44 protein-coding genes and 1 tRNA gene (2 of these 45 cut by a window edge) are annotated in these 57,671 nt (G+C 60.6%); 18 read left to right on the plus strand and 27 right to left on the minus strand.

The window, feature by feature from the left end:
• Together HW556_RS01110 and HW556_RS01115 are read right to left on the minus strand one after the other, a co-directional pair.
• A protein-coding gene (locus tag HW556_RS01110) for a metal-dependent hydrolase (RefSeq protein ID WP_176897182.1) crosses the window boundary here: on the minus strand, window positions 1-134 show its 5' portion. The gene continues 607 nt to the left of window position 1, outside the view; the window shows 134 of its 741 coding nt (coding positions 1-134); it begins with the start codon at window positions 132-134; its stop codon lies off the left edge, out of view.
• A gap of 186 nt (window positions 135-320) precedes the next feature.
• Window positions 321-536: a hypothetical protein gene (locus HW556_RS01115; protein WP_176897184.1), complete on the minus strand. Its 216-nt coding sequence runs from the start codon at window positions 534-536 to the stop codon at window positions 321-323.
• 233 nt (window positions 537-769) lie between these two features.
• Between HW556_RS01115 and mfd the strand changes: the two genes are divergently transcribed.
• A complete protein-coding gene (mfd, locus tag HW556_RS01120; RefSeq protein WP_176897186.1) occupies window positions 770-4,318 on the plus strand; it encodes a transcription-repair coupling factor in 3,549 nt (1,182 codons plus the stop codon).
• Window positions 4,319-4,376: 58 nt separating this feature from the next.
• Here the strand turns inward: mfd and HW556_RS01125 are convergent, their stop codons facing one another.
• The 4 genes from HW556_RS01125 to HW556_RS01140 all read right to left on the minus strand — a co-directional run bounded on the left by HW556_RS01125 (window position 4,377) and on the right by HW556_RS01140 (window position 8,886).
• Window positions 4,377-4,979 carry a DUF4276 family protein gene (locus HW556_RS01125; protein ID WP_176897189.1) on the minus strand — a complete coding sequence of 201 codons (603 nt, stop codon included), beginning with the start codon at window positions 4,977-4,979 and terminating at the stop codon, window positions 4,377-4,379.
• 1 nt (window position 4,980) lies between these two features.
• Window positions 4,981-6,228, minus strand: a complete 1,248-nt coding sequence (locus HW556_RS01130; RefSeq protein WP_176897191.1) for an AAA family ATPase — start codon at window positions 6,226-6,228, stop codon at window positions 4,981-4,983.
• A 276-nt stretch (window positions 6,229-6,504) separates the two neighbouring features.
• Complete coding sequence (locus tag HW556_RS01135; RefSeq protein ID WP_176897193.1) at window positions 6,505-7,044, minus strand: fasciclin domain-containing protein; 540 nt, start codon at window positions 7,042-7,044, stop codon at window positions 6,505-6,507.
• Between the two features lie 336 nt (window positions 7,045-7,380).
• Window positions 7,381-8,886, minus strand: a complete 1,506-nt coding sequence (locus HW556_RS01140; RefSeq protein WP_246289478.1) for a nicotinate phosphoribosyltransferase — start codon at window positions 8,884-8,886, stop codon at window positions 7,381-7,383.
• Between the two features lie 91 nt (window positions 8,887-8,977).
• On the opposite strand from HW556_RS01140, the gene HW556_RS01145 reads away from it, so the two are divergent.
• Window positions 8,978-9,676 (plus strand): response regulator, encoded by a 699-nt coding sequence (locus HW556_RS01145; RefSeq protein WP_176897195.1) that lies wholly within the window; start codon window positions 8,978-8,980, stop codon window positions 9,674-9,676.
• Between the two features lie 621 nt (window positions 9,677-10,297).
• Here the strand turns inward: HW556_RS01145 and HW556_RS01150 are convergent.
• Window positions 10,298-10,369: transfer RNA gene (locus HW556_RS01150), tRNA-Arg, on the minus strand.
• A gap of 99 nt (window positions 10,370-10,468) precedes the next feature.
• Between HW556_RS01150 and HW556_RS01155 the strand changes: the two genes are divergently transcribed.
• On the plus strand, window positions 10,469-11,641 hold the full coding sequence (locus HW556_RS01155) for a DUF2652 domain-containing protein (protein WP_176897197.1): 1,173 nt from the start codon (window positions 10,469-10,471) through the stop codon (window positions 11,639-11,641).
• A 184-nt stretch (window positions 11,642-11,825) separates the two neighbouring features.
• Here the strand turns inward: HW556_RS01155 and HW556_RS01160 are convergent, their stop codons facing one another.
• A complete protein-coding gene (locus HW556_RS01160) occupies window positions 11,826-13,067 on the minus strand; it encodes a Pycsar system effector family protein (protein ID WP_176897199.1) in 1,242 nt (413 codons plus the stop codon).
• A gap of 247 nt (window positions 13,068-13,314) precedes the next feature.
• Here HW556_RS01160 and HW556_RS01165 point away from each other — a divergent pair, with 247 nt between their 5' ends.
• Window positions 13,315-17,223: a metallophosphoesterase gene (locus tag HW556_RS01165; RefSeq protein WP_246289479.1), complete on the plus strand. Its 3,909-nt coding sequence runs from the start codon at window positions 13,315-13,317 to the stop codon at window positions 17,221-17,223.
• A gap of 216 nt (window positions 17,224-17,439) precedes the next feature.
• Window positions 17,440-18,573 (plus strand): DUF6268 family outer membrane beta-barrel protein, encoded by a 1,134-nt coding sequence (locus HW556_RS01170; RefSeq protein WP_176897201.1) that lies wholly within the window; start codon window positions 17,440-17,442, stop codon window positions 18,571-18,573.
• Window positions 18,574-18,679: 106 nt separating this feature from the next.
• On the opposite strand, the gene ppk1 is transcribed toward HW556_RS01170, so the two are convergent.
• Both ppk1 and HW556_RS01180 read right to left on the minus strand, forming a co-directional pair.
• Window positions 18,680-20,800, minus strand: coding sequence for a polyphosphate kinase 1 (ppk1, locus tag HW556_RS01175; RefSeq protein ID WP_176897203.1), 2,121 nt, complete (start codon window positions 20,798-20,800; stop codon window positions 18,680-18,682).
• Window positions 20,801-20,885: 85 nt separating this feature from the next.
• Entirely contained in the window at window positions 20,886-21,377 is a 492-nt protein-coding gene (locus tag HW556_RS01180) for a SixA phosphatase family protein (protein WP_176897205.1), read from the minus strand.
• Between the two features lie 296 nt (window positions 21,378-21,673).
• Here HW556_RS01180 and HW556_RS01185 point away from each other — a divergent pair, with 296 nt between their 5' ends.
• Window positions 21,674-23,827, plus strand: a complete 2,154-nt coding sequence (locus HW556_RS01185) for a T9SS type A sorting domain-containing protein (RefSeq protein ID WP_176897207.1) — start codon at window positions 21,674-21,676, stop codon at window positions 23,825-23,827.
• A gap of 109 nt (window positions 23,828-23,936) precedes the next feature.
• Here HW556_RS01185 and HW556_RS01190 read toward each other — a convergent pair whose 3' ends face one another.
• The 4 genes from HW556_RS01190 to HW556_RS01205 form a co-directional block, all read right to left on the minus strand.
• A complete protein-coding gene (locus HW556_RS01190) occupies window positions 23,937-25,655 on the minus strand; it encodes a GEVED domain-containing protein (RefSeq protein ID WP_176897209.1) in 1,719 nt (572 codons plus the stop codon).
• 230 nt (window positions 25,656-25,885) lie between these two features.
• Window positions 25,886-27,166 (minus strand): M43 family zinc metalloprotease, encoded by a 1,281-nt coding sequence (locus HW556_RS01195; protein WP_176897211.1) that lies wholly within the window; start codon window positions 27,164-27,166, stop codon window positions 25,886-25,888.
• A gap of 372 nt (window positions 27,167-27,538) precedes the next feature.
• Window positions 27,539-28,888, minus strand: coding sequence for a GTPase HflX (gene hflX / locus HW556_RS01200; protein ID WP_218136836.1), 1,350 nt, complete (start codon window positions 28,886-28,888; stop codon window positions 27,539-27,541).
• Window positions 28,889-29,071: 183 nt separating this feature from the next.
• On the minus strand, window positions 29,072-29,476 hold the full coding sequence (locus tag HW556_RS01205; protein WP_176897213.1) for a c-type cytochrome: 405 nt from the start codon (window positions 29,474-29,476) through the stop codon (window positions 29,072-29,074).
• A gap of 148 nt (window positions 29,477-29,624) precedes the next feature.
• Between HW556_RS01205 and HW556_RS01210 the strand changes: the two genes are divergently transcribed.
• Together HW556_RS01210 and rfbC are read left to right on the plus strand one after the other, a co-directional pair.
• Entirely contained in the window at window positions 29,625-30,755 is a 1,131-nt protein-coding gene (locus HW556_RS01210; RefSeq protein ID WP_176897215.1) for a glycosyltransferase family 4 protein, read from the plus strand.
• Between the two features lie 54 nt (window positions 30,756-30,809).
• Window positions 30,810-31,352 carry a dTDP-4-dehydrorhamnose 3,5-epimerase gene (rfbC, locus tag HW556_RS01215; RefSeq protein ID WP_176897218.1) on the plus strand — a complete coding sequence of 181 codons (543 nt, stop codon included), beginning with the start codon at window positions 30,810-30,812 and terminating at the stop codon, window positions 31,350-31,352.
• A 143-nt stretch (window positions 31,353-31,495) separates the two neighbouring features.
• Here rfbC and HW556_RS01220 read toward each other — a convergent pair whose 3' ends face one another.
• Window positions 31,496-32,797, minus strand: coding sequence for a UDP-N-acetylmuramoyl-tripeptide--D-alanyl-D-alanine ligase (locus HW556_RS01220; protein ID WP_176897221.1), 1,302 nt, complete (start codon window positions 32,795-32,797; stop codon window positions 31,496-31,498).
• 42 nt (window positions 32,798-32,839) lie between these two features.
• Here HW556_RS01220 and HW556_RS01225 point away from each other — a divergent pair, with 42 nt between their 5' ends.
• Window positions 32,840-35,170 carry a T9SS type A sorting domain-containing protein gene (locus tag HW556_RS01225; RefSeq protein ID WP_176897224.1) on the plus strand — a complete coding sequence of 777 codons (2,331 nt, stop codon included), beginning with the start codon at window positions 32,840-32,842 and terminating at the stop codon, window positions 35,168-35,170.
• Window positions 35,171-35,312: 142 nt separating this feature from the next.
• Here the strand turns inward: HW556_RS01225 and HW556_RS01230 are convergent, their stop codons facing one another.
• The 3 genes from HW556_RS01230 to msrA all read right to left on the minus strand — a co-directional run bounded on the left by HW556_RS01230 (window position 35,313) and on the right by msrA (window position 38,196).
• Window positions 35,313-36,095 (minus strand): amidohydrolase, encoded by a 783-nt coding sequence (locus HW556_RS01230; RefSeq protein ID WP_176897226.1) that lies wholly within the window; start codon window positions 36,093-36,095, stop codon window positions 35,313-35,315.
• Between the two features lie 62 nt (window positions 36,096-36,157).
• On the minus strand, window positions 36,158-37,348 hold the full coding sequence (locus HW556_RS01235) for a methionine aminotransferase (RefSeq protein ID WP_176897229.1): 1,191 nt from the start codon (window positions 37,346-37,348) through the stop codon (window positions 36,158-36,160).
• A gap of 152 nt (window positions 37,349-37,500) precedes the next feature.
• Window positions 37,501-38,196, minus strand: coding sequence for a peptide-methionine (S)-S-oxide reductase MsrA (msrA, locus tag HW556_RS01240; protein ID WP_176897231.1), 696 nt, complete (start codon window positions 38,194-38,196; stop codon window positions 37,501-37,503).
• A gap of 151 nt (window positions 38,197-38,347) precedes the next feature.
• On the opposite strand from msrA, the gene HW556_RS01245 reads away from it, so the two are divergent.
• Window positions 38,348-41,233 carry a TolB family protein gene (locus tag HW556_RS01245; RefSeq protein WP_317170461.1) on the plus strand — a complete coding sequence of 962 codons (2,886 nt, stop codon included), beginning with the start codon at window positions 38,348-38,350 and terminating at the stop codon, window positions 41,231-41,233.
• Window positions 41,234-41,269: 36 nt separating this feature from the next.
• On the opposite strand, the gene HW556_RS01250 is transcribed toward HW556_RS01245, so the two are convergent.
• Window positions 41,270-41,722, minus strand: a complete 453-nt coding sequence (locus HW556_RS01250; RefSeq protein WP_176897237.1) for an META domain-containing protein — start codon at window positions 41,720-41,722, stop codon at window positions 41,270-41,272.
• Window positions 41,723-41,873: 151 nt separating this feature from the next.
• Between HW556_RS01250 and HW556_RS01255 the strand changes: the two genes are divergently transcribed.
• The 5 genes from HW556_RS01255 (at window position 41,874) to HW556_RS01275 (ending at window position 47,217) form a co-directional block, all read left to right on the plus strand.
• Window positions 41,874-44,420 carry a TonB-dependent receptor plug domain-containing protein gene (locus HW556_RS01255; RefSeq protein WP_176897241.1) on the plus strand — a complete coding sequence of 849 codons (2,547 nt, stop codon included), beginning with the start codon at window positions 41,874-41,876 and terminating at the stop codon, window positions 44,418-44,420.
• An 80-nt stretch (window positions 44,421-44,500) separates the two neighbouring features.
• Entirely contained in the window at window positions 44,501-44,989 is a 489-nt protein-coding gene (locus HW556_RS01260; protein WP_176897243.1) for a DUF2141 domain-containing protein, read from the plus strand.
• A gap of 91 nt (window positions 44,990-45,080) precedes the next feature.
• Window positions 45,081-45,782: a DsbA family oxidoreductase gene (locus HW556_RS01265; RefSeq protein WP_176897245.1), complete on the plus strand. Its 702-nt coding sequence runs from the start codon at window positions 45,081-45,083 to the stop codon at window positions 45,780-45,782.
• Between the two features lie 256 nt (window positions 45,783-46,038).
• Window positions 46,039-46,641: a DUF4136 domain-containing protein gene (locus HW556_RS01270; protein ID WP_176897246.1), complete on the plus strand. Its 603-nt coding sequence runs from the start codon at window positions 46,039-46,041 to the stop codon at window positions 46,639-46,641.
• A gap of 114 nt (window positions 46,642-46,755) precedes the next feature.
• Window positions 46,756-47,217 (plus strand): META domain-containing protein, encoded by a 462-nt coding sequence (locus tag HW556_RS01275; protein ID WP_218136837.1) that lies wholly within the window; start codon window positions 46,756-46,758, stop codon window positions 47,215-47,217.
• A gap of 21 nt (window positions 47,218-47,238) precedes the next feature.
• Here HW556_RS01275 and HW556_RS01280 read toward each other — a convergent pair whose 3' ends face one another.
• Window positions 47,239-47,667, minus strand: coding sequence for a hypothetical protein (locus tag HW556_RS01280; protein WP_176897248.1), 429 nt, complete (start codon window positions 47,665-47,667; stop codon window positions 47,239-47,241).
• A gap of 369 nt (window positions 47,668-48,036) precedes the next feature.
• Here HW556_RS01280 and HW556_RS01285 point away from each other — a divergent pair, with 369 nt between their 5' ends.
• From HW556_RS01285 to HW556_RS01295, 3 genes are all read left to right on the plus strand, one after another.
• Window positions 48,037-48,555, plus strand: a complete 519-nt coding sequence (locus HW556_RS01285; RefSeq protein ID WP_176897249.1) for a hypothetical protein — start codon at window positions 48,037-48,039, stop codon at window positions 48,553-48,555.
• 113 nt (window positions 48,556-48,668) lie between these two features.
• Window positions 48,669-49,217: a VOC family protein gene (locus HW556_RS01290; protein WP_176897250.1), complete on the plus strand. Its 549-nt coding sequence runs from the start codon at window positions 48,669-48,671 to the stop codon at window positions 49,215-49,217.
• Window positions 49,214-51,460, plus strand: a complete 2,247-nt coding sequence (locus HW556_RS01295; RefSeq protein ID WP_176897251.1) for a tetratricopeptide repeat protein — start codon at window positions 49,214-49,216, stop codon at window positions 51,458-51,460. The genes HW556_RS01290 and HW556_RS01295 overlap by 4 nt, the downstream gene beginning before the upstream one ends.
• A gap of 20 nt (window positions 51,461-51,480) precedes the next feature.
• On the opposite strand, the gene HW556_RS01300 is transcribed toward HW556_RS01295, so the two are convergent.
• The 7 genes from HW556_RS01300 to HW556_RS01330 form a co-directional block, all read right to left on the minus strand.
• The gene (locus tag HW556_RS01300; protein ID WP_176897252.1) at window positions 51,481-52,632 is read right to left on the minus strand and encodes an AIR synthase-related protein; all 1,152 of its coding nucleotides are present in this window, start codon (window positions 52,630-52,632) and stop codon (window positions 51,481-51,483) included.
• Window positions 52,633-52,776: 144 nt separating this feature from the next.
• Window positions 52,777-54,291: an amidophosphoribosyltransferase gene (gene purF, locus HW556_RS01305; protein WP_176897253.1), complete on the minus strand. Its 1,515-nt coding sequence runs from the start codon at window positions 54,289-54,291 to the stop codon at window positions 52,777-52,779.
• 26 nt (window positions 54,292-54,317) lie between these two features.
• Window positions 54,318-54,947, minus strand: a complete 630-nt coding sequence (gene purN, locus HW556_RS01310; RefSeq protein WP_246289480.1) for a phosphoribosylglycinamide formyltransferase — start codon at window positions 54,945-54,947, stop codon at window positions 54,318-54,320.
• Window positions 54,931-56,217, minus strand: a complete 1,287-nt coding sequence (gene purD / locus HW556_RS01315; RefSeq protein WP_176897254.1) for a phosphoribosylamine--glycine ligase — start codon at window positions 56,215-56,217, stop codon at window positions 54,931-54,933. The genes purN and purD overlap by 17 nt, the downstream gene beginning before the upstream one ends.
• A 6-nt stretch (window positions 56,218-56,223) precedes the next feature.
• Window positions 56,224-56,574 carry a hypothetical protein gene (locus tag HW556_RS01320; RefSeq protein ID WP_176897256.1) on the minus strand — a complete coding sequence of 117 codons (351 nt, stop codon included), beginning with the start codon at window positions 56,572-56,574 and terminating at the stop codon, window positions 56,224-56,226.
• A gap of 29 nt (window positions 56,575-56,603) precedes the next feature.
• Window positions 56,604-57,521 (minus strand): phosphoribosylaminoimidazolesuccinocarboxamide synthase, encoded by a 918-nt coding sequence (locus HW556_RS01325; RefSeq protein ID WP_176897258.1) that lies wholly within the window; start codon window positions 57,519-57,521, stop codon window positions 56,604-56,606.
• A 41-nt stretch (window positions 57,522-57,562) separates the two neighbouring features.
• Window positions 57,563-57,671: the final stretch of a phosphoribosylformylglycinamidine synthase subunit PurQ gene (locus tag HW556_RS01330; protein WP_218136838.1), read on the minus strand. Its footprint extends 968 nt past the window's final position; only the last 109 of its 1,077 coding nucleotides appear in the window; its start codon lies beyond the right edge, outside the window — the gene reads right to left on this strand; it ends in the stop codon at window positions 57,563-57,565.

Here is a 57,671-nt window from a genome sequence, read left to right on the forward strand (position 1 = left end):
TGGTCGAGGTCGGGAGCCAGGGCCGAGAAGCCCGCCAGGGCAATGCCGGCCGGCGAGAACGGCACGCCCGGCACGAGGCCCGCCACGGCCACGCCGGTAATCAGGCCAATGGCCAAATGAGAAGAACCGCGCAATTTTAGAGATTTGGGGATTAACGGTTACAAAAGAACGTCATGCTGAGCGAAGGCGCAGCCGTAGTCGAAGCATCTATACCGAAATGGTAATTCTGTCGTCAATAATTACTACTGCGGTAGAGATGCTTCGACTTCGCTCAGCATGACGTTCTTTTGTAACCGTTAATCCCCTATCACCTCTGACCGCTAAAAACTGCCGCCGCTGCCTTTTAGGCCGTTGTGCATATCCTGCACCTGGTTTTCGAGGTGGGTGAGGCACTGGCGGAAGGCATCTTCTGCCTCCGACTGTTCTTGTCGAGGCAGGGGGCCATCCTGGCGCACATGCTCGCTGATGAGGCGTAGCTGCTGCACCATCCCGTCCCACTCTTCGTTGCTACCTGCTGCTGTCTGCTTGTCTGCCATAGCTTTAGGTGCGGAGCTCGGCCCCGGTGCCGCGTGAAGAGGGAAGGTACGAAGGGAACAAGTAAAAGCGGTGGAAACTTTCGGGGGCCGCTGACGGTATTGACTAGCGCGCCACCCGCGCCGTGTGCCCGTACTGCCCGACCGGATTTTCCTCCGGCCGGGCTTCTACCGTTGCTGGCCGCACTACTTTAGCCGCGCCTTTATCCTGACATTCGCCTTAGCCGCTTCGCCCTTTGCAGGTTTCCGACTTCCTCAAGCTCTACCTCCTCGACCCCACCGTGCTGACCGTGGGCGCCCGCCTCAATCCGGCCACCCGCCGCTCCCTCGGCAAGGCCGCCAATCAGGCCGAGGCCCCCGCCCGGCTGCATTTGCGCGGGCTGGTAGGTTCGCAGGATGCTGTGCTGGCCGCCGCGCTGCACCACAACTACCCCCAGCAGCCTCAGCTCTTCATCCTGCACGACCGCGACGAGGCCGCCTACTTCCTGGCCGACCTCCAGCACCTGCTGCCCGACGAGGACCCCCTGATGTTCCCCAGCTCATACAAGCGCCCCTACGCCTTCGACGAGACGGAAAATGCCAACGTGCTGATGCGGGCCGAAGTGCTGAACCGGCTGAATACGCGCACCCAAAACGAGGCTGCTCCACCGGCCAAGGCAAAAGCGTCGGCTGCTCATGTTCCTGCTAAAGATTCGGCCAGCGGGCCTGCCGGGGCGGAATCGGCGGACGCTTCTGCGCTAAAGGAGAAGGAGCTAACCGGGGCCCTCATCGTTACTTACCCCGAGGCGCTGTTCGAGAAGGTGATCAACAAGAAAAGCCTGGTGGCCAACACGTTCATTGTGAAGGTAGGCGACCGGCTCGACGTGAACTTCATCAGCGAGATGCTGGCCGAGTACGACTTCGAGCGGAGCGACTTCGTGTACGAGGCCGGCCAGTTCGCGGTGCGCGGCGGTATCGTGGACATCTTCAGCTACGCCAACGAGCTGCCCTACCGCATCGAGCTGTTCGGGGATGAGGTGGAGACGATTCGCACGTTTGACCCCGAGAGCCAGCTTTCCGTGGACAAGAAAAGCCAGGTGAGCATCATTCCGAACGTGCAGACCAAGCTGCTGCAGGAGACCCGGGAGGCGTTCCTCGACTTTATTCCGGGCGATACGGCCATTTGGGCCAAGGACCTGCGCCAGACGCTGGACGTGGTAACCGAATCGTTTGAGCGGGCCGAGGCCAACTTCCAGCAGCTGATGGCCGGGGCCGCGGGCATGCAGATTGTGAGCAAGCCGGCCGACTTGTTCGAGTCGGGCAAGAGCTTTAAGAAGCTGCTGGAGGGCTTTGCGGTGGCCGAGTTCGGCAAGCGGTTCTACTTCAAGACCGGCGAGGCTTTCCAGTTCACGGCCAAGCCGCAGCCCAGCTTCAACAAGGATTTTGGGCGGCTGGTGAAGAACCTGCACGAAAACCAGCTGAGCGGCTACACCAATATCATTGCGGCCGAATCGGTGCGGCAGGCCGACCGGCTGCGCACGATTTTCGACGAGCTCGATAACAACGTGCAGTTCCAGCACCTGCTGATGGGTTTGCGCGAGGGCTACATCGACGACACCCTCAAGCTGCTCGTGTACACCGACCACCAACTGTTCGAGCGGTTTTACCGGGCCCAGGAGGGCCGCAAGTTCTCCAAGAAAAAGGCCCTCACGCTCAAAGAATTGCGCACGCTGGTGCCCGGCGACTACGTGACCCACCAGGACTACGGCATTGCCCGGTTCGCGGGCCTCACCCAGGTCGAAATAAATGACCGGATGCAGGAAGCCATCCGGCTGATTTACCGGGATGATGACGTGCTGACTGTCAGCATTCACGCTTTGCACAAGATTGCCAAATATAGCGGGGCCGAGGGCACGCCGCCCACCATGAGCAAGCTGGGCTCGCCGGAGTGGGAAAACAAGAAAAAGGCTGTTAAGAAGAAGGTAAAGGACATTGCCGCCGAGCTGATCCGGCTGTATGCCAAGCGCAAAACCGCGCCCGGCCACGCCTTCGCCCGCGACTCGTTTATGCAGGCTGAGCTCGAATCGAGCTTCATTTACGAAGACACCCCCGACCAGGGCAAGGCCACCGAAGACGTGAAGCACGACATGGAGCAGCCCCACCCCATGGACCGGCTGATTTGCGGCGACGTGGGCTTCGGCAAGACGGAAATAGCCATCCGGGCCGCGTTTAAGTCGGTGGCCGATGGCAAGCAGGTGGCCGTGCTGGTGCCCACCACCATTCTGGCCATGCAGCACTACAAAACGTTTCGGGAGCGGCTCTCGAACCTGCCCGTGACGGTGGAGTATGTGAACCGCTTCAAGAGCACCAAGCAGATAAAGGAGACGCTGGGCCGGGTAGCCGAGGGCAAAACCGATATCCTCATCGGCACCCACCGCCTCACCAACAAAGACATCAAGTTCAAAGACCTGGGCCTGCTCATTATCGATGAGGAGCAGAAGTTCGGCGTGAAAACCAAGGACAAGCTCAAGGAGCTGAAGGTGAACGTGGACACGCTCACGCTCTCGGCCACGCCCATTCCGCGCACCCTGCACTTCTCGCTGATGGGGGCCCGCGACCTGAGCGTGATTGCCACGCCCCCGCCCAACCGCCAGCCGGTGCAAACCGAGCTGCACGTGTTCGACGAAATCCTGATTCGCGACGCCGTGGCCCGCGAAATCAAGCGCGGCGGGCAGGTGTTTTTCGTGCATAACCGCGTGAAGGATATCGAGGAAATGGCCGCCATGGTGCTGCGCCTCGTGCCCGATGCCCGCATCACCTACATTCATGGGCAGATGGAGGGCGACCAGCTCGAAAAGCGCATGATGAAGTTCGTGGACGGCGACTACGACGTGCTGGTGAGCACCAACCTCATCGAAAGCGGCCTCGACATTGCCAACGCCAACACCATCATCATCAACCGCGCCCACATGCACGGCCTGAGCGACTTACACCAGATGCGGGGCCGCGTGGGCCGCTCCAACAGAAAGGCCTACTGCTACCTGCTCACGCCCCCGGTGGCCGGTTTGCCCTCTGATGCCCGCAAGCGCCTGAGCACGCTCGAAGAATTCTCCGACCTCGGCGACGGCTTCAAAGTGGCCATGCGCGACCTCGACATCCGGGGCGCGGGCAACCTACTGGGCGGCGAGCAGTCGGGCTTCATCAACGATTTGGGCTTCGAAACCTACCACCAGATTCTCGACGAGGCCGTGACCGAGCTCAAGGAAACTGAGTTCCGCGACCTGTTCCTCGGCGACCCCACCCAGCGCCTGCAGCAGGCCGCCGCCACGGCCGGTCCCAGCGAGTGCAGCATCGAAACCGACCTGCAGGTGCTGATTCCGGACGGCTACGTGAGCAACGTGTCGGAGCGGCTGCAGCTCTACAGCAAAATGGACCGGGCCAAAGGCCCCGAGCAGCTGCGCAAGCTGCTGGCTGGCATGATTGACCGCTTCGGTCCGCTGCCCGAGGAGGTGGAACAGCTGGCCGACATCGTGCGCCTGCGCTGGCAGGGCCGCCACGCCGGCTTCGAGCGCCTCACCTACAAGAAGAACGTGCTTAAAGGCTACATCGCAGCCGAAAACAACGCGGCCTACTTCCAGAGCGACACCTTCGGCAACATCCTCTCCTACGTGCAGACCCACCCCAACTCGGCCACCCTCAAAGAGCGCAAGCAGCAGCTCATCCTCAGCCTCGAAAACGTAACCAGCGTGGCGGCGGCCAAGCGCCTGCTCAGCGAGCTAGGCAGCGAGGAGCCGGTGGGGGTGTAAATCTAATTTCAACGCAAAAAGGCCGCGTTTCCAATCTGGAAGCGCGGCCTTTTTAAATTTATAAGTGAGTCAGTCCCTGCCGGAAATATTGAAAGCTGGGTGACTGATTTCTGTCTGGGTCCAAATGCGGAGCAATGGTTTCGGCCCATTCTACTTTGGCTTTACCGACCAGATAATACTTACCCTGTTGCAACACGCGCCACAGCGTTTCCCAAGTATCGGCAATGGCATCGGGGTCATTGCCTAGGCCACCGAAATGTTGCGGGCGCACCCGCGGATACGCCGCCTGAATAGCGGCTCGGTCGCCCAAAAACCAGGCTTCCAGCTCCTGCACGGCTAAGCGGGTGAGGATGCAGAAGGGCTGGCCGGGGCCAGCGGTGGTTTTGGTTAGCAGGCCACCATCGGCTACTATCTTTTCCAGCTCGGACTTGCGGCGCCGGCAGTCGGTGTCGGCGTCCATCAGGATAACCACCCGCAAATCGGGCTGGTGAGGCAGCTGGCGGGCGTAGGTTTTCAGCCGGCCGGGCAAACGCTGGAACAGATCGGTTTTGCCGCGGTGCGGGAAGCAGGCCCACGTAGCACCGGGCGGCAACAACTTGGGCAGCAGAATATCCAACGCTGCTTTCGCCGATTCTTCTTCGAGGAGAAACTCGATGTGCATACTACCGGGCCGCAGGGGTGCGAGGAGTCAACGGGTCGCCGAGGCGGAAGAAGTTGCTGGTCCAGAGGTAGCCCAGCGGCGAGCCGTCTTCTACCAGCTCTTTCACCTGCGGAATATCCGCAGTGCGCGTAGCCTGAGTGTAGCCATCGTCGCCCCGGTGCAGAATCCAGACCTGCTCCGGCTCCAACGCATCGAGCAGAAATGGCGAGTGAGTAGCCACCAGCAACTGCCGCGTGTCGGTGGCCTTCAGCAACTCCTCGGCCAAGCGCGGTAAAAGGCGCGGGTGCAGTTCGTTTTCCGGTTCCTCAATCCCCAGCAGCCCAGTAGCGTTGGGCTCGTAGAGCAGCGTTAGCAGCGCCGCCAGCCGCATGGTGCCATCCGACATGTACTGGGCCGGCAACGGCTTCTCAAACGCCGCATCTTTGAAGCGGAGCAGTAGGCGCTCATCGGAGGTTATTTCCGGCACCACATCGGCCAGCTGCGGCACCCAGCGCCGGAGCTGTGCCGTGATGCGGGCCAGCGTTTCGGGGTGCTTCTCGTGCAGGTAGTACAGCACATTGGGCAGGTTGTCGCCGTTATCCGAGAGCTTCTCCCGCGGCCCGGCATCGGAGTAGCCCTTCAGGTGGTCGTCGGTGAGGTGGATGTAGCGGTAGGATCGAAATAAACTTGCTAGTTCTGAATCTATACCTACCACTTGGCCTTCTTCTGTTCGGTTAAACAGGTGTGAATAATATAGGTAGGGATTCTTCCCAGGAATAATTCGCATCTGGTCGTCTGTATCGCTATAATAAGCGTTTCTGACGACGGCCCCTCTAACATCACCATGTGGTTTAGTAAGTACTGGCTGGTTTGCGTAGAATAATCTGATCATAGTTGATCCAGTTATCCAAAAAACTTCATTGGCAACATCAAGTTGATCTTCTTGCTCAATAAAGCTCACTTCGTAGTGGACACGAGTATTTTTTGATAGAAGCGCACCCACCTCAAACTCAATCGGTCCTTCCTGCCCACGCGTCCGTATGCCGGCGAAGCGGTTACGCTTTTCCCAGGCTTGTTGCAGGTTACCGCTCACCGCTTCGGCCAGAAACGCCAGCGCGTCGAGGATAGTGGATTTACCGCTACCGTTAGGACCGATGAACACCGTCAGCGGCGTCAGGTCGCGTAGTTCCACGTCGCGCAGTGCGCGGTAGTTTTTGATACGTAGATAAGTGAGACGAGGGTAGCCGGGGGCCGCGGCAGTATCAGACATGAGGCAAGGCGGTAGTTGCTACAAAGTACGGGGTTTGGCAGGATGTACGTTGAATCGCTCCGCTTTACCCAGTTATCCCAATTATACAACGGACGAAGCTGGCGATGCTCCAAGCCACTCTGACCGTGCTCGACCAGCATGCCCGCCGCTCGGGGGCCGGTGAGTGTAGCACGGCAAGTTGGGGCTTCACCATTCGGGATTTGTGCTAACCAGCCCTCTGCTCACAAAAAAAGGCCGCCCGAATCGGGCGGCCTTTCTTATGCTGGATTCCGGCGCTTATTTGGCGGGCATCAGCACGGTATCGATGGAGTGCACCACGCCATTGGTGGTTTTGATATCCGCTTTCGTGACGGTGGCCTTGCCGCCTTTGGCATCCGTGAGGGTCACGGTGCCGCCTTTTACGCCCACGGTCAGCGACTCGCCCTGCACCGTCTTCACTACCTGGCCGTCTTTGAGGTCGGCGGCCATCACGTTGCCGGCTACTACGTGGTAAGACAGCAGGTTGGCCAGCTTCTTTTTGTTGGCGGGCTCTAGCAGCGTGGTCACGGTGCCAGCGGGCAACTTGTCGAAGGCCGCGTTATCGGGGGCGAATACCGTGTAGGGGCCGGCGCCCTTGGCCTGGTCGGCGAGGCCGGCGGCACCCAGCGCCGTAAGCAGCGTGCTGTGGTTGGGCGAAAGGGCCGCGCTGGCGGCCAGATCCTTACCGGTCGAAGCCGTGGCGGCAGGAGAAGCCATAGCCTGGGCCGAAGCCGCTTCGGTGCCGCCTACATACAGTAGCCCGGCCAACAGGAGAGCGAACAATGGTTGCTTTTTCATAGGAATTTGGAAGGAATTGGAATGAGTGAAACACCAGATGCGCGGGCACCCAGTCGTCTTCAACAGCCAACACACCGGATTGTCGCTGATTGCCAAAATCTTGTAAATGAGTTGGTAAGCCTCCTTCGGTCGGCCCGCAAAACAATCAACCCAGCAGCACGGAGTAAGAAGTGGGAAGCGAGAAAAAAGCACGTCATTCTGAGCGGAGCGCAGTCGAAGAATCTCTACTGCTTCGTTGCAAGCAGCAGGATTACCACTGCGGTAGAGATTCTTCGACTGCGCTCCGCTGCGCTCAGAATGACATTCCTTTTTTGCTCGTTCTGTCCCCCCCCCCTCCTACGCCTCTTCCAGCCCGCGCTTTTCCAGAATCAGGCGGTTGCGGTAGTCGTAAAGGGTTTCTTCGAGGCCCACGGGGTAGGTGTGGGGGTTGAGGAAGCGGCGGATGCTGGGGTCGAGGGCCAGCACCTCGCGGTGGGCGCGGGCGCGGCTTTCGTCCAGCGTGGGCAGCGGCTGCACCAGCCGGCCCCGCCGAAACACCGGCTCCAGCAGCTCGCGCGAGGGCGTTTCGGGGCGCACCACGCGGCGGCGGGAGGCGTCGAGCGGGTCGATGATGGTGTGCGGGACATCGGATAGCGGCTCGGCCGTATTGTAGAGCATATCGGCGCGGGGCTGGCCCTTCTCGCTCTGGTAGCGGCGCACCTGCAGGATACCGGGGATGCTGGTTTTGGCCAGCTGCTCGCTCAGCTTGATGGTGAAATCCCAGCCCGAGTCGTCGGGTTTGCGCAGGGCCGCCAGCTTGTACACGCCCCCCAGCGCCGGCTGGTCGTAGGCCGTAACCAGCTGCGTGCCGATGCCCCAGGTGTCAATCTTCGCCCCCTGCGACTTGAGGCTGGTAATCAGGTTTTCCTCCAAGTCGTTGCTGGCCACGATGCGCACGTTGGGGAAGCCCGCCTCGTTGAGCAGCTCCCGCGCCTCACGACTCAGGTAGGCCAGGTCGCCCGAGTCGAGGCGGATGCCGCCCAGCTCGTGCCCCTCGGCGCGCATGGCGCGGGCCACCTTAATAGCCTTGCGCACGCCTTCCAGCGTGTCGTAGGTATCCACCAGAAACACCGAGTCGTCGGGGAAGGCCTTGGCGTAGGCGGCAAAGGCCATTTCCTCATCCTCGAAGGCCATTACCCAGCTGTGCGCGTGCGTGCCCTTCACCGGAATACCGAACCGCTGGCCCGCCAGCACGTTGCTGGTGGCATCTACCCCGCCCAAATAAGCGGCCCGGCTGGCCGACAGGCCCCCGTCGGTGCCCTGGGCGCGGCGCAACCCGAACTCCAGCACCGTATCGGAGCCGGCGGCCTCGCGGATGCGGGCGGCCTTGGTGGCAATCAGGGTCTGGAAGTTGACGAGCGTGAGCAGGGCCGTTTCAATCAGCTGGGCCTGTAGCAGCGGCCCCTGCACCCGAATCAGCGGCTCGTTGGCGAAGGCCACCGTACCCTCGGGCATAGCGTCCACGTCGCAGCGGAACTCCATGGTGCGCAGGTAGTCCAGAAACTCCTGCGGGAACATAGCCGTGCCTTTCGCGCCCTGCAGGCTGGCCAGGTAGGTCAGGTCGTCGTCGGAGAACTTCAGGGTTGAGAGGAAGTCGGCCACGTAGGCCAGGCCCGCGGCCACGGCGTAGCCGCCCTTGAACGGCGGGCGGCGGAAGTAGAGGTGAAACACGGCTTCGCGGTCCTGCAGACCCTGCTGCCAGTAACCGTAGGCCATGGTAAGCTGATACAAATCGGTGAGCAGGCTAAGCGAGGGCGCGTAGAGGCCCGAAAGGGGAGCTGGGTTCATGGGCAGTAAAGGCATTGGGAGCTCAAGCTTACGCAGATAATTTAATTCGGGCCCGCCCGCCGCGCTTTTCCTGCTATACTTGCATCCCTGCACTAGCTGCTACCCGATGATTCGAATTCTACTCGCCGACGACCACACCATTCTGCGCGACGGTATCCGGGCCCTGCTGGAGCAGGAGGCCGACCTGCAGGTGGTGGGCGAGGCCGCCAACGGTCAGGCCCTGCTGGAGCTGCTGGCCCACACCCCCGCCGACCTGGTACTGCTCGACGTGAACATGCCCGTGCTCGATGGCTTTGGGGTGATGCCGCAGCTCCGGGCGCAGTTTCCGGAGGTGCGGGTGCTGGTGCTGTCCATGCTCAACCACGAAAACTACGTGCACCGCATGATTGAAGCCGGAGCGCTGGGCTACGTGCTTAAAAACGCCGACAGCACCGAAATCATCCACGCCATCCGGACGGTGGCGGCCAACCAGCACTTCCTGTGCACCGAAATCGGACTGAACCTGCTGCGCCGCCTGGTGGAGCGCACGCCCGCCCCCGACCCGTTGGCGACTATGCCCTACCTCAACCCCAACAGCTGGCCCGCCTCGGCGGCCGCGCCCGCCACGCACACAGAGCTATCGGGCCGCGAGCTGGAGGTGCTGCAGCTGATTGCCGAGGGCTTCACCAACCAGGAAATTGCCGACAAGCTATTTGCCAGCAAGCGCACCATCGAAACCCACCGCCAGAACATCATCGAGAAAACCCAGACCAAAAACACCGCCGCTCTCATCCGCTACGCCATGAGCACGGGGTTGATTGGGTGAAGCAGTCGGGCTGCCGTCCCGTTGCCGGGGCACTCCGCGGCTGATGGATTGATGGCTTACATACTGGTGTTAATTATATTATATATATATATTGTTTTATAATTCACTTAATCCCCGTTCGCTATGACTGATGAGTCCACTACAATCGAAACCACCGTTTCCGCAGAGCACTGGGACAAGATGGTCGGTTTCTACACCCGCCTACTCGGCGAGCCCCAGCAACAGAACGACTCCGAGGCCCTCTTCGCTTCCCCCGACGACGGCTTGATGCTGCAGCTGGTCAGGGAGGATACTGAGCGGGCTTTGGCTGCTCTCGCTCCGAATTTCACACTTCTGGGGGGCATAATAATGGACCGGCTAGAGCCCAGGAAGCCCACGAAATCATTAGGCGTCGACTGGGCCATACAGAGTTGATGAGGCCCATTTCGTTGGGTCCGGAACCCAATAAATGCACTATATCATTAGTTCTGAGTGGTAATATCCGTGGAGGTGGTATGGCAGGTCATTTAGAATGTATCGTTCACAACCCCAACTGGTAAGTAGGTTAGCAGTTGCAATAATCAGATTCGACAGCAGTAAAAGCAAAAAAACCGCTTCTCCGAATGGAGAAGCGGTTTTATGTAGCCGCGACGGGAATCGAACCCATATCAAGCGTTTAGGAAACGCTCGTTTTATCCATTAAACTACGCAGCCGGGTGCTCCGAGGCCCAAAGGTACGCCGAAAGCGTAGGCGGGCCAAATGGCGCGTATCTTCGGCGGGCGGCGCTACGCAGGTGCCTTTATTCGATTTTTATGGGCGTACTGGAAGACTTACGGGCCAGAAGGCGGCGGATCGGCACCGTGGCCACCTCGGCCTTCGATGGGCAGCAGCCGGCGCTGCTTTTCATTCCCGATATCAGCGGCTTTACGCGCTTCATCGAGCAGTCGGGCAGCCCGCAGGCCCCGTTTCTGGTGGCCGATCTGCTCGAAATCCTCATCGAGGCGAATACGCTGGAGCTCGAAGTAAACGAGATTCAGGGTGATGCCGTGCTGTTTTACCGGCTCGGCCCGCCTCCTTCGGCCCGCGAGCTGGTGCAGCAGTGCCGCCGCATCTACCTCGATTTCCAGAACTACCTGCTGCTGGTGGAGCAGGACACCGACTCGGACCTGGCCGCCGCCCTACGCGAAATGGTGCTCACGCTTAAAATTGTGGTGCACTACGGCCGCGTGAGCGTGGCCCGCATCCGCCACCACACCAAGCTGATGGGCCACGACGTGATTGTGGTACACCGGCTGCTGAAAAACGACATTTCCGGCGCCGAGTACATCCTGCTTACCGAGGGCTACACGAATACCCAACCGCGGGCCAACCTGGCCCGCGCCTTCGCCTGGACGCGCCTGCTGCCCGGCTCTACCCACTACGACTACCTGGGCCATACGCCCTATCATTACGCCTACCTCTCACCGCTGCGGCTGCTGCTAAACGCCCCCTCGCTGCCCGGCGCCACCAGTACCAACGAGCCGATGCCCGGCCACAGCGGCCGCCTGAAGGTGCGCCAGTCGCTATGCGTACCGGCCGAGTATGCCCTGCGGGTGGTAAGCGCCCTGCGACTGCGCCACTGCTGGCTGGCCGGAGCTACCGCCAGCCGCTTCGATGTGAGCAAGGCCGGCCGGCTGGGCACGAGCTATAAGGTAGCGCTGCTCAATGGCCAGATTGATTTCCAGACCGTGCAGATATTACGCGACGACGATGGGCGCTACACGTACGTGGAGAAGATTTCACACTTCCGCCTCTTTCCCAACGCCTTGCTTTTCTTTCATTTCGAGCCCGTAACCGAGCGCAACTGCCTGCTCACGCTGGAGCTGCGCTACGGCCACATTGCCAGCAGCTCGCGCCTTATCCGCTTCGGCCAGTTGCGCCGCCTACACCGCTTCCTGGGCCAGTCGCTGCAGGAGCTGGCCCGACTGGTGGCGGGTGGCAGATAAATGGCAAACAGGCAGGCATCCACTCGTAAGCAGTTGTAGACAAACGATGTAGGGGAGGGACTTGCCCCCGCCCGCCGCTGGAACGGTAACACCAAAAATCGTTCAACGGCGGGCGGGAGCAAGCCCCGCCCCTACGTCGTTTATATAGCCCTTCTGCTTGCGGGGCCTTACTGTTGGCGCTACACTACATCTTGTACAGCAGCGCGATACCGAACGAGAGGGCCGTCAGGATCAGGCCTACCATGAAGATGGTGTAGCTCAGGCGCAGCAGGCGGTACTTGCGCGTGAGTACGTCGCCGAGGTAGTACACATCGGTTACCATGTTGGTGTACACCGACTCGCCGTTCTTCATCAGCTCGTGCATCCCGTCCTGAAAATCGTCGAGGCTGAGCTTGCTGAAGTTGCCGAAGAACAGCAGGTTCACGCGGCGGTTGGTGGCAATTTGGGGGCTGCGCTTGAGCCACTTGAAGCTCGTTACATCGGGCTGGGCGCACAGGATGGCCGTAATTACCGAGCCCAGGGCCGTAGCCAGCAGAATGCCCATGGGCACGGCAATGATGGGGTTACGGATAACGCCCACGTTGGTAAGCGCGGCCGAGGTGCCGCCCAGCTTGGCCCCGAAGTAGGTGATGATAAGCGACATGAGCACGGCGTTGAGCGAAATCATCATGCTCGCCTTCTTGTCAGCCATATCCGAGAGCTTCATGTGGTTGCTGTACATGGTCCGGAACATGGTTTCGATGCCCCGCTTGGGCTCGGCGAAGGTGCCTTCGGCTTCCTCCTCCTTCTTTTTGCGCTTTTTCTCGGTTTTCTTGAGGGCCTTGCGCTGGGCCTTGATGTTTTCCTTGAACTGCTCCTCGTAGCGCTTTTTACCCTCCGAAGTGTAGAAGTGGGCATTGGTCAGGAAGTCGAGCTGGCTCTCAGCCCAGTCGGTGTTGCTGAAGGTGCGGCCCAGCGCGGCTTCCCACTCGGCCCGCAGCAGCTCCCCGTTGGCAAAGAAATCTTCACGGCCCATACCGCTCATGTCGGCATCTACGAGCAGCTTTTCCAGCGGTGCGCGGCGCTCGGCCTCGCGGTGCGTGGCCTTAATAACACTTTGTATCAGGGCCACGCGCTCGGGCGGGTAATGCTGGCCGGTCAGCCACTCGCCCGCCAGTTCGGCGCTCCGGAACTCGTGGCCGTCGTAGGTATCAATGTAGCCCACATCATGAAACCAGGCAGCCAGCAGCAGCGCCTCCAGATCGGGGGCTTCCAGTCCGGCGGCCTCACCCAGGGCCCGGGCCTCCTTCACTACCTGGCTCGTGTGCCGGGGCGAGTGGTAAACGAGCTTGGCAGACAGCTTTTCTTCGAGCAGCGCCATCACATGCGCTTTGGCATTCTTGATAATTTCGGCCTTGGCCGGAGACGGGGTAAGAGCAGTTTCCATTGGGAAGAGCGGAGGCACGAGAAGAGTAAGCGGGGGCCGATGGGGCTTACAACGCTATTCGGGCCCGCGAAGTTGGCGCACCGGCCCCAACCGTGCTTCCGCGAATTGCGTAGGGCAGCACACCGGCCTAACCTAAAAGGCATTTGTATCTTGGTTTGGGTAATTTTACAATCTTTTTTGTTGTTCAGCCTATAGCCGGCCTCGCCCGCTACGCTCCGCCCCCGACTTCGCACCCCTGTTTTATTGTATGAACCGAAATTATCTGCTGCTGACTTTGCTGTTGGCCATGTTCGGCGTTACGGCTCCGGCCCTGGCCCAGAAAAAAGCGAAGGATCAGACGCCCCACCTCGAACGACCCAATTACCGCGGGGCCGGGGTCAACTGGGAATCGAAAACCCCGCCCGACACCTCGCGCATTCGCTACTCCATGTTCCTGATTGGCGACGTGGGCAAGCCCGAGCTGGAGTCGAATGGTGGCGAGCCCTCGCTTAACCTGATGCGCAAGCAGATTCTGGGAGCCGGAGCCAAAAGCTCCACCGTGTTTCTGGGCGACAACATCTACGAGTACGGCCTGCCCCCCGTAGGCGCTTCCGACCGCAAAGAGTCGGAGCGGCGCATGGTGGGCCAGCTGAAAACCCTGCGCGACTACGAGGGCGAGAAGTACATGATACCCGGCAACCACGACTGGAAGCAGGGCCAGCGGGGCAGCGTGGCGCAGGTAAACCGCGAGCAGCAGTTCGTAGAGGATTATCTGCGCTCCGACTCGGCCGCCTTCCCCTACACAGGCGACTTCTTTTTGCCCCGCGATGCCTGTCCCGGTCCGGTCGAAATCCGGCTGCAGGATGATCTGGTGATGATTGCTATCAACTCGCAGTGGTTTCTGCAGCCCGCCGGCGACCGGCCGGCCGGCGGCAACAGCAACTGCGGCGTGGCCAACGAAACCGACTTCTTTACCCGCCTCGAAGACATTATCCAGCGCAACGCCGGCAAAAACATTGTGGTCGTGGCCCACCATCCACTGTATTCCGATGGTATTCATGGGGGCTACTTTACCCTCGGCGACCATATTTTCCCGCTCTCCATTGTTTATAAGTACGCCTACCTGCCGCTGCCCGTCATCGGCTCCATCTACCCGTTTGCCCGCAAGTACGGCGGCGTAAGCCAGGACATTCCGCACCCCGCCTACCAGGCCTACAAAAAGGGGCTGACAGATATCTTCGAGAAGTACCCCAACATTGTATACGCCGCCGGCCACGAGCACAACCTGCAGTATTTCAAAACGGGCACCCTCAACCACATTGTAAGCGGCTCGGGCTGCAAAACCCAGCACGTAAAACCCGGCTCGGGCGGCACTGCCGAATTCTCCGACAAGGAGAAAGGCTTTGCCCGCGTGAATTATTATGACAACGGCGAGGTGTGGGTAGAGTACTATGTGCCCGAAGGCACCGGCGACAACGGCCGCCTTGTGTTCCGTACGCCCATGTACGCCCGCCAGGCCGAGGTGGCCGTGGCCGAACAGCCCAGCAACGGCCTGCCCGTCAACCGCCCCGATTACCGCGACTCGACCATTACGGTGGCTGTTAATACGCGCTACGCCGACCGGGGCAAGTTTCATAAGTTTCTGTTTGGTGAGCACTACCGCAAAGAGTGGGCTACGCCCGTCACGTTTCCGGTGCTCGACCTGGCCACTGAAAAGGGTGGCCTGACGCCCTACAAAGTGGGTGGCGGCAAGCAGACCACATCGTTGAAGCTGCGCAACGAAGAAGGCCGCCTATTCAGCTTCCGCGGTATTGATAAGGACCCGGCGGCCGTGCTACCGGCCGCACTGCGCACTGGTGCAGCGGCCGATGTGCTACAGGACCAGATTTCGGCTCAGCACCCCTACGCTGCCATTGCCCTGGCCCCGCTGGGGTCGGCGGCTGGCATTCTGCACACCAACCCCGAGTTGCGCTACGTACCCCAGGACCCACTGCTGGGCCAATACCTGCCGCGTTTTGGCAACGTTACGGGTACGCTCGAAGAAGATGCCAAGGATGACCAGAGCAATGTAGAAAGCCTGGGCTTTGCCGAAAACCTGGTGGGCACCGACAAAGTGTTTGAACGCATCACCGACGACAACGACAACACCGTAAAGCAAGTGGCTTTTGCCCGCTCGCGCCTGTTTGATATGTGGGTGGGCGACTGGGACCGGCACGAGGACCAGTGGCGCTGGGCCGAGAAAAAAGACAAAGACGGCGACCGGAAATTTACGGCTGTGCCCGAAGACCGCGACATTGCCTTTTTCAAGGGCGACGGCCTGCTGCCGTATCTGGCTTCCCGCAAGTGGGCCATTCGCAACTTCCAGAACTTCGGCTACGACTACGCCGACTGGAAAGGCCTGAACCTGACGGCTCTGAGCAACGACCGCGTGTACTTGGCCGAAGTAACCAAGGAAGAATGGGTAGAGCAGGCCCAGGAAATGAAGGCGGCCCTTACCGATAAGGTGATTGAGGATGCCATCAAGGGCCGCTTCCCGGCCGACATATACGCCCTGCACGGAGCCGAAATTGTGGCCAAGCTGAAAAGCCGCCGCGACCTGCTGCCCCAGGTAGCCGCCGACTACTCGGGCATGCTGAACAAGGTAGCCGAAGTAAAGGGCTCGAAGAAGCGCGAACGGTTTGTGGTGGAGCGCCTACCCGGCAAAACCCGCGTTTCGGTCCAGAAAATCAACAAAGAAGGCGAGCTAACGAAGATGATCTTCGACCGCACCTTCGATAACCAGGAAACCAAGGAGCTGCGCCTGTACGGTTTTGCCGGCGAAGACCAGTATGAGCTGACCGGCGACGTGAAGCAGGGCCCGCTTGTCCGCATCATCGGCGGCATTGAGCGCGACTCGATTGTGGACCGCTCGAACGTGCGCGGGCTGGCCCACCGCCTGCAGGTGTTCGACGCCGACTCGGGCAACGTGATTGTGGCCGGCCCCGATGCCCGCCTGCGCCTGGAGCCCGGCCTCGATGTGAGCCGCTACGATGTGCACTCGCGCGCCGACCGCAAAGACTATACGCTCAACTACTTCGGCCCCACGCTGTATTTCGGCTACAACATTGATGACCGGCTGTTTCTGGGCGGTGGCGCGGTATACCGCACCTATGGCTTCCGCAAGGAGCCCTACGCCACCGAGCAGAGCCTGGCAGCTAACTACTCGCCCTCGCAGAAAGCGTACAATGTGCGCTACCTGGGCCATTTTGTTGATGTGCTCGGCAAGCTCGACCTGCGCGTTAACGCCCAACTCTACGGCCCGCAGTTGCTCTACAACTTCTTTGGCCTGGGCAACGACACCGAGAACACCCTCGCCAACGACGACGGCACCCGCAACCGCGACATCAACGACACCTACCGCATCCGTTTCTCGCGGCTGTACGTGAACCCTATGCTGGAAAAGGAAATCTTCAGCTTCCTCAAGCTCGGCTTCGGCCCCCAGTACGACCAGTTCCGGGTAGACCGCAACCAGATTGGCCGTCAGATTGAAGATGGACTCGATGCGCAGGATAACGGACTGCCCGGCACTGCCGCCGTGGGCATTCGGGGTTCCGATTTCGGGCTTAACCGCTACGTGGGTGGTAAAACCTACCTCAACCTTGATGTGGCTTCTTCGCCCAAAAACCCGCGTATCGGCCTGCGCATCTACAACTCGGCCGAGTACAACCGCCAGTTGGGCGGCGAGAAGCTCAGCTATGGCCGCCTAGCCACCGAAGCCCGGTTCTACCTGTCGCCCAACTTCCCGTTCCAGCTCACCTGGGCCGGCCGTATCGGGGCTACGCGCAACATAGGCGACTACCGCTTCTACCAGGCCAACACGCTGGGCGGCACCACCAACCTGCGCGGCTACCGCCGCACGCGCTACGCCGGCCGCTCGTCGGTGTTTGCTAATGGCGAGGTACGCGTGCAGCTATTCGAGTTCAACGCCTACTTGGTACCAGGCAAGTTCGGCATCCTGGGCCTGACCGATGCCGCCCGGGTGTACTCGCCTTACGACGTGAAGACCGGTGCCAAAGCCTTCCACACAGCTTACGGCGGGGGCATCTGGATTGATGTGCTCAAGCAGGCCGTCATCAACGCTACCTACTCTGTCGGCGAGGAAAACCTTGTATTCGTGGGCTTCGACTTCCTGTTCTAACCCCAAGCGTTGTTTTAGCTGCTGCCAGGCTACATCTGCGGCGACCAAAAAGAGCCTCTCCCCGTTTGCATGACTCGCTTTAGTAGCGTTTCTGCGGGGTGAGGCTCTTTTCTTCTGCCGCTGAGAACCGTTTTTTCGGTCAATGCCGTTGCAGCTTCATCCTTTTCGCGGCTTGGTCCGTTAAGGCCCTAACCAGCCGTTAATCCCTTTGCCTGTATGCCCGTTTTCTCTGCCCGCACCCGTTGTTTATTTTACTGTCTGAACGTGGCCGCTGTACTGGCCGGCAGCACGGCACTGGCCCAGGTAAAGCCCGGCAATCCGCCCGTGTATCCGCCGCCTGCACCACTAACCAACGACACAATGCAGGCCAGCCAGGTAGGCCAGGCCCAAAGATTTGCCGTACCCTCGGTAGTAGGCATGGGCCCGAGCAAGGGCGTGGTAGGCAGCATCGAGAGCCTGGGCAACTTTCGCATCACCACCCGCTTGCAAGACGAAGGTGGCCGTGAAACCAGCACCACGGTCACCAAAAACCGTCGGGCCTTCATCAAGGGGTATATCCCGGCCTGGAACCGCCCTCACCTCAAGGTGATTCTGGGCTTCAATTATGATCGGGAGGAGTTCCAGTTCCGCGAGCCCGGCAACGCGACGTTCTACCGCGACCTGGAAGATAAGGGCCTCAAGACGCTGGGCACCCAGCTGGCCGTGATTCGGCCGGTCGATGAGGTGCATTGGTATGTGGCCCGGGTAAAGGCCGAGCTCAACGGTGACTACACTTCCTCGGAGCTTTCGATAAAAGACTACCTGCGGACGTCGGGCGAATTCATTTATGGCTGGAAACGCAGCCCTTACTTTTCGTGGGGCGTGGGCGCGCAGCTCAGCTACACGTTCGGGCGGCAAAGCGTTTATCCCGTTATCCTCTATAATCGCACTTTCAACCAGCGCTGGGGCGTCGAGTCGCTGTTTCCGGCCCGCGTAACCTTGCGCCGCAACATCAACCCTAAAACGCTGCTTTTCGGAGGCTACACCGTTGATGGCGCGAACTACAATATCAAGCTCCGGGAACCATTGGGCGACCTGCGCACGCTTATCATCCGGGAGCGGGAAGTCAAGTTCCGGTTGCGGGCGGAACGGGAGATTTACGACTTTCTCTGGTTCGGCCTCGAAGGCGGCTACCGCTACAATGCAGGATTCAGCGCGTTCAACGAAGACAACTACCGTCGCAGCCTGCTGGGTATTTTAAGCGGCGGCCGCACCAGAGCCGTCGACAACACGTTAGGTGGAGCGCCCTACTTCAGCGTGGAGATGTTTCTGGTGCCCCCGCGCAAGCTACTTAGCAAGATGGCCAAGTAGCCGAAACGATGAAATTCGGCCCATGAGGCCATCGAAAAAGCCAAAGCGCTACTCCAGCTTCCTGCGTGCAGGAAGCTGGAGTAGCGCTTTGGCTTATAGAGCAAATTTATTTGGGGGCCTTTTTTGCGGTGGCCGGGCGCTTGCGGGCGGGCCGGCTCAGGGCCGCGAGGTAGGCATAGGTTTCAAACTGGGCGCGAACCTCGCCCTCGGCGGCAGCCGCTTCCTCGGTAGGGCCGATGAAGTTGTTCTGCCAGTCGCGCGACTTCACGCTATCCTGGCGCTGGAAATTGAGCAGGTCGAGCAGCTCGGCCCGCAAATCAGGTTCCAGAATAGGAAATGCCACTTCTACCCGACGGTCGAGGTTGCGGTTCATCCAGTCGGCCGAAGCCACGTACAGCTTCGCGTCGCCCCCGTTGCCGAACACATACATGCGGGCGTGCTCCAGAAACCGGTCGACGATACCGCGCTGCTGAATGTTGGTGCTCTGGCCCGGCAGACCGGGCATCAGGCATGATATGCCCCGGATCAGCAGTTCAACGCGCACACCCGCTTCGGAGGCCTCGTAGAGCTTGCCAATCATGCGCTCGTCCTGCAGAGCATTCAGCTTGAGGATGATGTATGCATCCTTACCTTTTCGGGCCAGCTTAATTTCGTGGTCGATGAGGGCGTTGAGCTGCTGACGCAGCTCGAAGGGGGCTACCAGCAAGTGCTGGAACTGGCCTGTCTTGTCAAGGTGGTCGTGGAAGTAGCGGAACACCTCGGCCACCTCGCGGGTAATCTCGGGGTGAGCCGTAAACAAGCCGTAGTCGGCGTAGACCTCGCTGGTGGCCTCGTTGAAGTTACCCGTGCTCAGGTAAGCATATAGGCGGTTGTGGCCTTCCTCGGCCCGCGTGATGAGCAGCATTTTGCTGTGCACCTTCAGGCCAGGCATGCCGTAGATGACGTTGGCACCGGCTTTCTGCAGCTTCTCGGCCCAGAACATGTTGCTCTCCTCATCAAAGCGGGCTTTCAGCTCGACTATCACGGTTACCTGCTTGCCGTTTTTGGCCGCTTTCAGCAAGGCTTTGGCCACGGCACTCTTGCTGCCTACGCGGTAAAGCGTAATACTGATGTCGCTCACCTGCGGGTCGCGGGCGGCCTCGTTGAGCAGGCGCGTTACGTAATCGAACGATTGGTAGGGCGGGTGCAGCAGGTGGTCGCGGCGGGCGGTGGCGGCCAGCAGTGAACCGGTGCGCGGCAGCGTGGGGTGCGGCAGCGGCGGCATAGGCGCGTACTGCAAATGCTTCAGGCCGAAATCGGGGAACCCGAAAAAGTCGCGGAAGTTGTGGTAGCGGCTGCCCTCTACCAGCTCCTCTTTCCCGATACCGGTTTTCTGCTCAATGGCCCGCAGGATGGCGTCGGGCATGGCCGGGTCGAAAAGTAAGCGGGCCGGAAAGCCGGTAGCGCGCTTCTGCAGGCTGCTCTTGATTTTGGCCAGCAAGTTGTCCGACACTTCCTCATCGATGTCGAGTTCGGCATCACGCGAGAGTTTAAGCGCGTGAACCTGCACCTTGCCGTAGCTGGGGTAAAGCTCGGCCGCGCAGCTGCGAATCACGTCGTCGAGGAACATCACGTAGTGCTCGGTACCCACGTCGGGCAGGCGCACGAAACGGCCGCCGTGGCGCTTGGTAGGCAGCTCCATGGCCAGCACCCGCTCCTCGTCGTGCTTTTCGGGTTTATGCGGCTCGGTCAGGTAAAAGGTCAGGTACACGCTCTGGTCGCGCAGGAACAGGTGGTGCAGGTTGTCGTCGAGGATAATGGGCGAGAGTAGGTCGCGCACGTTTTCTTCGAAGTACTGTTTCACCCAAGTACGCTGCTCGGCCGTAAGCTCGCTTTCCGAAATTAGGTGGATATGCTCGCGGCCCAGCTCGGGCAGAATATGGTTGCGGAACGTGTCGCCAAATTGATGCTGCTGGCGGCCTACCTCGGCCAGCAACTCAGCGAGCTGCTCGGCAGGGTCTTGGCCCAGCTTGGCTTTGGTTTTTTTCTTGAGCTTGCTGAGCCGGCGCAACGTGGCCACCCGCACCTTGAAATACTCATCGAGGTTGCTGCTGAAAATGGCCAGAAACTTCAGCCGTTCCAGCAAAGGCACGGCGGGGTCCTGAGCTTCCTGCAACACCCGGCGGTTGAAGGTAAGCCAGCTGATTTCCCGGTTTAGCAGTTGCGGCTCGGACGATTTATCGGTCATTTTTCAGTGGACTGGTGGTCGGTAACAGGGAGTTGACTTACCTAATTTGCCCGTCGTTGGCTTTAAGCGAGCAGAACAGAAAGGCTTAGTAGTTTTTAGGCTTATCAAAGAAGTAGTACTCCGACTTGGCGCGGTCAACATCGGCCCATTGCTCCACGCTGAACTTTAGGCACACGATGGAGGAAGTAGGCATGGAGGGGATAGAGCTGGGCGAAAGCAGGTTGGCAAAATCGGTGAGCGTGTTGTTGTGGCCCACCAGCAACACTTCGTCGGCCGCATCGGGCAGGGCCTGCACAATGGCCAGCAAGTCGGTTACTTCGGCTTCATAAATGGCGTCTATCACCTGCAGCTTTTCGGGGGGCAGGCCCAGCGCCTCAGCCACCAGCGCCGCCGTGCTCAGGGCCCGTACGGCCGGCGACGACACCAGCAAATCGAGCCTGACACTACGCTCGGCCAGGGCCTGGCCCATCAGCGGGGCTTCGTCGCGCCCCCGGCCGTTAAGCGGGCGCTCCTGGTCGTTGAGCATATCGAAACTCCAGCTCGATTTGGCGTGGCGCATCAGGTACAGCGTTTTCATAGGAGCGCAACAGTTAGGGTGGCAGGCCTCTTTACTACGGCCGGCGCAAAAGGTTATGCCCCGACCTGCTCCCACAAGTCCGAGTGTAATGGCCCGCTGGCTGATTGTCGGCGGAGTCAGATGGTTGTATGAAGCTCATCTGTATGCCGGATGCTTCATTACGACAGAGTAGCTAGAATAACGTTTGCTCGATATAGTAAAACAAGTGTATTATTGCAGCTGCAAACAGCAATAAGGCCTTGGCTCATAATAGCTTGGCAGCATTTTTACCCCTCCATCTATTTTACTCTGTACCAATGAAACACTTCTTTTCCGCTTATCTGGGCCCCACTTTGCGAACGGGGCTGCTATTACTGGGCTGCGGCTTAACGGGCCTTACTTCGGCTAAAGCCGAAGGCTCCAAAAACCTGACCCCTGGCACTGCCAACCCCGTGGCCCCGGCTAATGGGCCCAACGACCGCGTCGGCTTTTTACAACACAACGACGGCGCCAATTCCAATAATTTTCTGCTGCCCGCCGCCAGCGCCAATGAGCGCATGTACGTGCGCATGCAGCCCGGCGACACCCTATTCTACGGCCTCCGACGCACCGCCTCCGGTGAGCAGAACGACCGACTGCGACTGCGGATTGTGGATGCTGGGACAACTTTGCAGACCACTACCCTGCAGATTGATGGCGGCACCAATATCAATAATGCCCGGCTGGCTCCGGCCCCCGGCGTAATTGCCAACTATGGTGAGGCGGCTACTGGCCCCCGCCTCAAAGGGTTTGTGGGCGGCCTGCCCACGCTGCCGGCCAGTGGCTATAACCCACTCTACTACGTAAATAGTGGGCTGGTAGCCCGCGACGTGTGGGTGGAATTTGCGCAGGTAGATGCCACCGGCACTCAGGTATTCGCAGCCTCCAACCAGGGCAAATCATGGTACGATATCTGGGATTTCACAGTGCGTAACAGGGGCGAAAAGCCTGGTCGACTGTATGCCAGAACTTGGTCGTTTACTGGCGGAAGCTTTACATCGCAGTATTCGACCAGTTTCGGCCTTTATCCACTCATCCCCAATCCCAACGCAGTTGGGGGGTACGCTGCCAATGAGTCGTTCTTTGTTAAGCGAGTAAGCTACTCCCGCATGACGCCATTTGGGGTACTGCTGCTGGCCAATGAATTTGGGACAACCGAGTCGGCTCCTAACCGCGTCACATTTCAACAGCGCCGCCGAAGCATCAATGCCAACGTAGGCTATGCCCAGTACAAGTTATTTGTTAACGACCCGGACCCGAACGTGTATCCAAGTACTGTGCTGCCCACCAGGCCAAGGGTAACCACCACCTGCGACCCCGTTACTAAAATAACCACTTTCACGCTCAACGTCGATCAGGCAGGTTTCGGCGTGGTATTTATCGACGGCAACCGCGACGACTTATACCAGGCATCCACGGACCGGATTTTGGAGGGTACAACGGTTGTGGGGGATAATGTCTTCACCTGGGATGGCAGATCGGATAATGGTACCGCTATTACGTCTAACTTGATCAATATTTCCTTTTCCAGCGGAGTAGGCCCGGTCAACTTCCCACTCTTCGACTGCGAATCTGCGGGATTTGCCGGCATTACCGTGCGCTCCGTCCGGCCAGGTGGAGCATTCGCACCCGATTTTGTGTATTGGGATGACAGCAATTTTGCGGCGGGTTTCTCAGCGCCCTCCTACAACCCTAACGGTACCAGCGACCAGGCTAACGGCCACCGCTGGGGCACTCCTGGTACCAATAGCGGACCTCCCACCGGGGGCGACGGCGTGCTGGTGAATACCTACGCCGTTGGGCTGCTGGCTCGCGGGCAGGCGGTTGATATTGTGTATGATCCGGCTAATGCCTGTGCCGCCGTAGTGCCACCAGTAGTGCTTCCCGTAACCCTGACCAAATTTGAAACCCGCCATGAGGCGGGGGCCGTACGCCTAAGCTGGGAAACGGCTACGGAACTCAACAGCGCCTATTTTGAGGTAGAACGCAGCCTTGATGGTCGGCGTTTCGAGGCTATTGGCCGGGTTAAAGCCCAGGGCAGTAGCAGCACCGTCAGCACTTATACTCTGCTTGACCAAGCTACCCCAGCCAGTACGCCGCTGCTTTACTACCGCTTGCGTCAGGTAGACATTGATGGTACAGTAGCCTACAGTGGGGTGCGCACCGTGAAGGTCGCGGGCCGGCCGCTTGTCACCGAAGCCTATCCCAACCCAGTTGTCGGTACGCTTTTCGTGCGCTTGGCCGAGCCGCTAACCGGTGCTTTCACACTGAGAGTACTGGACAGCACAGGCCGCCTGATGTGGCAGCAGCAGCAACCCGGCAGCATCCGACCGGAGTTGGAAGTGCCCACCAGCCAACTGCCGGAGGGCCGAAGCTACATTCTGCAGGTACAAACAGCCAGCGGCTCTTTCATCCAACGCTTCGTGAAGTAAGCCTGTTTCCGGCCCACTACCGGCTGCAGCCTCACAACCAAGCAGTAAAAAGCCCCCTTCCCGGTTTGGGAAGGGGGCTTTTTACTGCTTGGTTGCAGAACGAATATGCCTACTCTTTCACGAAACGCTGGTGCGACACCTGCTGTCCATCAGAAATACGCAGCAGATAGATGCCTTTGGCCAGATTCCCGACGTGGAGCATGCTGCCCTCGAAGCGGGCAGTTTTCATCTGCGCTCCGCGCATATCGTACACGCTCACCGATACGGCTCGGGCGTCGATGGTAGTCGGGATTTCGATGTTGAGCACATCGGTAGCCGGGTTGGGGTACACGCGGTAGCCCGCCTGCTCAACCGTTGCCATCTGACGCGCCGTACCACCCGTGATGTTCACGGTGTAGTCTTCGGTTTCGCCGTAGCTGTAGTTGTTGCAGCTGGTAGTGGCGGCGTTGTCGCTCATGGTTACCCGCATGCGGGTGCTGCCGGTTTTGGCCGAGGCTGGGACCGTGAAGGTGGCCGACAGTGTGCCGGCACTCGATGAGGAGCCCGATACTACTGTTTCGCCAGCGTCAGTAAAGTCGCCATCCCGGTTGTAGTCGATGTATACGCGCCAGTTTTCGGTGTAGGCCGTCGAGGCAAAACCAGCCGAGAAGTTGATAGTCTGCGACGAGCCAGCGGCAATAGTCGTGCTGGTGGCCGTGCCATCGTAATAGCCGGCGTTGGCACCCGAAGTGCGGTTGATGGTTCCCAGCTTCACCAGGTCAATCCACTCGTAGCTTACATTGGTGCCTTTGCTAGCACAATACGATACGGTGGGCGGCGGCGTGGTACCACCGGGGGCCGTATCACCGTTCGAGGTCAGCAGCGAAGCACGGGCACCGCCGCTGGCAAACAGCGCGTTCATACGCGTCGACTGGCCGGTAGAGAACATGTACATGCAGGCATCATCGGTGTAGTCCATGTAGTTCATGAACATGTCGCCGTTGGGGCCATTCGAGCAGGTAACTTTCGGAAACGATGGGCAGCCGCCGTTGCTGGTTTGCTGCGTGGGCGTGTCGCTCACCAGGTCGTTGCCGCAGCTGGCATCACCCCAGATGTGGCGCAGGTTCAGCCAGTGGCCTACTTCATGCGTGGTGGTGCGACCCTGGTTGAAGGGGGCACCGGACGAGCCACCGCGGCCGAAGCCGGTAGTGGTTACCACTACGCCGTCGGTGCTGGCCGAGCCGCCCGGGAACTGCGCGTAGCCCAGCAGGCCACCACCCAGGTTACCCACCCACAGGTTGAGGTACTGACCGGCCGGCCAGGCATTGAGGCCGCCGGTAGCCGTGCTCTTTATCCGGTCGTCGCTCGACCAGCTGGTAATCGAGGTCTGCTTGCGCTGAACACCCGTAGTGGCGTTGCCGCTGGGGTCGCGCTTGGCCAGTACAAACTGAATGCCTACATCGGCTACCCGCGAAGCAAAAGCCGAGGGCACTTTGCTCACGTCAGCGTTAAGCTTATTGAAATCTTCGTTCAGCACGGCAATCTGCGAGGCAATCTGCGCGTCGGAAACGTTCTGGGCAGACGTGTTGTAGAGCACGTGCACTACCACCGGAATCGTGACAACGGCCGTCGTACGGTTAGCCACCGGGTTATCGGTAAATGACTGCGTTTGGGCTTCAATACCCGCCAGACGAATGGCCATGCCCGGGTCGGCAGCGAGTTGGCGCTCCAGCACTTCCATGGTAGCGCAGTCGCGCTTAGTGGGTAATGGCTCCTGCTGGGCCCAGGCTTCAGCAGTGATGCCCATGCCCAGCAGGCCCAGGAACAATGAGTAAATATTCTTCTTCATAGAGTGGTGTTGAATGAGAGAAAATGAGTGAGAAAAAAAGGTGTTTGGCTGTAGAGTATGGTTCGAAGTGTCTAAATTATTGAATTAATTTCAACTACAGACACATTCTATTGATATAAATACAAAATGTGGCTTCAGGCGTTTATAACGCCATTTTACAACTATCCCATAAAAGCACAAACCCCACTCCGGTAAGCCGGAGCGGGTTTTGTGCTTTCATGAGGGTTTACTTACTGCTTGCGGAAGCTTTGGTGCTGAATGGATTTCCCGTTGGTCATCATCAGGTGATACAGGCCAGCTGGCAGGGCCGATACATCGAGGCTGCCGACTGCCGTCAGGCGGGCCTGAGACATTTCGAGGCCCCGTAGGTCATACACCTTCATTTCCCAGCCCGCAGCGGGCGTATCAAGGCCAGTACGAATTGAAAGCTGGCCGTTGGTTGGGTTCGGGAATACAGTCAGCGTTTCTGCGGTTGCCGTGGCTACCAGTGGGGCCGTACCACCGTCCGAAGTCAGCAGCGAAGCACGGGCACCGCCGCTGGCAAACAGCGCATCCATGCGCGACGACTGCCCATTGGAGAACATGTACATGCAGGCATCATCGGTGTAGTCCATGTAGTTCATGAACATGTCGCCGTTGGGGCCATTCGAACAGGTAACCTTCGGAAACGAAGGGCAGCCGTAGTTGCTGGTTTGCTGCGTGGGCGTATCGCTCACCAGGTCGTTGCCGCAGCTGGCGTCACCCCAGATATGGCGCAGGTTCAGCCAGTGGCCTACTTCGTGGGTGGCAGTACGGCCCTTGTCATAAGGTGCCGCGGAGCCACCGGGCAGCGAGGAATAGAGAACTACTACGCCATCGGTGCTGGCCGAGCCGCCAGGGAACTGCGCGTAGCCCAGCAGGCCGTTGCCCAGGGCACATACCCAGATGTTGAGGTACTCGCCCGTTGGCCAGGCGTCGTCGCCGCCCCGCTTAGACTGTTTCATGGCATCGTTGGTGCTCCACGATTTCACCCGCGTTGATTTGCGGATTATGCCCGTTGTAGCACCACCGGTAGGACTACGCTTGGCCAAAGCAAAACGAATATTAGTGCTGGCGGCGGCACCGGAAAACGCAGCCGGAATCAGCGAGGCATCGGTGTTGGTTTTGGCGAAGTCCTGATTCAGCACATCAATCTGGGCCTGCACCTGGGCGTCGGAAACGTTCTGCGTAGCCGTGCTGTAAAGTACATGCACTACCACCGGAATGGTCACCGGACCGGTAATTGCGGCGCGATTGGCCACAGGATTGGCTACAAAGCGGCTGGTGCGGGCCTCTATTTCGGCTACGCGCCCGGCCATCTGCGGATCGGCGGCCAACTGGCGGTCAAACACCTCCATAGCAGCACATCCCCGGTTCTGTAGTTGCTGGTCGGTTTTTTCCGTCATGCGGATCATGCTGCTGCTCTGGGCTGAAGCCGAAATTGCTGTCAGGCCAGAAAGGGCGAAAGCAAGTAAGTAGAACGTTCTTTTCATAAAAGGGCACTAGCAAGTGAGAGAAGAAAAAAAATCGATACCTAAAAGTGCCTTAAATTATTGAATTATCAATTTTATTGAATAAAAAATATACTTGCATTAAACAATGACTCATTTCTTAGCCATTAAACCAATTCGCTATCGAAGCTACTTAATCTAAGCTACGGAGGGCGCTGTAGGGACGAGGGCTTAGTTTCGCTGTCCTGCAGTTGCCTTAGCGGGGTAGCCTATCAATAGATGCCGGCAACTATTCAGCTCTATCCATAGTCATGCAAAGGCCGCCATCGGGCGGACCGGCATACCGTAGTCGGTAAGCTGGCCCGCCCGATGGCGGCCTTTTTCGGCACAAGTACTGCTGCTGGCTCCTAGTGCTTATTCCTGCCAGCCTTCGTCGTCGCGCGCGGGGTGTACGGCCGGGTACCGCTCGTTGTGGATGGCCGCTACCAGCTTCACCAGGCGCGCCCGCAGCTCGTCAAGGTTGGTTCGGTCGAGAGCCGAGATGAACTCCACTTTGTTGTGCAGCTTGGCCATGTAGGTGGCGCGCAGTTGCTCAAGGGTAGGCCGCGGGGCCGGGGCATTCTCGTCGGCGTTCATGCCCTCGAAGCCGTCGTGGTAGGCAGCTTCGCCGGTGTCGTACTGGTCAATCTTATTGAAGACCACGAGCACCGGCTTCTCGCCGGCCCCAATGTCTTTGAGCGTATCCTCGACCACGGCCATGTGCTCCTCGAAGCTCTGGTGCGAAATATCGACCACATGGATGAGCAAATCGGCTTCCCTTATCTCATCGAGCGTGCTCTTGAAGCTCTCGATGAGGCGGGTGGGCAGCTTGCGAATGAACCCTACCGTGTCGGAGAGCAGGAACGGTACCGTGTCGAGCACCACCTTGCGCACCGTGGAATCGACGGTGGCAAAGAGCTTGTTTTCGGCAAATACATCAGCGCGGCTCAGCAGGTTCATGATAGTACTTTTGCCCACGTTGGTGTAACCTACCAGCGCCACGCGTACCATGCCGCCGCGCGATTTGCGCTGGGTCTGACTCTGGCGGTCGAGGTCTTTGAGGCGCTCCTTCAGAAAGGCAATCCGGTCGTTTACCACCCGACGGTCAGTCTCAATCTCGGTTTCACCGGGTCCGCGTTGCGACACGCCGCCACCGCGCTGCTTGTCCAAATGGCTCCAGAGGCCCGTCAGGCGAGGCAGCAGGTATTGGTACTGAGCCAGCTCGACCTGGGTCTGGGCGGTGGCCGATTTGGCCCGCCGGGCAAAAATATCGATAATCAGCAGGCTGCGGTCCACAATTTTCACCTTCAGCTCGGCCTCCAGGTTACGCAGCTGCGAAGGCGAAAGGTCGTCGTCGAATATGACCATGCTGGCCCCCGAGTGCTCCACGTAGGCCTTAATTTCGGCTAGCTTGCCCTCGCCTACAAAGGTGCGGGTATCGGGCTTGTCGAGGCGCTGCACGAAGCGGTGGACGACGGTAGCGCCGGCCGTTTCGGCCAGGAAGGCCAGTTCGTCGAGGTATTCGGTGGTTTGGGCTTCGGCCTGGCGTTTATCGGGCACAGCTACCAGCACGGCCGTTTCCTCGTCCACACTGGTGTCGTAGGTACCGTTTTCGGCGGCCTTGGTGAGGATGCGGCCCGCCCGGCCCTTCACGCCATCTACGGCGCCATGGTGGCGGGTGCTGTTCTGGTCTTTGCGGCCCTTGGAAGTCGGTTTATTTGCCATCAGTATAGCGCAATCAAAAGTAGAAAAGGAAGTGCGAAGCTGGATTTGGTACTGAAAGGCAGCGTTCGATATTCTGCAACGATACGCGAAGCCGGAGCTTCGCGCTACACGCCGGCGGCCTTGGGCTTATAACGCAATCTGGCCGCAAAACGGCGCAATTTGCGCTTCGGCTTACTTGCCGGCCTACTTCAGCGTGAGCGAGTAAGCTACCACCTGCGCAATCTGGTCGTCGGTTAGTTGGCCCTTGAAACCAGGCATAACGCCCGAAACGGAGCCGTTTACCACCATGTAGGTGCGGCCGGCGGCGTTGAGGTTACTTTTGGTCAGGTCGCGGGCGCCGTTAGCGCCTAGCTTACCATTGGCCCCGTGGCAAATGGCGCAGTTCTGGGCAAAAAGCGTCTTCCCGGCCGCCAGCACCGTAGCATTGGCCCCGGCCGGCATTTCGGTAGCCGCCGCGGCGGGCGGAATTGGGGGCAGCGGCTTGGTAGCGTCGGCTTCGGAGGCGTCGGTGGCCGGGCTGCAGGCGTTCAGCAGCGTGGCTACCAACAACACTGCCGGGCGGATAATTACGGAAGAAACTGAGAGCATATGCAAAGATACGCCGGAGCCGGGCAGTACGCCGGGGCCAGAACCAGGAAACCGGGAAGCCACGGCCGCCGTAACCGCGCCCACGGCCGGCACTGCCCCTGCGCCCCGGCCGCGTACCTTTGCAGCTCAAGTCTATTGTTTTTGCCGAATGCGCGTCGCCATCGTTATTAATACCGCCTGGAACATCTGGAACTTCCGCCGCAGCCTGGTGAAGGCCCTGCAGGCCGCCGGCCACGAGGTGCTGGCCATAGCCCCGCCCGATTCCTACTCAGCGCGGCTGGAAACCGAGCTGGGCTGCCGCTTCGTGCCCATCCTGATGGAAAACAAGGGTACTAATCCGCTCAAGGACGCCGCCCTGACCCGCCGCTTCTACCAAATCTACAAGCGTGAGCAGCCCGATGTGGTGCTGCATTACACCATCAAGCCCAATATTTACGGCACACTGGCGGCCCGGCTGGCCGGCATTCCGAGCGTGAACAACGTGTCGGGTTTGGGCACGGTGTTTATCGTGAAAAACCTGGTGAGCAAGGTGGCGCTGGGCCTATACAAATTTGCGTTTCAGTTTCCGAAGCGCGTGTTTTTCCAGAACGATGATGACCGGCAGCTGTTCATCAGCAACGGGCTGGTGGACGCCGCGAAAACCGATTTACTGCCCGGCTCCGGCGTGGATATTACGCGCTTTAAGCCCGCCCCGCAGTTCCGCCGCAACACGCCATTCGTGTTCCTGTTGATTGCGCGAGTGCTCTACGAAAAGGGCGTGGAAGAGTACTTTGAGGCGGCCCAGCTGGTGCGCGAGGCCGTGCCCGGCACGCGGGTACAGCTGTTGGGCGGCATCGATGAAAGCGGCGGTGTGGGCGTAAAGCGGGCCGTATTTGAACAGTGGCTGGCGGCTGGCCACGTTGAGTACCTGGGCACCTCCGACAATGTAGCCGAACTGCTGGCTCAGGCCGACTGCGCGGTGCTGCCCTCCTACCGCGAGGGCACGCCCAAAACCCTGCTCGAAGCAGCCGCCATGGGCAAGCCCATCGTCACGACCAACGTGCCCGGTTGCCGCGAAACGGTGGTGGACGGCAGCAATGGCCTGCTCTGCCAGGTACGCGACGCCGCCGATCTGGCCGCCAAAATGCTGCAGGTGCTACGCCTGTCCGATGCCGAGCTGGAGCAGATGGGCCTCGCCGGCCGCCAGCTGGCCGTAACCAAGTTCGACGAGCAATTGGTACTCGATAAGTACTTGGCCGTGGTAAAAGAAGTGGGGAAAAGCCGCGCCGGCCGCCGATAAATCTGCCTAACTTGCGACCCAAATTCGGTCACCGCCAGCTAAACTATATAGTGCATGGAGTTTATACACTTTGATATTTCGGGCGTAGTCGAAATCCAGCCCCGGGTGTTTGGCGATGCCCGCGGGGCATTTTTTGAGTCGTTCAGCGCCGAGAAGATGGCGGCGGCGGGCATCGTGGGCAACTGGGTGCAGGACAATCAGTCGCGCTCCGACCGGGGCGTGGTGCGGGGCCTGCACTTTCAGCAGCCGCCGCATGCCCAGGCCAAGCTCGTACGCGTAGCCGCCGGCCGCGCCCTCGACGTTATCGTGGATATTCGCCGCGACTCGCCTACGTATGGCCAGCATCTGTCCGTGGTACTGGATGCCGAGCGGTTTAATATGCTCTACGTGCCCGTTGGCTTCGCTCACGGCTTCACGGCCCTCAAAGACGGTACGCTCTTCCTCTATAAGTGCACCGACTATTACGCCCCCCACTCGGAGGGCGGCCTGCTCTGGAACGACCCGGCCCTGAATATCGACTGGGGTGTTTCCAACCCGACCATCTCGGCCAAAGACCAGGTACTGCCCACGCTAGCCAATTTCAACAGCCCCTTCTGATCACGGATTGGCGCGGATTTTTCGAATTTCACAGATTTTGTAATCGGGCCGTACTGCCGGTTTCAGACAGTTACTTTCCTGCAAAGAGCGAAAAGGCCACCTCACATTGAGATGGCCTTTTTAATTGACTACAAAATCCGTGATCAAAGGAGTTCTACCAGGGTTTCCAGGCCCATGCCGCGGGAGCCTTTTACCAGCACCTGGCGGTTAGCCAGCGGGTTGGCGCGTAGCCAAGCAGCGGCTTCGGGCTTGGTAGCGAAATGCAGCATGCTGGAGTCGAGGGCGGCGGCCTGGGCCAGCTCGGGACCGATGAGGATAACCGTACCGAAGGGCAGGCCCTGCACCAGCCGTCCCAGCGAGCGGTGCTCGTCCTCACTCTCGGTGCCCAACTCGAACATGTCGCCAAGGATAACCACTTTGGCCGCCGGGTCGCCGGGGCGGGCCGCAAAGCTGCTGAGGGCGGCGGCCATGCTGCTGGGATTGGCGTTGTAGGCATCGAGCACCAGTGCGTTGCGGCTGGTGCGCACTAGTTGCGAGCGGTTGTTGCTGGGCTCGTAGGCGGCCAGCGCCTCAGCAATGCCCTCGGCGGGCACCCCGAAGTAGGCCCCTACTGCGGCGGCGGCGGCAAGGTTGGCGAAGTTGTAGCCGCCCGTAATCTTTGCTTCCACTACCTGGCCGCCGAATAGCTCCATAATTACTTCGGGGGCCGCGCCAAGCAGCCGGGCTGGGTAGGTATCGGTGGGCCCGGGGTAGGTAACGCGCTCAGCTACCGGCGTGGCCAGGCCCGGCAGGCGGGCATCGAGCGTGTTCACGAAGGCCGTGCCGCCGACCTGGGCTAGAAAGTGAAACATTTCGCCTTTGCCTTTGGCAATACCTTCCACCCCGCCAAAGCCTTCGAGGTGGGCCTTGCCGATGTTGGTGATGAGGCCGTGCGTGGGCTCGGCCAGCCGGCATAGCTCCTTAATTTCGCCCTGGTGATTGGCCCCCATCTCGATGATGGCCAACTCGTGCGCGCCGGGCCGGATACTGAGCAGCGTAAGCGGAACCCCAATGTGGTTGTTGAGGTTGCCTTTGGTGTACTGCACCCGAAACCGGCGACTAAGCACGGTCTGCACCAGCTCTTTGGTGGTGGTTTTGCCGTTGGAGCCCGTAATGGCCAGCACCGGCATAATCAGCTGGCGGCGGTGGTGCAGGGCCAACTGCTGCAAAGCCACCAGCGGATCGGGCACATAGGTGTAGCGGGCCGGGTCGGAAGCGGCCAGGTCAGCATCATCTACCACAGCGAAGCGGGCCCCTTTAGCCAGCGCTTGCGGCGCGAAGTCGCGGCCCCGGAAATTGGGACCGTTGAGGGCGAAGAACAGCGTGCCGTCCTGCGGCTGGCGCGTGTCGGTGCTGACGGCTGATGCTTGCTGGAAGCGGGCGTAGAGGGCCGCGAGGTCTGCCATGCGGTTTGTACCTAAATTTAGAAGCTAAACGAAATTCCGCCCATGACTATTTCTTCTCCGAAAAACTGGAACTGGCTGCTAGGGCTGGCTGTGGTGGTGCTGGCCGGCGCAAATCAGGCCATAGCCCAGCAGGGCGCCGGGTTCGGCTTTGAGTTCCGGCCGGTGGCAAAAGTAGTGCAGGGCGGCGACACGCTGCGCCAAGCCTGGGCCGGGGGCCTTAACTCGCCCCAGTTTTCCAACCTCGACCTCAATGCCGACCAGCAACCCGACCTGCTGGTATTCGACCGCATCGGCAACCGGGTGCTCCCGTTTTTGAGCGTGGCCACGGCTACCGGCCGCACCTGGCAGTTCGCCCCCGAATACGCGGGCCTGTTCCCACAGGGCCTGCGCAGCTGGGTGCTGCTGCGCGACTACGACTGCGACGGCCGCCCCGACCTGTTTACGGCCGACGAGCGGGGCAGCAACATTCGCGTGTTCCGCAACGAGCCCGACGCGCAGGGCCGGCCGGCTTTCCGGCTCATCACTACGGTGCTCACATATTTCGCGCCCAGCATCGGCGGCAACATCAACATTGCGGTGGGCGGCGACAATATGCCCGCCATTGAAGACGTGGACGGCGACGGCCGCCTCGACATTGTAACCACCGAGTTCGGCACTAACACGCCTAGCCTGTATTTTTACCGCAACACCAGCACCGCGGCCTGCGGAGGCCTGAGCTTCGGGCTGGGCTCCGACTATTGGGGCGGCGTACGCATCTGCGGCCACGGCTGCGGCGGCTTCACCTTCGCCCCCGACCAGTGCCGGCCTGCCCCGTTGCGGCCCACCCACAACACGGGCTACAACCTGGCCGTGTTTGATGTGGACGGCGACGGCCGCGCTGACCTGCTGACCGGCCGCACGAACTGCGCCGAAGTAACCATCCTGCGCAACGAGGGAACTGCTGAGCTGGCCCGCTTCACGGCGGCCGGCTTGAATGCGCCCGCTCCCTTTAATGGCCAAGCCCCGCGGGTGCCCAACCTAGCCGCCGCCTACCCCGCCGACGTAAACTTTGATGGCCGACCCGACCTACTGCTGGCGCCCAATCTGTTCGACAACCGCGACAACAACGACACGGTGGATACCCGCAATGCGGTGCAGCTGTACCGCAACACCGGCGCGGCCACCGGTCCGAAGCTGGCCCGCGAGCCGGCCGGGTTTCTGCACCCCGATATGCTGGATGTAGGTGAGCAGGCCGCCCCGACCTTCGCCGATCTTGATGGCGACGGGCTGACCGATATGCTGGTGGGTAGCCTCAACCGCCCCGATGGCGGCGGGACCTTCCGGGCCGCGCTGCGCTACTACCGCAACGTGGGCACCCGACAGAAACCGATTTTTGAGCTGTTTGATGCCGACTACCTAGGCCTGAGCCGCCGCAAGCTGGCGGCGTTGCGCCCAGTGCTAGCCGACCTCAACGAAGATGGCCGGCCCGATCTACTTTATTCATCCTTCAGCCTGAAAGGCGGGGTCGGTACCGTAAGCTACGTGCTGAACACGGCCGCTGCCGGCCAGCCACCTGCCTTCGACCTGACGGCTGCCGTGGAACTACCGAACATGCCGAACCAGCGCTATACCATGCCCGCCGTGGCCGATATGGATGGCGACGGCCACCCCGATTTGCTGATGGGCGTAACTGGCGCCTCAACGGCCTTTCCGGGTGGGCCGTTGCGCTACTACCGCAACTCCGGCACCGGTGAGCTAAGCCAGCGTTTCCGGCTCGAAAACAACGACTACGGCCAACTGCGAAACCTCGATGGCACATTGCCCGGCTATTTGAGCCCAGCCGTAGCCGATTTCGACCGCGACGGCCGCCCCGACCTGCTCACGGCCGCCACCGACGGCACCATTCAGTTCTTTACTGACCTGCGCACCCAGTCCGCCGCCTTTGCGGGCCGCACGAACATCGTCTTCAACCCTCTCAACCAGCAGCTGGAAGCGGCCCGCTGGGGCGGCTCCTTCGATATGCGCTTAGTACCGGCCGCCGCCGATGTAAACGGTGACGGGATTCCGGAACTGTTTCTGGGCCAGGAAACCGGCGGCATCAGTTCGTTTGTGGGTCGTGGCGGCTTAATCACCTCCTCCCCTACCCCAATAGACCGCTCTGGCCCCGAGGTGCGCGTGTTCCCAAACCCCGCCACTGCCCAGGCCACTGTAGAAGCCACAGAACCCGTACGTCTGACGGTGCTCGACTTGCTGGGCCGCACGGTGCGCCCCCAAACGGCGCCCGCCCGTGTGCATCAGGTATCGGTAACCGGCCTGGCTACCGGCGTATATCTGGTGCGCTGCCAGAACGAAGCCGGCAGCGTGCGTGTGCAACGGCTGGAAGTGAAGAAGTAGTGGAGCTATAAGCACGTCATGCTGAGCCTGCCGGAGCATCTGTACCGCTTTTTTGCAACGTTATGCGAAGCGGTAGAGATGCTTCGGCAGGCTCAGCATGACGTGCTTATACGTCTCAAAATAGCCTCAACACCATCCGCCTTTACTGCAATACTTCAAACGAGTCGGCATCCTGCAAAGCGGGGAAACGCTGCCGGAATTCCAATAGCTCGTCGCGGCGCAGGGTACGGGTGATGGTAGTGGCTTGGTTGCCGACTTCGACGAGGTAGTCTCCGCGCATATCGATAAGGGCCGAGTCGCCGGCATAGTCGGCACCGTTACCATCGCGGCCGATGCGGTTGACGCCCATCGTGTAGGCCACGTTTTCGATGGCCCGGGCCCGGAGCAGCGCTGTCCAGGCAGTGCGGCGAGCGGCGGGCCAGTTGGCGGTGTACAGTAGCAGGTCGTAGGGCGCGGCCGGGTTGTTGCGGCTCCAGACGGGGAAGCGCAGATCGTAGCACACCAGCGGGCAGATGCGCCAGCCGCGCCACTCCTCAATCAGCCGCGCCGTGCCGGCCTCGTACACAGTATGCTCGCCGGCCATGGTAAAGCGGTGGCGCTTGTCGTAGTGGCTCCACGAGCCATCGGGGCGCACCCACAGCAACCGGTTGAAATACTTTCCGGCTTCCTCCACCATCAGGCTGCCGGTTACCACCGCATCGTGGGTGGAGGCCAATTGCTGCATCCAGGCCAGGGTGGGGCCGTTGGTGGGCTCGGCCAGCCCCTGGGGCGTCATGCTGAAGCCGGTCGTGAACATTTCGGGCAGCACCAGCAGATCGGTGGGAACCGAAATGGTAGCGGCCTGGCGCTCCAGGTGCTGCCGGTTGGCCTCCGGCTCGTGCCAGTGCAGGCTGGTCTGGATGAAGGAAACGGCAAGATTGGACAAGGCAAAGGCAGTTTGAGGCAGCGGTATATCCTAAAAATAAGATAAATAAACGAGCCCGCTTTCTACCTGGTGGCTTGCTTCACCCAGTCGGCCTCCTGTAGGCCGGTTAGCCGTGCGGCGGCGGCGCGCAGGGTTTCCTCGGTTTTAGCAAAGCAGAAACGCACCAGTTGGGCATCGTGGCCGTCGTGGTAGAAGGCCGACAGCGGCACCACGGCCACGCCGCTTTCCTGAGTGAGCCGGCGGGTAAATGTGCGGTCGTCGAGGCCCGGGGCCAGAGCCCCGAAACCGGCCACCTGGAAGTAGCCGCCCCCGGAAGGCAGCAACTCGAAGCCGGTAGGTGCCAGCAATTCGCGCAGTAGGTCGCGCTTCTGCTGATAAAATGCGGGCAGCGTTTCGTACAGCGCAGCATCGGGCACAACGTCGGCCAGCGCGTGCTGGGTGGGCGTGCTCACGCTGAAGGTGATAAACTGGTGCACCCGGCGCAGCTCGGCCGTGAGGGTTGGCGGGGCCAGGCAGTAGCCAACCTTCCACCCAGTGGCGTGGTAGGTTTTGCCAAACGACGACAGCACGAAGGCCCGCGCCCGCAGCTCGGGGTAGGCCGATACGCTGTTGTGCTGTGCCCCGTCGAACACCATGTGCTCGTACACTTCGTCGCTGAGTAGCAGCGTGTCGGTGTCGCGCAGCAGGCCAGCCAACGTGTCGAGGTCGTCAGCCGAAAGCACAGCGCCGGTGGGATTGTGGGGCGAGTTGATAAGCACGAGCCGGGTGCGGGGCGAGAGGGCCGCCGCCACCCGGTCCCAGTCGGGCCGGAAGTCGGGCGCCGACAGCGGCACGTATACCGGCACGCCGCCCTGCAGGCGCACGGCCGGGGCATACAAATCGTAGGCCGGCTCCAACAGCAGCACCTCATCGCCCGGGCGCACCACGGCGGCCATTACGGCATACAGGCCTTCGGTGGCGCCGCTGGTGACGGTGATTTCGGTGGCCGGGTCGGGCGTATAGCCGTAGCGAAGGGCAGTTTGCTGACTGATGGCTTCGCGCAGCCGCGGCAGGCCGGGCATGGGCGCGTACTGCTGGTGGCCGGGTGTGAGCACGTGGCGGGCCAGCGCCTCCAACAGCGGCTGGGGCGGGTCGTAATCCGGGAAGCCCTGGGCCAGATTGATGGCCTCATGGTCCTGGGCCAGCTGGGTCATTACCGAAAAGATACTGGTGCCCACATCGGGCAGCTTGGAAGTGAAGGCGGGGGTAGACATAGGTGGGAATAGCTTACGGGAAAACGGAACGTCATTCAGAGCGAAGCGAAGAATCTCGCGGGCCAAAGTAACTCCTGATGTTGAGTTTACCTTGGCCCGCGAGATTCTTCGCTTCGCTCTGAATGACGTTCTATACCAATGCGCTTCAAACTCTACAGCGGGTTCTTCAACAGTTCGGGGAATTTCTTGCGAAACTTCTCCACTTTGGGCACCGACACGTTCTGCACGTAGCCCGATTCGGGGTGCAGGCGGTAGTAGCCTTGGTGGTAGCCTTCGGCGGGCCAGAACTTTTTGAACGGCACCACCTGCGTTACGATGGGGTCGCCGTACTGCTTGCTGGCATTCACCCGCGCAATGGCATCGTTAATGATTTTCTTCTCTTCAGGAGTGCGGTAGAAGGCGACTGAGCGGTACTGTGGGCCGGCATCGGGACCCTGACGGTTGAGGGTGGTGGGGTCGTGGGCAGCGCGGAAAAACACGTCAATCAGCGTGGCATAGCTTACTACTTTGGGGTCGTAGTACAGCTGAATGGACTCGGCGTGGCCGGTTTCGCCGCGGCCCACCTGCTCATAGGTGGGATTGGCCTCGGAGCCGCCGCTATAGCCCGACACCACGGCTTTTACGCCCTTTATCTCCTCGAATACTTCCTCGGTACACCAGAAGCAGCCCCCGGCAAAGTCGGCCGTGGCCAAGCCAGTCATATCGGCCGGTGCGGGCCCCGCCGTGGAGCGCACGGCAGTCGAACCCTGGGCGGTAGCAGTTTTCTGGGCTTCGGCGGGCCGCTCAGAACAGGCGGTCAGCAGCAGGATGCAGACGGCGGCAAAGCCGTTTTTCAGTAGGTTGGTCATGTGTTTACAGACAAAGTGTTGCGGCAGAAAGTTTGCCGGCCGGGTGGGGCCGCGCCTATCTACGCAGCCCCGCCCCTGCCCGGACGTGCGACGGGGTTTGCATTCGGGCCGGCCGGGTGGTTTCTTCGGGACCCGCTAACCTGTTTTGTCCGTGCGTATTCTACTTTCTGCCGCGCTGGCGTTGCTGGCCACCGTGCCCGCTGCTGCCCAAACCCTGCTGCCCATTGAACAGCAGGTGCCTGCCCGGGTGCGCTGGCACGAGGTACGCACGCCGCATTTCCAGGTGGTGTACCCGGAGGGGTTCGAGGAGCAGGCCCGGCGCACGGCCCACCGGCTGGAACAGGTGCACGAACCGGCCGCCGCCTCGCTGGGGGCGGCCGCCCGGCCCGTTACGGTTGTGCTGCAAACCCGCACTACCATTGGCAACGGCTTCGTGACGCTGCTGCCGCGCCACTCCGAGTTCTTCACCACCTTCCCCCAGAACCCCTACCTAGTGGGCACGCTCGATTGGCTCGACCAGCTGACGGTGCACGAGTACCGCCACGTGGTGCAGTTCGATAAGGCCCACCGGGGCATAGGGCAGCTGGGCTACCTGTTCGGCGGATTCGGTGGGCTGGGCCTAGCCACGCTGGGCGTGCCCGACTGGTTTGCTGAGGGCGACGCGGTGGGCACCGAAACGGCCCTCACGCGCAGCGGCCGGGGCCGGATTCCGAACTTCGGGGCCTACTACCGGGCCAACCTGCTGGCCGGTCGGCGCTACTCCTACGCCGAGGCCACGGGCGGCTCGTTCCGTCACTACGTGCCCGACCACTACGTGCTGGGCTACTACCTCAGCACCCGCCTTAAGCGCACCGCCGGCCCCACCGCCTGGGCTGGCGTGCTCGACAAGTACTACGATTTCCCGGTTTACCCTTTCTCGTTTTCCGACAAGCTTCGCCGCCTCACCGGCCTGCGCTCCGACGACCTCTACACCCAAACCACCCAGGAGCTCGACAGCCTCTGGAGAGCCCAGCAAACCGGCCGGAACCTGACGCCGGCCCGCGACTTTGCAGTGGAAGCTTCTGGAAAAGTCTTTACCGAATACCAGTACCCGCAATACCTGACCGACAGCACCGTGCTGGCCCTTAAGAGTGGGCTGGGCCACACGCCCCGGCTGGTGGAGCTGAGCCGCGGCCAGCCCGAGCGCACCCGGCTGGTGCTGGGCCTGCATCACAACCCCGAACAGCTGTCGGTAGGCGGCGGCAAGGCCGCGTGGCTGGAGTTTCGCTACCACCCGCGCTGGCAGCAGCAGGTGTACTCCGAGCTACGGGTGCTCGACTTGGCCACCGGCCGCCTGAGCCGGCCCAGCCGCCGCACTCGCTACACGGCCGCCGTACTTTCGCCCGACGGTGGCCGGCTGCTGGCCGTGAGCACCGACTCGGCCTACCAGCACCGCCTGCACCTGCTCGACACCGAAACCGGCCGCGTGCTGCGCACCTTCGAAAACCCGGCCAACGAGCCCTACCTGCATCCGCGTTTCGGGGCCGGGGCTGATGGCGAGCGCACGGCGGCCGTGGTGCGGCTGGCAACGGCGGGCAAGCGCCTGGAGCTGCTCGATGTGGAATCGGGCACGACTCAGACCGTGCTGCCGGCCACCAACGACAACATTTCGCACCCGCAGCCCTGGCAGGATTATGTACTGTTTAACTCGCCCCGCAACGGGCAGGATGAAGTGTATGCCGTGCAGGTAAGCACCGGCCAGGTGCAGCCGGTAACCAGCCGGCCAGTGGGCAGCTACCACGCCACCATCAGCCCCGACGGGCAAAGGCTGGCGTTCCACGAAATAAGGGCTCAGGGCAGCCGGGTGACGGAGATGCCGCTGCGACCCGCCACCTGGCCGGCTGCTCTGCCGGCTGGTAGCGGCGCTGTTGCGCCTGCCGACCTGTATGCCGACGAGCTGACGGCCCGCGAGCCGGGCACGTCTACCGTAGGCCCGCTGCTGCCCCTCGATTCGGTGGCCGGGCCGACGTTGACGCCGCGCCGCTACCGCCGCCTACCCCACGCGCCCAACCTCTATGGCTGGGGTTTTGTGCAGAGCCCGGGCAGCACCGGCCTGAGCCTCGGTTTGCGCGCCCAGGACGTGCTGAGCACCACCCAGGCCGTGGCGGGCCTGGGCTTCGACGGCACCGAGCGCACCGGCCGCGTGTTTGCCGATGTCAGCTACCAAGGCTTGGGGCCGGTGCTCGATTTCGGAATAGAAGACGGTGGGCGGCAGGCGGCCCTGCTGTTACCCAACGGCGGCGGCGTGGCCGAGGACCGGTGGCGCTACACCCGCCTGAGTGTGGGCAGCCGCCTGCCGCTGGTGCTTACTACCTCCCGCATGCTGACTTCGCTTAGCGTGGGCGCGTTTTATCAGCTGGAGCAAACCCGGGGCTACGAGCTACCGGCGCAGTTTACGAACGAGGTGGGCCGCCAGCCGCTGCACGCGCTGCTGGGCACCGTTAGCTTCAGCCGCACGCTGCGCCAAAGCTACCGCGACGTAGCGCCGCGCTGGGGCCAAAGTCTGCTGCTAACTGGCCGCGACACACCCTTTGGGGCTAAAGGTTTGCAGGCCCGGCAGCTAGCGGCGCAGGGCAGCCTGTTTCTGCCTGGCATCGGGCTGCACCACGCTTTGCGGTTGCGGGCCGGTTACCAGTACCAGCAGCAGCGCGAGTACCGGTTTGGAGCGGCCGTTTTCTACCCCCGGGGTCTGCCCTATCTGAGCTTCGACCGGCTCACGTCGCTCAGCGGCGAGTACCGGCTGCCTCTGGCCGATGTGCATTGGCAACTCACGCGCCTGCTCTATGTGCAGCGCCTCAAAGCCAATGTTTTCCTCGATTACGTCCGGGGCGAGTCGGGGCCGTTGCGCCGCTCCTACCACTCGGCCGGCCTCGACGTATCAGCCGTTTTCAACCCGCTCCGGCTGCGCACACCTCTGGAAGTGGGCTTGCGCACGGTGTACAACTCTTACTTTGGCACCTGGGAGGTGCAGCCATTGGTACTCAACATTGGGTTTTGATTGAGGGCTTAGCGCAAGCCCTATATTCCTGAGCACCTACTTCACCTCAAATACCAGCAGCGGCTGGGGGCGCTCCGAGTCGAATAGCTGGAGCTGACGCTGGGTGATGGTGTAGCGACGCACCTCAGGCAGCAGGTTGAGGTAGCGGGTTTCCTGCTGCTGCTCGGCGCAGGTGGCGCGTGTACTGGCCTGCCCTGAGAACGTGAGGTAGGAGGTGCCGGGCACCAGCATAAACGTACCGCCGTACTGGTTGCACCAAGCCTGGCCCGCGCTAAAGTTATCGACGGAGCTGAGCGTTAGGCTGGTGGCAACACCGCCCGCCGTTGTTACCACCGGTATTCCCTCTGCTTCGATGAGCTGCCACGATTGGTCGAGCAGGTAGAGCGGCGCGGGCATGGGCTCGTTGTCCTTGCTGCAACTGCCAAGCAGCAGGCTGGTAGGTAGCATTAGCGCGAGCAGGACAACGGGTAGTCGGCGGGGCGTTTTCATAGGAAAACCAAGAGGTTCTGAAATTGTGACCAAGAGTCAGATAATGGGATAGAAAAAAAGCACAAAAAGTTGCATTAGACTGTTGAAGTGGACAGCTGTTTGCAGCTTTCTAAATAATTAGTTCCCTGATTCGATCTTTACTTTACATCTTATGAAAAACAGCTACTGCCGTCGTATTGGCGCCCTTTCTACGCTGCTGGCCGTCGGTGCTCTGTCTTTCGGCTTCGATACGGTGCCAAAGCCACTACACTTACTACGGCAAGTAATGGCTTTTTATGAAGCTACTCAGCCCGAAGTCAGCTACCTGCACCTCGACCAAGCCGCCTATGTGGCCGGCGAAACGCTCTGGTTCAAGGCCTATCTGCTCGATGCCAGCTCCCACCAGCCCGATTCGCTCAGTAAGGTGCTCTATGTGGATGTGGTAGCCCCCGACCGCCAAGTTCTGCTCAAGCGCACCTTGGCTCTCACCGATGGGCTGGCTACCGGCGACATGGTACTGCCCGACACATTGCGCTCGGGCGTGTACACGCTACGGGCTTACACCAGTTGGATGCGCAACTCCGACGCGGGTCTGTTTTTTACGCGCCGCATACCGGTGTGGCAGGCGTCGGCACCAGTTAGCATCGGCGCCGAAACCTCGGTCATGCGCCAGGCGCAACTAGCCCGGCGCACGGCCCGCGCCCTGGAGGCCGCCACTAAACCCGATGTGCAGTTTTTCCCCGAAGGCGGCGAGTACGTGGCCGGCTTGCAGACGACGGTAGGCGTGAAGGCAGCGCAGGCCGGAGGCCGCGGACTGGCGCTGGCCGGCGTAATAATTGATGGCAACAAGCGGGAGGTAGCACGCTTCAGCACGCCGGCGCTGGGCATGAGCTCGTTCGGCTTTACACCGCAGCCCGGACAGAAATATGAGGCCCGCGTAACACTGCCCGATGGCTCGACGGCTACTTATCCGCTGCCAGCCGTGCGCGCAAGCGGCTGGGTGCTGAATGTGCGCGAAGTAGGCGACGACTTCCGGGTGTTTGTGCGCTACCAGCCCCCGGCGGGCGCGACAACTGCAACAGCGCCCCTGCAACTGCTGGCACACGTACGAGGCCAGCCCGTGTACGCCGGCCAGGGCCAGATCGGGCCGGGTGAAACCTTCCAGGCCACCATTGCCCGGTCTGCCGCTCCGGCTGGTTTGTTGCACGTCAGCCTCTTCGACGGCCAGCAGGTGGCCCAGGCTGAGCGGCTGGTATTCGTGACTGAGGCCCGGCCGCTGCAGGTGCGCCTGCGCCCTGATAAAGCCACCTACGGCCCCCGCGAACTGGTGAATATGGAAGTGGAAGTAACAACTTCTGATGGCCAACCCGCCCCGGCCGAACTCTCATTGACCGTGGCCGGCACGCCCGGACTACCTGCTGAGGCTGGCGACGCCACCACCGTAAGGGCCCACCTACTACTGACCTCGGAGCTACGCGGCTACGTGGAGAGTCCGGCATACTATCTGCAGTCGCGCACACCGGAAACCCGGCGGGCCCTCGACGACCTGCTCCTCACCCAGGGCTGGAGCCGCTTTACCTGGCAGCAGGTACTGGGTGAGCCAGGCACGGCAGCGGCCGGCTACCGATATCCGCTGGAGCGCGGAATCGTGGTGGCTGGCCAACTGGTACGCGGTAACGATAAGCTCGTACCAAATGGAGAATTGATGCTCCTAATAGGGAAGCAGAAAGATATCGTGGTGAGCAAAGCCGACGCCAATGGCAATTTTCTTTTCACGGGCTTTCCGGGCCAGGATTCAACCAAAATACTGCTGCAGGGCCGTACAGCAAAGGGGAGCAGCAACTTGCTACTGCAGCTCAATGAGTGGTGGCCCCGCCCAGTTCCGGCGGGCTGGAGGCCGCCGGCTCCACTCTCCCCCGTTGTGTTAGCCTCGGCTGAGGTAGTTGCCTATGGGCAGCGCAGCCGCCGCCAGCAGCAGCTCGAACGGATATATCGGCCCGACTCGACCAGCGGCATTATACTGCGCAATGTGGATATTAGAGGCAGGAAGGAACCTGAAAACTCTGGTTTCAGGCTTCACCGTACTTCACAGGCTAGCAGCGTTCTGTACGCCCGCGATTTTTCCAATATAGAAAGCTATCAAAATATATTTCAGATGTTGCAGGGGCGGGTTGCGGGCCTGACTCTAACTCCGAATGGTATTTCTTACTCGGCTCAGCTACGAGGTATCACGTCGATGGCTGGTTCTAATAGCCCACTGTTCTTACTCGACGGACTTCCCTTACTTAACCCGGATGCGCTATTGAGTATCCCTCCCACCGATGTTGACCGGATTGAGGTACTGATGGGGGCCAACGCGACCATTTACGGTTCGCAGGGGGCAAGCGGGGTTATTGCCGTGTACACCAAGCGCGGCCTCGGCGACTACTCCAACGTACCCGCCGCCGGGGTGGCCGTGCGCCAGTTGCCGGTGTTTCACCGAACCCGCGAATTTTATGCTCCGCGCTACGATGCCGGCCGCAGTTCTGAGAAGCCCGACCCACGCGCCACCACTCTTTACTGGCAGCCCCGCCTGACAGTGCCGACCTCGGGGCGCGCCCGGGTCAGCTTTTACACGGCCGACCAGGCCGGCACCTTCCGCGCTTCGATTGAAGGTGTGAGCCTGGCGGGCCAGCCCGCCATGGCCGAGGCTGCCCTGACGGTAGCCGGGCAGCCCTGAGGCCGGCCGCTAACCGAATGTTTTTGACCGCCGGGCTGTTGGAGCCGTATACCTGACGTCCATCCTCCCTGCTATTATTTATGCGTATTCTGCTCCCTTTATTGAGCGTGCTTTGCACCACCCTGCAGTCGGCGGTTGCTACCCCGCCAACTCCGGGCAGCTTTTTACCAAGCCCGGGGGCCGCTCCCATATTTCCGGAAAGTGGGCTGGCAGTAACCGTGGTCGTATCGGCGCTGGCTTCGGAGAGTTCGGCCGTGAAACTCTACTTCTACAACGTGCGCGAGACTTTCCTTGTCCCTAAAGGCTACGCCTTTATGCGGGTGGTGAAGCCCAACGGCCAGCGCCAGGTGCGCCTGCCGGTGCAGTTGCCACCCGGCGAATGGGCCGTAGTTATCACCCAGGATCTGAATAACAACGACAAAGTGGACAAGAACTTTCTCGGTATCCCGACTGAGCCCTTTGCCTTCTCCAACAACGTGCGCCCCCGCCTGGCCCCGCCCGCATTCGACGACTGCAAATTTGCGGTTCGCGAGCCGGGCCAGGTAGTCAGTATCAAGCTACTCAAGTAGGCCGCCGGACACTGGCCGTTGGATGGCGCACCTAAACTTTTCGGGCGCGGTCGGCTTATCGCTAACTCTCCCGCCATAATCCTCTATTCGTATGAAAATCGAAATCTGGTCCGACATTCTCTGCCCCTTCTGCTACATCGGCAAGCGCCGCCTCGAAAAGGCGCTGGCTGGTTTTGCCCATACTGCCGATGTGCAGGTGGAATGGCGCAGCTTCGAACTCGACCCTAATGCTGACCCCACGCCCGGCGAAAACCAATACGTACGCCTGGCCCGCAAATATGGTAACACCGAGGAGTGGGCCCGCCAGATGAGCGCCAACATGACCCAGATGGCCGCCGAAGAAGGACTCGCTTTCGACTTCGACAGTCTGGTACCGGCCAATTCGTTCGATGCTCACCGCCTCATTCATTTGGCCACCCGTCACGGCCGCCAGGATGCGGCCAAGGAGCGTCTTTTTCAGGCTTATCTGGAAGAGGGACTCGATATCAATGACCACAGCGTACTACGCCGCCTCGGGGCTGACCTAGAACTGCCCGACGCTGAGGTGACGGCCGTGCTGGCCTCGCGCGAGTTCGAGCAGCAGGTGCGGCACGATGAATACGAGGCCCAACAAATTGGCGTGCGGGGCGTGCCCTATTTTGTATTTGCCGATAAGTACGCCGTGTCGGGTGCCCAGCCCGCCGAACTATTCGCCGAAGTGCTGGAAAAAGCCTGGGGCGAAACGCAGCCCCGCCACGAGGCCATTGTGGGGGCCGACGGTGCCGCTTGTGGCCTCGACGACAGCACCTGCTGATAATTTACACCACCACGCGCAGTGCGGCGGCACCTGGCGCAGTAGGTGCCGCCGCACTGCCTGTACCGAAAAAAAAGACTCTGCTGTCTGTGCTGACAGTAGGGTCTTTTTTTTCGGCACAGGCAGCTGAGAGCAACTCAGCTCAAGCATTCTGCGCGATATAGAAGCGGGCGCCGACCAAAAAACTCTGTAACCTGCCCACGGGTGAACGAGTTAAATAAGGACACTATTGCTTATTCTAAACGATCCGACCCCCATGAAAAACACGCTCTTACCGCTACTTTTTGCCCTTGTGGCCCTTATAGCTGGCTGTTCGCCGGCCGTTACAGTGCAGAAGAAACCCGGCACCGATTTCAGCCAGTACCGCACGTACGATTGGGCCAAAACCGAGGTAAAATCGGCCGATTCGCAGAATCCGATTTATCAAAGCAGCCTCAACGATGGCCAGATTCAACAGTCCATCAGCTCTGAGCTGGCCAAACGGGGCATCCGCCAGGCTACCGGCGACACCAAGCCCGACTTTTACCTTACTTATCACCTGTACATTGATGAGGCTGAGCGGACGGTAGCCACCCCACAGCCTGCGGGCTACGCCTTCCCCTACGCCGTATCGTACCGCGGTGGCTACCTGCCCATCAACTACGGCTATTGGTACGCCTCTCCCCGTTACCGCACCAGCTACCGCACCCAAACCTATCAGGAGGGTACTCTTATTCTGGACTTTGTTGATTCCAGTACCAATAACTTGGTGTGGCGTGGTTCTGTGATGGATGCCGTGAATGACCCTGCCCGCCTGGGCAGCGAGTTCGGCCGCGTTGCCAAGGATATCCTTGATGAGTTTCCGGTTCAAAAAATGTAAGCCTTCAGTTTACAGAACCTCCGCCGGATCACTGGACAGGTGCCAGGCTCTCCGCTACCTAAACTACACCTAACGCGGCTTTACGCTTCTCTTTAGCCACTAATGCCTCACCCCATGGTTCGTCGTATTTTTTATACCCTCCTGAGTGTGCTAGCCCTGGCCAGTTGCACCGCCAAAACCACCGAGCCGGTAGCCGATACCACCGCCAGCCCCGATATGTCAGTCTCTACCGCCACGCTCGACCCGGCCGTGCTGGCCGGCGAGTGGCGTATCCGCACGCTCAACGGCGCAGCCCTGCCTGCCGAGGCCGCCGACGGAGCGATTCTAAGCTTCGATACTGCCACCAACAAAGTGTCGGGCTCGACGGGCTGCAACCGCTTGATGGGTACCTACGCTATCAGCGGCACGGGCATCACGTTCGGGCCATTGGCGACTACCCGCATGGCCTGCCCGCCTAATAGCCCCGAAGCCGGCCTGCTGGCTGCCCTAGGCTCCAAAACCCTCACCTACCAACTGAGCGCCGAGGGCCTGACACTGCTGGAAGGTACTACGCCGATAATTACGCTGAGCCGCTGAGCAACCCACAGAGCCGCCGGCTTACGCCGACCTCTGACACCAGAAATCAAAGCCTTGCTCGTTGAGCAGGGCTTTTTCGGTTTCATTGAGTTGCATCACCACGTGATCTTCATGGCTGATGGTAGCCAGCAACAGCTGGTCGTCGTGGTAAAAAGCGGGGTCTTCGAAGTCGCCCTCTTGCCAGTCGCCGTAGGCTAGCGTCTGGCAATAGGTACGTAGGGCGGGCGTCAGCCAGAACCGGTGCGTAGCGCCAAAAATCCGCGCTATCTGTTGCGGCCGCGTCATTTGCGCTTCTCGTAGCATATCGGGTAGCGGGCCTTTCAGCAGGAACCGGTTTAGCTCCAGATAATTCGCTTCGGGTAACACCCACGCCAGCAGCGCCGGCCACATGTGGGCGCGCTGGCTGAAACTATCGTCGAGAAAATAGCCGGCGGTATCATTTGAAGCCATTACCGAAGCTAGCAAAAACCTAGCGCGGCAAAGGTCCTTGCTTTACTGGAGTGCTGACCAAATCTACCAGGGGCCGCCGTATGGGCCCTGCGTGGCCAAACGTGCTTTGCGTTGCTGCCGACCAGCGCTGGCGGCAGTGCTGTAGGCCACCCGCTTAAATCTTACAAAATACTGACTATCAAACTATTTGGCATCCGCAAAGGTGTCTAATATTATTATTTTCAAATCAATATATATCCTTATTTTTTATTAACTTAGTACTATGATACGTCGATTATATCACCTCGGGTAGAAGCAGGTACAGCGTCTCCTGATGTACTTGCCTGGCTTGGTCATCTTTCTCCTTTCTGGTCTATGAGAAACGTTACTTTGTTTTTATTGCTGCTGCTCGCGCCCCTGGCAGTACGTGCCCAAGAGACGAATGACCTACGCTTTAAAACCCAAAGAACAGTGGTGTATCCAGTAAGCGACACCGCCCGTCTGGATAACGCCGTCAAATGGTACACTAAGTTTTTCGGTATACCACACGACACCTTACGAAAGGATGTACCTAACCCCTACGCCGTATTTATAGTGGACGGCACGCAGGTAAGGCTGGAAACCGACCCGAAGTACCTAGGGCTAAAGGAGCCTCTGTTTTACTGGATGCTGCCAACGCCGGAGGCAGTAATAGCCAAACTTGACACGTTGAAGGAGACGAGCAGAATCAAAAAACGTTTGATTTTTAAGAGCCTGCGCAACTTCAGCTATGTTCGGGCTACTGGACAGCCAGCCAGCAATGGCATAGCTTCCGAAAACGTGAAGAACGTTACAGGTTTTATCGTGTATGACCCCGAAGGCAATGAGGTCGGCGTTATCAACAACCCCATTTACAAGCCCCGCAAATAACCTAAGGTCCCACTGCCTTTTACCGGCCCGGCCGGTTCGTTCGCTCCGCTTCTCAGGCGTACCGGTCGGATACCGTTGCTGCTGCCAGCACAAAAAGGCACTTCCCCCGACTTATGAAGATGCCCCTGTGGATTTCGCTGCTGCTGTTGCTGCTTTGGCCCGTACTGACCCAGGCCCAGGACAAGCCTGTTGCCGGTTTTTCGACCCAGAAAACGCTTGTGTACCCAGTAAGCAGCGCCGACCGGCTACCCGCTGCCATTGCCTGGTACACCGACTTTTTTGGTAAGCCTCCCACGCGTGTAGAACAAGGCGTGCCATATCCTTACGCCCTGTTCAATGTAGACGGTGCAGAGGTGCGACTGGAAACCAACCCGCAGTTTTTACAGTTGCGCGAGCCGGTGTTTTACTGGACACTGCCAACGCCGGATGATGTGGTGGCCAAATTTGAGACGCTGAGCGCTAACCGGTCCAACAAGTTCAACGGTGGTCTTTTCAGCAAGATGCGTCAGCTCGACAGCAGTCGTTCCTCGTCATCCGAAGTACGCCCTACTGACGCCAGCACCAACACAGAGGGGGTAACGCAGGTACGAGGATTTATCGTTTTAGACCCCGAGGGCAACCAGATTGGCGTTATCAACAACCCGGTTTACCCACCCAAATGAACCAGGGCCACCCGCCGCCTTTCACCGGCCCACCCGGCTTATTCGGTTTGCCCTTCCGGCGTATCGGCGGGCTGCTGTTGCTATGGCTGGGTCTGGTATCGGGGCTGATTGAGCAGCGGCCGGGCTGCGCGCAGAGCCGCAACGCCGACAGCCTGCGCCAGCTGCTGCGAACCAACCGGCGGCTCGATACCGTGCGGGTACAGCGCCTGCATGAACTGGTAATGGAGCTGGCAGCCGTGAATGCCCCGCAGGCCCTACAGCTGAGCCACCAGGCTTTACGAATCTCGCGCCAACTCGCCGACACGCCTTCCATCGGTCGTAGCCTACTCTGGCTCAGCATTCTGCAACGCCGTTTACCCAATTACGACTCGGCCCGGCATTATACCCTGCTGGCCCAGCAGCTATACGCCCGCCGCCGCGACCGGCCCCGCGAGGCGCGCGCCTGCCTCGAACTGAGTTTGATTGACGCGCAGCAAACCAACCTGACGGCCGCGCTGACCTGGGGGCTGCGCGGGCTGCGCCTGGCCGAGCAAACCGCTGACCTGGGAGTACAGACACAACTACGGGCTATTATTGGGGACACCTACGGCAAGCTGGGCGACTACGCCAGCGCCCTACCCATACTCGACCGGGCCCTGCGCGACGGCCACCGTCTGAGCGACGACCAGGTAGTGGCGGCCGTGCTTAATAGCCTGGGCAGCGTATACCAGCGGCTGCGCAATTGGCCCGAAGCCCTTCGGTATTTCAGGCGGGCGGTGGCCGTGTGCCGCCGGATGGGTGACATGCAGAACCAGCTGGCCAATGAAATCGGGCTGGCCGAGGTATACATTGAGCAAGGCCAGCCGGTTCGGGCCCTGCTGCACGGCCGGCTGGCCCGCACGCTGGTCAGGAGCACCCAGGACGATTTCAACCAGCCGTCGGTGGAGTTGCTACTGGCGCGGGCGTTCCTGCTGCTGCACCAACCCGACAGCACGCTGATGCTGGCCAGCCACGCCCGGGAACTGAGCCGAAAAACCCGCAGCAACGGCAACCTGGCCGCAGCTACCGAACTGCTGGCCAAGGCCTACGCCGAACTGAACAATTACCCGGCGGCCTACCAGCAACAGCGCTTATTTTCGGCTTACCAGGATACGCTGGCCGGCGAGGCCACGCAGCGCAAAACCAGCGCCCTGCGCTACGGCTACGAACTCGACCAGAAGGAAACCCAGATTGCCCTGCTCACGCAGACCCGGCAGCTACAGGCCCAGAGAAGTGCCCGCCAACGCCTGCAACTGTACGCGCTACTGGCCGGCTTTGCGGGCCTCGTTTTGGTAGTAGGGCTGCTGGGCCGCAATGTGCACCTCAAGCAGCGCATCAACCGCCACCTGAATGCCCAGAATACTCAGGTTGCCCGCCAGCGCGATGATTTAACCCGGGCACTGGCCGACCTGACCCAAGCCCTGGACCGACTCAAATCGACCCAGAACCAACTCATTCAGCGCGAAAAAATGGCCTCACTGGGCGAGCTGACGGCCGGCATTGCGCACGAAATTCAGAACCCGCTCAACTTCGTCAACAACTTCTCGGAGGTGAGCACCGAGTTGGTGGAGGAGTTTATGGACGGCCCCTGGCAGCAGCTGCCGGAAGCCGAAAAAGCCTACGCAACCGAGCTGCTGGCCACGCTCACAGATAACCTCCACAAGATAAGCCAGCACGGCCACCGCGCCGACAGCATAGTGAAAGGCATGCTGCAACACTCGCAGGCTAGCGCCGGAGTATACGAAACTGTTAACCTGAATACGTTGGTTACCGACCACCTGGCAATGGCTTACCAGCTGTTCCGGTCAAAAGACCCTAGCTTCAACGCCACCCTCGTTACCGACCTGAGCCCCCAGCTGCCGGCGGTGCGGCTGGTACCCCAGGATGTAGGCCGGGTGCTGCTCAATTTGTTCGCCAATGCCTTTTATGCCCTGGCACAACGCCGCAACCAGGGCCTGTCAGACAGTCCCCTCAAGCTGGAGGTACACACCAGTCTGCTGGCCCGGCAGGTGCAGGTCCGGATTCTGGACAACGGCATCGGTATGAGCGAAGAAACCCGCCAGAAGGCGCTGCTACCCTTTTTCACCACCAAACCACCCGGCGAGGGCACCGGTCTGGGTCTGTCGCTGAGCTACGATATTATCGTGCAGGGCCACGGGGGCATGCTCAGCATCAGCAGCCAGCTTGGCGGTGGCACCGAGGTTACAATGCGGCTGCCCCGCTAAGGCGAAATTACCGTTACTGCCTATCCTTCGTAGCGCAGCTCGCCCGCGCCCACGTGCAACGTCACGCCCGGCTCGGCCGTGATGCGGCCCGCCACTTGGGCCCGGTAACCGCTAACGCGCAGACTGGCTACCACGGCAGCCGCCTGATCCTGGTCGGTTACCAGCAACATACCGTTGCCCATGTTCCAGTAGAGGTAAGCTTCCGGAGGCGTGATGCCGGCCAGACTGGAAAGCTGCTGCATGGCGGGCAGCGGCTCGAACAGGTTGCTCAGCTCGGCCCCAACGCCGTTTTTGAGTACTCGCTTGAAGTTGTCGGCCAGCCCGCCACCGGTGATGTGGGCGGCCGCGTGCAGTGGCAGGCCCGCATCGAGCACCGCCGCTATGCCCGGCGAGTAGATGAGCGAGGGCGCCAGCATGACTTCGCCCCAGGTTTTAGCGTTGGCAGTTGTCAGTTGTTGGTTGTCAGATTTCAGAGCAGCCGTCTTTTCTTCACTGTAGGGCGCTTCGTGCCACTTTTCGCCGAAGGCCTTGGTGAGGGCCCGGCGGGCCAGCGAGTAGCCGTTGGAGCGGAACGAGGGCGAGTGCAACGCCACCACGGCCTGCCCGGCGCGCACGTTGGAGCCGCTCAAGGGGCGCTCTAGGCTCGGGTGCAACACCCCCACGGCCGTCGAGCACCAGTTGAAATTCATGCGGGCGCCGGGGTAGCCACCGATGCGGTTGCCGAGCTCGGCAATTTCGCCGCCCGTTACGGCTATCTGGCTGAACTGGGCCGCATCATGTAAGCCGTGCATGAGCTCATCGACCACCGTGTAATCGAGCGTGTTCACGTCGATGATGTTGGAAAGGTTGGTGGGTACGAAGCCGGCCACAATGAGGTCGTCGGCCACCATCGCAATCAGGTCGTAGCCCAGCGTGTCGTAGCGGTCGAGGCGTTCGGCCACTTCAATTTTGGTCCCGATACCGTCGGAACCGATGCCCAGCCGCTCATTGCCGAACCGGATTTCGTTGGAGAAGCCACCGGCTAGGTCCCGGGCCGGCTCACCAGGCTTGCCAGCGCGGGTGGCGAAGGTTTTCTGGGCCCATTCGTAGGCGTTGCGCGAGGCGGCGTTGCCTTCTTCGATGGAATAACCGGCAGTGGCTTTGAGGTTGGTATCGGCGGAAGTCTGGCTCATGCGGAAGTCTATAGAGACGCAATGTCTTGCGTCTCGTAGTTGCTGATGTTGTTTAGTTTTTGCTCGTCCGACTGTTCAACGACGAGACGCAAAATATTGCGTCTCTACCTCGTTCAGCCTATGCCCTCCAGCACAAACTGACAATTAGTGCTCTGTGGGGGCCGGGGCTTTGGCGCTTACCGAGGGCACGACATCCGCAGCAGGCTTTTTCGGTTTGTCGCCGCGGTGGCTTTCGCGCTCCTCCTGGATGTGGCCCAGGTACTTGGTGATGTCGCCGGTGGGGTAATTGCCGGTGAAGCAGGCGAAGCAGCCGCCGCCGTGGCCCTTGTCCTCGGCAAACAGCTCCTGCAAGTCTTCTACCGATTGGTATATTACCTTGTCGGCCTCAATGTAGCGGCAGATTTCCTCCTCAGTGTAGTTGGCCGCAATCAGCTCGGTGCTCATGGCCATATCGATGCCGTAGATGCAGGGCGCGATGATGGGCGGGGCGCTGCTGATAAAGTACACCTCGGCCGCGCCGGCGTCGCGCAGAATCCGCACGATGCGCCGCGAGGTAGTGCCGCGCACGATGCTGTCGTCGACCACCGCAATCTTCTTGCCCTCCACGAATTCGCGGATGGGGTTAAGCTTTTTGCGCACGATATCCTCGCGGCCGGCCTGGCTGCTGACGATGAACGAGCGGCCCATGTGGTTGTTCTTCACCAACGCCCGGCGGTAGGGCACGCCAATGGCCTCAGCCAGCCCCGAGGCCGCAAAGTAGCCCGACGAGGGCACGTCAATCACCATATCGGGCTGAATACCCGACTCAATCACCTTGCGGGCCAGCATTTTACCCAGCCGCACCCGCTCGCGGGCCACCAGCCGGCCATGAATGGTGGAATCTTCGCGGGCGAAGTAGATGTGCTCGAACACGCAGAACGCCTTGGGCAGGCTGTACGGGTTCTTGTAATGCACCTCGAAGTTGTTATCAATGAAGATGGCCTGGCCCGGCCCCACGTTCTTCACGAACTCGAAGCCCAGGTAATCGAAGCAGGTGCTCTCGGAGGTGAAGGCGAACACGGGGCCGTTTTCGGTCATGCGGCGGCCCAGCACCAGCGGCCGGATACCCAGCGGGTCTGTGAAGGCCAGCATGCCGTGGCCGGCAATGATGGTCACGGTGGCGTAGGCCCCCTTAACCAGTTCCTGGGTAGTTTCTACTGCATCAAAAATATCGACAACCGACAGCGCATCGAGGTTTTTGAGGCGCAACTCGGAGGCGAAGGTGTACATGATCAGCTCCAAGTCGTTGCTGGTTTTAGGCAGCACGTGGTACTTTTCGTGCAGGCGCTTGGCCGCCGAGCGGAAGTTGATGACGTTGCCGTTGTGCACCATGGCCAGCCCGAATGGGTAGCTGGTGGTGAACGGCTGAGCCAGCTCGGCATCGCCCGAGCCCTGGGTGGTGTAGCGGGCGTGGCCGATACCAATGTTGCCCTTCAGCTTGCGCAGCTGCTTGGGCCGGAATACGTCGGAAATCAGCCCGTTGCCTTTGCACAGGTGGAAGTTGCCATCAAACGTAGCCATACCGGCCGCATCCTGCCCCCGGTGCTGGAGCGCCGTCAGGCCAAACACGATGTCGTGAGCAACATCCTCGGGGCCGTAAAAACCTACAATTCCGCACATAATCAGTTTCGGTTGTCAGTTGCCGGTTACCGGGCCGCTGGGGTGGGTTGGGGGTGCTGGCGGCCAATAAGCTCGGCCAGGGTTTTGGGGTACAGCTGATGCTCGGCCAGCAAACCGCGACGCTCGACTTCGGCCAGGGTGGTGGCCCCGCGCAAGTCCACCGTCTGCTGGGCCAAGATGGGGCCGGTATCCAGTCCTTCATCAACCAGATGCACCGTTATTTTGGTTTCAACCAGCTGATTATCAAAGGCCCATTCGTAGGCGTGCAGGCCCTGGTGCTGGTGGGTGTCGGCGGGATGAATGTTGAGGATGCGGCCTGCGAAGGCCCGCACAAACGTGGGCGAGAGGATGCGCATATAGCCAGCCAGCACCACGTAATCGGGCTGGTATTGGCGTAGAATTTCCACCACCTCGGCATCATAGTCGGCACGGCGGCGGCCCTGGCTGCTAAGGCTGGCCGTGGGGCAGGCCAGCGCGGCGGCCGTGGCCAGACCGGGCGCGTCGGGGTGGTTGCTGAACACCACCGCTACTTCGGCCAACTCGTGCAGCATACCGGTCTGGGCCGCCGTTACCAGCGCCACCATATTGGAGCCCCGGCCCGAAAGCAGGATGGCCAGCCGGGCCTTGGGGGCGCTATGGTTACCAGTTATTTGCAAGGACGGGTTCCGGCCGCTGGCCGATATCAGTGCGGAGGTACATGTCCTGAAAGTTCACCCGGGCCGCTTCGCGGTACACGTACTGCACGGCGTCTTCCAGCTCCGCGCCGTGGCCCACCAGCACCAGCACCCGGCCGCCGTTGGTCACCAACTCACCGGCTTCGTTGTGCTTGGTAGCGCCGTGAAACGCGAGGATGCCGGGGTGCAGCGCCGAAAGTCCCGTGATGGGAAAACCAGTCGGGAAGCCGCTGGCCGGGTAGCCGCCCGAGGCCAGCACCACGCCCACGTAGTGGCCGGGACGCTGGCGCACGGTGGTCTGGGCCAGGGTGCCGTCGAGGGTGGCTTCGATGAGTTCCAGCAGGCTGCTTTGCAGGGCCGGCAGTAGCACTTCGGCCTCGGGGTCGCCAAGGCGGGCGTTGTATTCGAGCAGCTTCGGGCCCTGGGGCGTGAGCATGATGCCGAAGTAGAGGAAGCCCCGGAACTCGAACTGCTCGGCCTGGATGCCCTCCAGCGTAGGGTCGATAATTTGGGTGCGGATGGCGGCCAGGATGTTGTCGTCGGCGAAGGGCACCGGGCAGTAGGCGCCCATGCCACCGGTATTGGGGCCTTGGTCGCCGGCCAGCAGCTGCTTGTGGTCCTGGGAAGGCGCCAGCAGGCGGATGCGGTTGCCGTCGGTGATGCCGATGATACTAATTTCGGGGCCGCTGAGCTTTTCTTCGAGCAGGAAGCTGAACCAGCCGCTGTGGTGGGCCTCCAGGTCGTCGAGTGCCGCGTGGGCTTCTTCCACGGAAGAGCACACGTACACGCCCTTACCGGCGGCCAGCCCATCGAACTTCACGGCCACCTGCCCGCCCAACTCGGCCGCTTTGGCACGGGCTTCGGCCAGCTTATCGGAGCGAAACTGCCATGACATAGCGGTGGCCACGCCGTGGCGGCGCATGAAGTTCTTGCTCCACACCTTCGAGCTTTCCAGCATGGCCCCCGCCCGCCCCGGTCCGAACACGCGGATATCGGAGCCAACGAAGTAGTCGGTTACGCCGGCCGCCAGCGGGGCTTCGGGGCCTACCACCAGCAGCTTGGCACCGTGTTCTTCGCAGAAGCTTTTGATGGCTGGAAAATCGAGGGCGCTGATTTTGGGGTGGCTGTTGGGGATGCCGGCGTTGCCGGGCAGCACGTGCACGGTAGCACCATCTTGGGTGAGTTTCCAGGCCAGGGCGTGCTCGCGGGCCCCGCCGCCGAGCAGGACTATGGATTTATTGCTGAAGCTCATGATTGTCTATTGAATAAAATCGCTTCGGCCTTCTGAAAAGAGACGAAAGTATTCCTTTACTTCATCCCAACTCGTAGCCTGAATTCGTTTCTCTTCGCCCTCCGCATTAGTCAGTATCACTTCCAAGTCTTGATGTACCTCTAAGTTACTTTCGTCTTCCAAGGCAACCCAGAATGCCCCATGTTCCTCATCAGACAACTTCGTTTTCTCTATGAAGTCAAGTACATCCTGATAAGTCGGCTTGTCAAGCGAGTCCCCCCAAAGACTCTGAATATATTCCATTGGTACACGAGTGGGCCGCTGGTGAGCGCCTTGTTTTCTTACTATTTCCCAAAGATGCTGAATAGACTTCATCATTGGCGACCTACAGCACAGTTACGACAGTTTCAGGCTTCCTTCATAATACCGGCCCGTACGAGGTTGCCCACGAGGCGGGTGCGCACGTCGCCGTCTCCGATAGGCAGCGGGCTACCCGTGATGCGCTCATAAATGTCGAGGTAGCGGCGGGTGGCCTCGGCTGACACTTCGGGCGTGAGGGCGCGAGGGTACTGGCCGTCGTGCTTGTTGGCAATGAGCCACTGGCGCACGTACTCCTTGTCCATCTGCTCCACTGCCCCGGGGTTGCGGGCGTAATCCTCGGCGCTCCAGAACCGCGACGAGTCGGGCGTGTGGATTTCGTCAATCAGGATCAGCTGGCCATCGAGCAGGCCGAACTCATACTTGGTATCGACCAGAATGATGCCGCGCTCGGCCATCCAGCTCGAAGCGAAGTTGAATAGCTCCAGCGCCTTCACCTGCATCTGCTCGTACAAATCAGCCGCCACCCAACCTTCGCTCACGAGGCTCTCGGGCGTGATTTCGCGGTCCGATTCTTCCTTGGTAGTAGGCGTTACGATGGGCTCCGGGAACTGCTGGTGCTTGGTCAGTCCGTCGGGCACGGTTACACCCGAGAAGCTGCGCTGGCCCTGCTGGTAGCCGCGCAGCATCGAGCCGGTGATGTAGTTACGCACAATCATCTCCACCCGAATCGGCTCGGCCTCGTGGGCCAGCGTCACGTTAGGGTCGAGCAGGCTGATGACGTGGTTGGGCACGATGTGCTTGGTTTTATCAAACCAGAACGCGGCCAGCCCGTTCAGCACCGCCCCCTTGTGGGCCACGGGCGTGTCGAGCACCGAATCGAAGGCCGAGAGCCGGTCGGTTACCACAATGAGCCGCTCGCCCGAGGGTGCCCGGTACGAGTCGCGGACTTTGCCGCGGTGCAGGAGTTCGAGCTGGGGGGTGGCGAAGTGGTTGAGCGTGTTCATATAGGAGTTGTGAGCCGGCCTGGGCCAGTGGCTTACGGTTTCTAGATTGAAGCCTGACGAGCTTTCGGCTGTACCGAGGCGGAGGCAGAGGGTTGGCGCTGAATGTGCTCCACGATGTTCCGAAACAGCTTCAGCCCCTCCCCTTCCTCG

It is taken from the genome of Hymenobacter terrestris, assembly GCF_013377905.1.
In the GTDB taxonomy this organism is placed as follows: domain Bacteria; phylum Bacteroidota; class Bacteroidia; order Cytophagales; family Hymenobacteraceae; genus Hymenobacter; species Hymenobacter terrestris.

Bases quoted from the DNA above. Each gene is read 5' to 3' on its own strand.
- HW556_RS01115 (WP_176897184.1), bottom strand. From the start codon at position 536: ATGGCAGACAAGCAGACAGCAGCAGGTAGCAACGAAGAGTGGGACGGG.
- HW556_RS01125 (WP_176897189.1), bottom strand. From the start codon at position 4,979: ATGCACATCGAGTTTCTCCTCGAAGAAGAATCGGCGAAAGCAGCGTTG.
- HW556_RS01130 (WP_176897191.1), bottom strand. From the start codon at position 6,228: ATGTCTGATACTGCCGCGGCCCCCGGCTACCCTCGTCTCACTTATCTA.
- HW556_RS01135 (WP_176897193.1), bottom strand. From the start codon at position 7,044: ATGAAAAAGCAACCATTGTTCGCTCTCCTGTTGGCCGGGCTACTGTAT.
- HW556_RS01140 (WP_246289478.1), bottom strand. From the start codon at position 8,886: ATGCCTTTACTGCCCATGAACCCAGCTCCCCTTTCGGGCCTCTACGCG.
- HW556_RS01145 (WP_176897195.1), top strand. From the start codon at position 8,978: ATGATTCGAATTCTACTCGCCGACGACCACACCATTCTGCGCGACGGT.
- HW556_RS01155 (WP_176897197.1), top strand. From the start codon at position 10,469: ATGGGCGTACTGGAAGACTTACGGGCCAGAAGGCGGCGGATCGGCACC.
- HW556_RS01160 (WP_176897199.1), bottom strand. From the start codon at position 13,067: ATGGAAACTGCTCTTACCCCGTCTCCGGCCAAGGCCGAAATTATCAAG.
- HW556_RS01165 (WP_246289479.1), top strand. From the start codon at position 13,315: ATGAACCGAAATTATCTGCTGCTGACTTTGCTGTTGGCCATGTTCGGC.
- HW556_RS01170 (WP_176897201.1), top strand. From the start codon at position 17,440: ATGCCCGTTTTCTCTGCCCGCACCCGTTGTTTATTTTACTGTCTGAAC.
- ppk1 (WP_176897203.1), bottom strand. From the start codon at position 20,800: ATGACCGATAAATCGTCCGAGCCGCAACTGCTAAACCGGGAAATCAGC.
- HW556_RS01180 (WP_176897205.1), bottom strand. From the start codon at position 21,377: ATGAAAACGCTGTACCTGATGCGCCACGCCAAATCGAGCTGGAGTTTC.
- HW556_RS01185 (WP_176897207.1), top strand. From the start codon at position 21,674: ATGAAACACTTCTTTTCCGCTTATCTGGGCCCCACTTTGCGAACGGGG.
- HW556_RS01190 (WP_176897209.1), bottom strand. From the start codon at position 25,655: ATGAAGAAGAATATTTACTCATTGTTCCTGGGCCTGCTGGGCATGGGC.
- HW556_RS01195 (WP_176897211.1), bottom strand. From the start codon at position 27,166: ATGAAAAGAACGTTCTACTTACTTGCTTTCGCCCTTTCTGGCCTGACA.
- hflX (WP_218136836.1), bottom strand. From the start codon at position 28,888: ATGGCAAATAAACCGACTTCCAAGGGCCGCAAAGACCAGAACAGCACC.
- HW556_RS01205 (WP_176897213.1), bottom strand. From the start codon at position 29,476: ATGCTCTCAGTTTCTTCCGTAATTATCCGCCCGGCAGTGTTGTTGGTA.
- HW556_RS01210 (WP_176897215.1), top strand. From the start codon at position 29,625: ATGCGCGTCGCCATCGTTATTAATACCGCCTGGAACATCTGGAACTTC.
- rfbC (WP_176897218.1), top strand. From the start codon at position 30,810: ATGGAGTTTATACACTTTGATATTTCGGGCGTAGTCGAAATCCAGCCC.
- HW556_RS01220 (WP_176897221.1), bottom strand. From the start codon at position 32,797: ATGGCAGACCTCGCGGCCCTCTACGCCCGCTTCCAGCAAGCATCAGCC.
- HW556_RS01225 (WP_176897224.1), top strand. From the start codon at position 32,840: ATGACTATTTCTTCTCCGAAAAACTGGAACTGGCTGCTAGGGCTGGCT.
- HW556_RS01235 (WP_176897229.1), bottom strand. From the start codon at position 37,348: ATGTCTACCCCCGCCTTCACTTCCAAGCTGCCCGATGTGGGCACCAGT.
- msrA (WP_176897231.1), bottom strand. From the start codon at position 38,196: ATGACCAACCTACTGAAAAACGGCTTTGCCGCCGTCTGCATCCTGCTG.
- HW556_RS01250 (WP_176897237.1), bottom strand. From the start codon at position 41,722: ATGAAAACGCCCCGCCGACTACCCGTTGTCCTGCTCGCGCTAATGCTA.
- HW556_RS01255 (WP_176897241.1), top strand. From the start codon at position 41,874: ATGAAAAACAGCTACTGCCGTCGTATTGGCGCCCTTTCTACGCTGCTG.
- HW556_RS01260 (WP_176897243.1), top strand. From the start codon at position 44,501: ATGCGTATTCTGCTCCCTTTATTGAGCGTGCTTTGCACCACCCTGCAG.
- HW556_RS01265 (WP_176897245.1), top strand. From the start codon at position 45,081: ATGAAAATCGAAATCTGGTCCGACATTCTCTGCCCCTTCTGCTACATC.
- HW556_RS01270 (WP_176897246.1), top strand. From the start codon at position 46,039: ATGAAAAACACGCTCTTACCGCTACTTTTTGCCCTTGTGGCCCTTATA.
- HW556_RS01275 (WP_218136837.1), top strand. From the start codon at position 46,756: ATGGTTCGTCGTATTTTTTATACCCTCCTGAGTGTGCTAGCCCTGGCC.
- HW556_RS01280 (WP_176897248.1), bottom strand. From the start codon at position 47,667: ATGGCTTCAAATGATACCGCCGGCTATTTTCTCGACGATAGTTTCAGC.
- HW556_RS01290 (WP_176897250.1), top strand. From the start codon at position 48,669: ATGAAGATGCCCCTGTGGATTTCGCTGCTGCTGTTGCTGCTTTGGCCC.
- HW556_RS01295 (WP_176897251.1), top strand. From the start codon at position 49,214: ATGAACCAGGGCCACCCGCCGCCTTTCACCGGCCCACCCGGCTTATTC.
- HW556_RS01300 (WP_176897252.1), bottom strand. From the start codon at position 52,632: ATGAGCCAGACTTCCGCCGATACCAACCTCAAAGCCACTGCCGGTTAT.
- purF (WP_176897253.1), bottom strand. From the start codon at position 54,291: ATGTGCGGAATTGTAGGTTTTTACGGCCCCGAGGATGTTGCTCACGAC.
- purD (WP_176897254.1), bottom strand. From the start codon at position 56,217: ATGAGCTTCAGCAATAAATCCATAGTCCTGCTCGGCGGCGGGGCCCGC.
- HW556_RS01320 (WP_176897256.1), bottom strand. From the start codon at position 56,574: ATGATGAAGTCTATTCAGCATCTTTGGGAAATAGTAAGAAAACAAGGC.
- HW556_RS01325 (WP_176897258.1), bottom strand. From the start codon at position 57,521: ATGAACACGCTCAACCACTTCGCCACCCCCCAGCTCGAACTCCTGCAC.